44 protein-coding genes (2 of these 44 cut by a window edge) are annotated in these 57,671 nt (G+C 41.8%); 10 read left to right on the top strand and 34 right to left on the bottom strand.

Annotation, left to right across the window (positions count from 1 at the left end; all coding sequences use genetic code 11):
* The 3 genes from ACLCDV_RS18305 to ACLCDV_RS18315 all read right to left on the bottom strand — a co-directional run.
* Positions 1-264 carry the 5' portion of an outer membrane beta-barrel protein gene (locus ACLCDV_RS18305; protein ID WP_411971873.1) on the bottom strand. The gene continues 342 nt to the left of window position 1, outside the view, so the window shows 264 of its 606 coding nt (coding positions 1-264); the start codon lies at positions 262-264; the stop codon falls past the left edge of the window.
* A gap of 16 nt (positions 265-280) precedes the next feature.
* Entirely contained in the window at positions 281-898 is a 618-nt protein-coding gene (locus ACLCDV_RS18310) for a hypothetical protein (RefSeq protein WP_411971874.1), read from the bottom strand.
* 194 nt (positions 899-1,092) lie between these two features.
* Positions 1,093-1,542, bottom strand: coding sequence for a protein-disulfide reductase DsbD N-terminal domain-containing protein (locus tag ACLCDV_RS18315; RefSeq protein WP_075993535.1), 450 nt, complete (start codon positions 1,540-1,542; stop codon positions 1,093-1,095).
* A gap of 347 nt (positions 1,543-1,889) precedes the next feature.
* Here ACLCDV_RS18315 and ACLCDV_RS18320 point away from each other — a divergent pair, with 347 nt between their 5' ends.
* Both ACLCDV_RS18320 and ACLCDV_RS18325 read left to right on the top strand, forming a co-directional pair.
* Positions 1,890-2,414, top strand: coding sequence for a ClbS/DfsB family four-helix bundle protein (locus tag ACLCDV_RS18320; protein WP_411971875.1), 525 nt, complete (start codon positions 1,890-1,892; stop codon positions 2,412-2,414).
* A gap of 53 nt (positions 2,415-2,467) precedes the next feature.
* Entirely contained in the window at positions 2,468-2,620 is a 153-nt protein-coding gene (locus ACLCDV_RS18325; RefSeq protein WP_112376008.1) for a lmo0937 family membrane protein, read from the top strand.
* Between the two features lie 88 nt (positions 2,621-2,708).
* Here ACLCDV_RS18325 and ACLCDV_RS18330 read toward each other — a convergent pair whose 3' ends face one another.
* Positions 2,709-3,215 (bottom strand): pyridoxamine 5'-phosphate oxidase family protein, encoded by a 507-nt coding sequence (locus ACLCDV_RS18330; RefSeq protein WP_411971876.1) that lies wholly within the window; start codon positions 3,213-3,215, stop codon positions 2,709-2,711.
* 182 nt (positions 3,216-3,397) lie between these two features.
* Between ACLCDV_RS18330 and ACLCDV_RS18335 the strand changes: the two genes are divergently transcribed.
* Together ACLCDV_RS18335 and ACLCDV_RS18340 are read left to right on the top strand one after the other, a co-directional pair.
* Complete coding sequence (locus ACLCDV_RS18335; protein WP_411971877.1) at positions 3,398-4,651, top strand: putative DNA modification/repair radical SAM protein; 1,254 nt, start codon at positions 3,398-3,400, stop codon at positions 4,649-4,651.
* Positions 4,651-5,409, top strand: coding sequence for a TIGR03915 family putative DNA repair protein (locus tag ACLCDV_RS18340; RefSeq protein WP_411971878.1), 759 nt, complete (start codon positions 4,651-4,653; stop codon positions 5,407-5,409). Before ACLCDV_RS18335 ends, ACLCDV_RS18340 begins: the two co-directional genes overlap by 1 nt.
* Positions 5,410-5,441: 32 nt before the next feature.
* Here the strand turns inward: ACLCDV_RS18340 and ACLCDV_RS18345 are convergent, their stop codons facing one another.
* The 10 genes from ACLCDV_RS18345 to ACLCDV_RS18390 form a co-directional block, all read right to left on the bottom strand.
* Positions 5,442-5,615 carry a hypothetical protein gene (locus tag ACLCDV_RS18345; protein ID WP_198385947.1) on the bottom strand — a complete coding sequence of 58 codons (174 nt, stop codon included), beginning with the start codon at positions 5,613-5,615 and terminating at the stop codon, positions 5,442-5,444.
* Positions 5,616-6,151: 536 nt separating this feature from the next.
* Positions 6,152-7,903, bottom strand: coding sequence for a RagB/SusD family nutrient uptake outer membrane protein (locus ACLCDV_RS18350; protein WP_411971879.1), 1,752 nt, complete (start codon positions 7,901-7,903; stop codon positions 6,152-6,154).
* A 2-nt stretch (positions 7,904-7,905) separates the two neighbouring features.
* Positions 7,906-11,139, bottom strand: a complete 3,234-nt coding sequence (locus ACLCDV_RS18355; protein WP_411971880.1) for a SusC/RagA family TonB-linked outer membrane protein — start codon at positions 11,137-11,139, stop codon at positions 7,906-7,908.
* Between the two features lie 178 nt (positions 11,140-11,317).
* On the bottom strand, positions 11,318-12,523 hold the full coding sequence (locus tag ACLCDV_RS18360; RefSeq protein WP_411971881.1) for a FecR family protein: 1,206 nt from the start codon (positions 12,521-12,523) through the stop codon (positions 11,318-11,320).
* Positions 12,524-12,672: 149 nt separating this feature from the next.
* Complete coding sequence (locus tag ACLCDV_RS18365; RefSeq protein ID WP_411971882.1) at positions 12,673-13,239, bottom strand: RNA polymerase sigma factor; 567 nt, start codon at positions 13,237-13,239, stop codon at positions 12,673-12,675.
* Positions 13,240-13,490: 251 nt separating this feature from the next.
* Positions 13,491-14,357: a helix-turn-helix domain-containing protein gene (locus tag ACLCDV_RS18370; protein WP_411971883.1), complete on the bottom strand. Its 867-nt coding sequence runs from the start codon at positions 14,355-14,357 to the stop codon at positions 13,491-13,493.
* Positions 14,358-14,397: 40 nt separating this feature from the next.
* On the bottom strand, positions 14,398-14,745 hold the full coding sequence (locus tag ACLCDV_RS18375) for a hypothetical protein (protein ID WP_411971884.1): 348 nt from the start codon (positions 14,743-14,745) through the stop codon (positions 14,398-14,400).
* A 48-nt stretch (positions 14,746-14,793) separates the two neighbouring features.
* A complete protein-coding gene (locus tag ACLCDV_RS18380) occupies positions 14,794-15,285 on the bottom strand; it encodes a c-type cytochrome (RefSeq protein ID WP_411971885.1) in 492 nt (163 codons plus the stop codon).
* 42 nt (positions 15,286-15,327) lie between these two features.
* Positions 15,328-16,182 (bottom strand): FixH family protein, encoded by an 855-nt coding sequence (locus tag ACLCDV_RS18385; protein WP_411971886.1) that lies wholly within the window; start codon positions 16,180-16,182, stop codon positions 15,328-15,330.
* 83 nt (positions 16,183-16,265) lie between these two features.
* Positions 16,266-16,643, bottom strand: coding sequence for a hypothetical protein (locus ACLCDV_RS18390; RefSeq protein WP_343567801.1), 378 nt, complete (start codon positions 16,641-16,643; stop codon positions 16,266-16,268).
* 134 nt (positions 16,644-16,777) lie between these two features.
* On the opposite strand from ACLCDV_RS18390, the gene ACLCDV_RS18395 reads away from it, so the two are divergent.
* Complete coding sequence (locus ACLCDV_RS18395) at positions 16,778-17,482, top strand: hypothetical protein (RefSeq protein WP_411971887.1); 705 nt, start codon at positions 16,778-16,780, stop codon at positions 17,480-17,482.
* Between the two features lie 221 nt (positions 17,483-17,703).
* Complete coding sequence (locus ACLCDV_RS18400; RefSeq protein ID WP_343567799.1) at positions 17,704-18,390, top strand: class I SAM-dependent methyltransferase; 687 nt, start codon at positions 17,704-17,706, stop codon at positions 18,388-18,390.
* A gap of 115 nt (positions 18,391-18,505) precedes the next feature.
* On the opposite strand, the gene ACLCDV_RS18405 is transcribed toward ACLCDV_RS18400, so the two are convergent.
* From ACLCDV_RS18405 to ACLCDV_RS18430, 6 genes are all read right to left on the bottom strand, one after another.
* Entirely contained in the window at positions 18,506-20,707 is a 2,202-nt protein-coding gene (locus ACLCDV_RS18405; RefSeq protein WP_411971888.1) for a TonB-dependent siderophore receptor, read from the bottom strand.
* 22 nt (positions 20,708-20,729) lie between these two features.
* Positions 20,730-20,894 carry a hypothetical protein gene (locus tag ACLCDV_RS18410; RefSeq protein WP_317665071.1) on the bottom strand — a complete coding sequence of 55 codons (165 nt, stop codon included), beginning with the start codon at positions 20,892-20,894 and terminating at the stop codon, positions 20,730-20,732.
* Between the two features lie 2 nt (positions 20,895-20,896).
* Complete coding sequence (locus ACLCDV_RS18415; RefSeq protein WP_411971889.1) at positions 20,897-22,012, bottom strand: PepSY-associated TM helix domain-containing protein; 1,116 nt, start codon at positions 22,010-22,012, stop codon at positions 20,897-20,899.
* 382 nt (positions 22,013-22,394) lie between these two features.
* Positions 22,395-23,288: a HAMP domain-containing sensor histidine kinase gene (locus ACLCDV_RS18420; RefSeq protein WP_333574582.1), complete on the bottom strand. Its 894-nt coding sequence runs from the start codon at positions 23,286-23,288 to the stop codon at positions 22,395-22,397.
* Positions 23,289-23,649: 361 nt separating this feature from the next.
* The gene (locus tag ACLCDV_RS18425; RefSeq protein ID WP_411971890.1) at positions 23,650-26,088 is read right to left on the bottom strand and encodes a mechanosensitive ion channel family protein; all 2,439 of its coding nucleotides are present in this window, start codon (positions 26,086-26,088) and stop codon (positions 23,650-23,652) included.
* Positions 26,089-26,255: 167 nt separating this feature from the next.
* Complete coding sequence (locus ACLCDV_RS18430; RefSeq protein ID WP_411971891.1) at positions 26,256-27,272, bottom strand: zinc-binding alcohol dehydrogenase family protein; 1,017 nt, start codon at positions 27,270-27,272, stop codon at positions 26,256-26,258.
* 511 nt (positions 27,273-27,783) lie between these two features.
* Between ACLCDV_RS18430 and ACLCDV_RS18435 the strand changes: the two genes are divergently transcribed.
* Entirely contained in the window at positions 27,784-28,647 is an 864-nt protein-coding gene (locus ACLCDV_RS18435) for an AraC family transcriptional regulator (protein ID WP_411971892.1), read from the top strand.
* Between the two features lie 44 nt (positions 28,648-28,691).
* Here the strand turns inward: ACLCDV_RS18435 and ACLCDV_RS18440 are convergent, their stop codons facing one another.
* The 14 genes from ACLCDV_RS18440 to ACLCDV_RS18505 form a co-directional block, all read right to left on the bottom strand.
* Positions 28,692-30,743 carry an alpha-glucuronidase gene (locus ACLCDV_RS18440; RefSeq protein ID WP_411971893.1) on the bottom strand — a complete coding sequence of 684 codons (2,052 nt, stop codon included), beginning with the start codon at positions 30,741-30,743 and terminating at the stop codon, positions 28,692-28,694.
* Positions 30,744-30,765: 22 nt separating this feature from the next.
* The gene (locus ACLCDV_RS18445; RefSeq protein WP_411971894.1) at positions 30,766-31,737 is read right to left on the bottom strand and encodes a glycoside hydrolase family 43 protein; all 972 of its coding nucleotides are present in this window, start codon (positions 31,735-31,737) and stop codon (positions 30,766-30,768) included.
* Between the two features lie 5 nt (positions 31,738-31,742).
* Positions 31,743-32,888: an endo-1,4-beta-xylanase gene (locus tag ACLCDV_RS18450; RefSeq protein ID WP_411971895.1), complete on the bottom strand. Its 1,146-nt coding sequence runs from the start codon at positions 32,886-32,888 to the stop codon at positions 31,743-31,745.
* A gap of 19 nt (positions 32,889-32,907) precedes the next feature.
* Positions 32,908-34,317 carry an MFS transporter gene (locus ACLCDV_RS18455; RefSeq protein WP_411971896.1) on the bottom strand — a complete coding sequence of 470 codons (1,410 nt, stop codon included), beginning with the start codon at positions 34,315-34,317 and terminating at the stop codon, positions 32,908-32,910.
* A gap of 170 nt (positions 34,318-34,487) precedes the next feature.
* A complete protein-coding gene (locus tag ACLCDV_RS18460) occupies positions 34,488-36,587 on the bottom strand; it encodes a hypothetical protein (protein WP_333624818.1) in 2,100 nt (699 codons plus the stop codon).
* An 81-nt stretch (positions 36,588-36,668) separates the two neighbouring features.
* On the bottom strand, positions 36,669-38,573 hold the full coding sequence (locus ACLCDV_RS18465; RefSeq protein ID WP_411971897.1) for a sialate O-acetylesterase: 1,905 nt from the start codon (positions 38,571-38,573) through the stop codon (positions 36,669-36,671).
* An 11-nt stretch (positions 38,574-38,584) separates the two neighbouring features.
* Positions 38,585-39,961 carry a glycoside hydrolase family 43 protein gene (locus tag ACLCDV_RS18470; protein ID WP_317665048.1) on the bottom strand — a complete coding sequence of 459 codons (1,377 nt, stop codon included), beginning with the start codon at positions 39,959-39,961 and terminating at the stop codon, positions 38,585-38,587.
* A gap of 6 nt (positions 39,962-39,967) precedes the next feature.
* Positions 39,968-41,527 (bottom strand): glycoside hydrolase 43 family protein, encoded by a 1,560-nt coding sequence (locus ACLCDV_RS18475; protein ID WP_411971898.1) that lies wholly within the window; start codon positions 41,525-41,527, stop codon positions 39,968-39,970.
* A gap of 28 nt (positions 41,528-41,555) precedes the next feature.
* Positions 41,556-44,012 carry a glycosyl hydrolase family 95 catalytic domain-containing protein gene (locus ACLCDV_RS18480; protein ID WP_411971899.1) on the bottom strand — a complete coding sequence of 819 codons (2,457 nt, stop codon included), beginning with the start codon at positions 44,010-44,012 and terminating at the stop codon, positions 41,556-41,558.
* A 120-nt stretch (positions 44,013-44,132) separates the two neighbouring features.
* On the bottom strand, positions 44,133-44,966 hold the full coding sequence (locus tag ACLCDV_RS18485; protein WP_411971900.1) for an alpha/beta hydrolase: 834 nt from the start codon (positions 44,964-44,966) through the stop codon (positions 44,133-44,135).
* A 70-nt stretch (positions 44,967-45,036) separates the two neighbouring features.
* Complete coding sequence (locus ACLCDV_RS18490) at positions 45,037-45,999, bottom strand: transketolase family protein (protein WP_201669313.1); 963 nt, start codon at positions 45,997-45,999, stop codon at positions 45,037-45,039.
* Positions 46,000-46,027: 28 nt separating this feature from the next.
* Positions 46,028-46,885 carry a transketolase gene (locus ACLCDV_RS18495; protein ID WP_411971901.1) on the bottom strand — a complete coding sequence of 286 codons (858 nt, stop codon included), beginning with the start codon at positions 46,883-46,885 and terminating at the stop codon, positions 46,028-46,030.
* Positions 46,886-46,892: 7 nt separating this feature from the next.
* The gene (gene fsa / locus ACLCDV_RS18500) at positions 46,893-47,561 is read right to left on the bottom strand and encodes a fructose-6-phosphate aldolase (protein ID WP_411971902.1); all 669 of its coding nucleotides are present in this window, start codon (positions 47,559-47,561) and stop codon (positions 46,893-46,895) included.
* Positions 47,562-47,740: 179 nt separating this feature from the next.
* On the bottom strand, positions 47,741-51,820 hold the full coding sequence (locus ACLCDV_RS18505) for a two-component regulator propeller domain-containing protein (protein ID WP_411971903.1): 4,080 nt from the start codon (positions 51,818-51,820) through the stop codon (positions 47,741-47,743).
* A gap of 440 nt (positions 51,821-52,260) precedes the next feature.
* Between ACLCDV_RS18505 and ACLCDV_RS18510 the strand changes: the two genes are divergently transcribed.
* The 3 genes in view from ACLCDV_RS18510 to ACLCDV_RS18520 are tightly spaced (at most 27 nt apart) and all read left to right on the top strand, a layout consistent with a single transcriptional unit that may run on beyond the window.
* On the top strand, positions 52,261-55,443 hold the full coding sequence (locus ACLCDV_RS18510; protein ID WP_333574572.1) for a SusC/RagA family TonB-linked outer membrane protein: 3,183 nt from the start codon (positions 52,261-52,263) through the stop codon (positions 55,441-55,443).
* Between the two features lie 10 nt (positions 55,444-55,453).
* Entirely contained in the window at positions 55,454-57,349 is a 1,896-nt protein-coding gene (locus ACLCDV_RS18515; RefSeq protein ID WP_411971904.1) for a RagB/SusD family nutrient uptake outer membrane protein, read from the top strand.
* Between the two features lie 27 nt (positions 57,350-57,376).
* Positions 57,377-57,671, top strand: the start of a protein-coding gene (locus ACLCDV_RS18520) for a SusC/RagA family TonB-linked outer membrane protein (protein WP_411971905.1). It continues 2,585 nt past the right edge of the window; the window shows 295 of its 2,880 coding nt (coding positions 1-295); its start codon is at positions 57,377-57,379; the stop codon falls past the right edge of the window.

Here is a 57,671-nt window from a genome sequence, read left to right on the forward strand (position 1 = left end):
TATACGGGTTAAATTATAACTAGGCTCAACTTGAATATCCATCTTGTTATTAAGTCCAAAAATCAAATCTCCGCCCAATTGATACCCCATTCTATTGCCACCAAAAACATAACCATTTGCGCGTGAAATATTACCACCGGCCCGAAGTCCGAAGCCCATTTGTCCGTAACAGGCGGACTTGAAACCAAACAATCCCATGATCAAAAAACAAACTAGCGCACCATGCTTCAACTTGAATCGATCTATATCTATCATTTTTCCCATACAACACATCATTACATTAGACAAACAACTGTTTTTCGGCAATTTGCAACTTTACGAAATAGGCGATATTCTTCTTCTTTATACTTTCCTTCAACATTCGGGCTTCCAGTGTAAAATAAGCATGATTTCGCAAGAAAACTAGGGTCAGCGCATACCAAATGCGCTCGTCGATCACCTGATTTTTTCTATAATTTACTTCCAGATACATCCTTTGGTTAAGATCAATAAAACTTTTACTTCCCAAATGAAATGAGACTGCATCCACAACTATTTCTTCCAGCAGATTTTCCGGCTTTTTCGAGGGCCTTGTTGCAAAAATGCACATTTCAACTTTTTTGATTACGGACTCTGCAACCAAATGTTCCTGTAAAAAACACCTTGCAGCAGATGCACTCCTCTGACGGGTTCCTTTTACCCCTTCAGATAGATAACCTATATCCTGAAAATAAGCGGCACAATGTGCGACGAATTTATCTTCGGCCATCAAGCTATACTTTTCACTCAGGATAACTACCGCATTTACAATATCACGCACCCGATCAATCGTGTGAAAACACAGTTGTGGATTGTGGTTCTCGCGGTAACTCTGCACTAAAAAAAGATCTGCCTGCTGAAGTAAGTTTGTGTAATCCATTTAAACAAAACTAAAATTCCGTAAAAAATAGATTTAACATATTATACCAAAGGGCCTATTTTTTATACCAAAAGGCCCTTTAAACAAAAAGGCCAGGTAATCACACCTAGCCTCTGTCCTTAATTTTTCCTTTTTCTATCAATTATCCTAAGCGCCAAATCGCTTTAGATGGTTAATTGCTGTTGTTTATGACACTATTTGATCGTTACAGCAAAAGCATATTCATCGGGAGGAAGACATTGTGATGCGTCACAAGCTTGCCATTCCACTGTACCTTTTACTGTTGCAGTTCCTTTGTTGAGCGAAACTTTTTGCTGAAAGATCACTTCATTTGTAAAGTATCCTACATCCATTTTGAAAACCTCTTCGTGTTTAATCTTTGGTTTTGGTTCAGCTGTCTTACCTACCAACGCATAATCAGCAGCTTTACTGAAATTGAAAGATGTTGGAATTGGTCCTCCATCTTTTACATTTTGAGAGTAAATGTGCCAACCATCTTGAATGGTAGCCTTCACGTAAACCATAGCTTCCTTGTTGTTCAATTTTTTGCTGGCTACAGTCCATTTTACAGGTTTATGGATCTGAGCGAATGCGCCCGAAACGGCGAACATAACCACGGTCACTAACAATAAAATCTTTTTCATGTTTGTATCAATTTTTCAGTTTATTATTTCATCGGCAGCACATTTCATACAGTATTTTTTCTATAAAAAACACCACTTAAATGCTTACAACAATATTCGCTATAAACAGAATAAAACACAACATGATCACAATAAAACAATAAATTTTATCAAAAAATACCAATTAAACCATATTTTTTACACTTTTAGAGGCTCAGTTTTTTCAATTCCAGTAATATATTCAAAAAAGCTATCGGACTAAAACAAAGGGTATTGTCAAACATATCTGTTGGGAGCTTGTGAACGCATTCTGCGCTACAACTCCATCCCGAGCGAATCAATTTTACATAATTATCTGTATCTTATGCATGATTCACATTTATGCCATGGCTATACCAACCACAAAAGACGAACTCCTTCACGCTATACGTACAAATTACAGCAAGCTTGTCTGTGAACTTTCCGATATTCCAGTCGATCAAACTAATCTTCTTATGCTCCAGGGTCATGCTAAAGGAACAGTAATGAGTATAAATAATCTAATTTCCTATTTGATTGGATGGGGTGAGCTGGTTCTCAAATGGAATAAGAAAAGTGAAGATGACAAAGAGGTTGATTTTCCGGAGACTGGTTTTAAATGGAATGAGCTAGGCAAACTGGCTCAAAAATTTTATCAGGATTATGCCGACCTAGATTTTACGACTTTATGCGCAAAACTAGATCAAACTGTTTTAACAATTATGGAACTCCTTGAGCAAAAAACAAACATGCAGTTGTATGGTGTAACCTGGTATGGAAAATGGACCTTAGGCAGAATGATTCAATTTAACACCGCTTCACCTTATCAAAATGCAGTCGGGAGAATCCGTAAGTGGAAAAAAGAGAAAAAATAGTAAACCATCGCTGGATAAATATTGTTATTCAATAAACACATATATTCATTACTATGGGAAATCTATTATATACTATCGCTGTTATTTTGGTCCTGATATGGGCAATCAGTTTTTTTGGTGGATTCGTTGGCGGAGGACTAATCCATATTCTTTTGGTTATCGCTATTATTGCAGTGCTTCTGCGTGTAATTAAAGGAAACGCGTGAAGACTGTAAGCAGTTTATTACGATAAAAAGCTCCTCATTTTTAACGCTGAGGAGCTTGTATTTGCTGTATATTCTTTAGCTAAGGAACTTAAATATTCAGATCACCTTCATTACCTATATCTTCCGTTTCACCTGTTAGTCTAACTTTTAGCATCTTAAACAGGTTGACAATCATATTGGAGTCTGAATCCCAATAATGAGCATCTTTAGGCGTAACACGCAACAATCGAATATTGGGATCCTCCTTACCTTTCTCAAACCATCCTTCCATCATTTTGTTCCAGTAACGATCGATCCTTTCCTGATCTCGCGAAAGACTCGCTTTACCATTTATACTTAGAAAGGTGTAGTTTTTGGGGTCCGCATAAAATAAGGAAGCTTTTGGGTTTTGTGCGATATTCTTAAAGGTATCGCTCTCAGCAGAACAAATAAACCAAATATCTCCATCTTCGTCTACTTCTTGTCTACTCATTGGAACCCCATGTGGATACTCCGATTCAGCTGGAAATGAACACACTGTTCCCACATCGATTTGATCGACAATTGCTTTAAGCTTATCTAAAGCTTCTTTGTTATTTAAATTATTCTCTGCCATAATATGTCGTTTATTAAGGAACAATATCCTATAGAAAATCGTTTATTTTTTCAGCAAATTCGGGCTATCTTCGGCAGTGAAAGGGGAAAAGTACGAGTAAAAAAAGATAAATCAAGTAATTTTACGCGTCCATAATACTAATAATATTAGTATTTTTACATCAAAATATTAGAAAATAAATCATGTTTGGTTTTGATGATAAATTGCAAATATTAGCTGATGCCGCTAAATATGACGTAAGTTGCAGCTCAAGCGGAAGTAAACGAAAAAATAGTGGTGGTATAGGTGATTCATCGACTAGTGGCATTTGTCATACCTACACCGAAGATGGTCGCTGCGTCTCCCTGCTAAAAATTTTAATGACCAATTATTGCATCTACGACTGTTCATTTTGTGTGAGCCGACGCAGCAATGACGTACAACGAGCCGCATTTTCGGTAAAGGAAGTTGTTGAATTGACCATGAACTTCTACCGTCGTAATTATATTGAAGGTCTTTTTTTAAGTTCGGGTATTTTCAAATCTGCCGACTACACCATGGAACGCTTAATGTTGGTCGTTAAGAAACTTCGGACGGAAGAACGTTTTAATGGTTATATCCATCTCAAGGCGATTCCAGGTGCGAGTGAATCGTTATTAAAAGAAGCAGGTCTATATGTTGACCGGATGAGTGTGAACCTCGAAATTCCCACTGAGGAGGGGCTCAAGCTCGTTGCCCCCGAAAAGGACCATCAATCCGTTCGCGAGCCGCTATCGATTATTAAAAATGAAATCCTCAACCTTCAGCAGGATCGAAAAAAAGACAAGAAAACACCCATGTTTGTACCAGCAGGCCAAAGTACACAGCTGGTTATTGGAGCGACTCCAGAAAGTGACCTACAGATTATGCAGGCCGCCAATGCATTCTATAAAGATTACAATCTCAAACGGGTTTATTATTCGGGATATATTCCCATCAACGCGACCGATTCCAACCTACCCCAAATTGGGACATCACCGCCTCTTGTACGTGAAAACAGACTTTATCAGACAGATTGGCTTCTTCGGTTTTATGGTTTTTCGCTTCATGAAATACTCAATAGTACGCATCAACAGCTCGATCTGGAAATAGACCCTAAACTTGCCTGGGCGCTACGCAACCCGCAATTCTTTCCCATCGACATTAACAGCGCTACGTATGAATGGATTATCCGAATCCCCGGTATTGGCAGACAATCCGCAAACAAAATTGTACAGTCACGCAAATATGGAAAATTAAAAGAATATCAACTTCGAAAAATAGGCATTGCCTATAATCGCGCCAAATATTTTATGGTTTGCCAGGATACACTCATCGCTGGAGGCTTCCACTATCCCGAAAACATCAGAAAGTCTATTCTTGAAAGTAACCCTCGTACAAAAATTACGGCTTCCAATACCCAGCTAACACTTTTCTAATGGACTATATTTTTGACGGAAGTTATTCCGGGTATCTTTGTTGTGTATTTGAAGCCTTTGAACGGAAAGAATTTGATAGCATTCCCACAACAGAAAAGTCTGTGGAAATAAATATTTTTTCGGAGAAGCGACAGGTTCATACTGATGTAAAAAAAGCCACGCGCATTTTAGTGGCAATGGAAAAGATACTTGGAGCAAAAGAAACAAAAATTTTTTATCATAACTTTTTGTCCGATAATCAATCTGAATGGCTCAATGGATTTCGACTGATTATCGAACTTTTTCGAAGGGGAAAATTGGATATACGCAATTATGGATACCCACCTATACTCCGTATCCATCAGACGATCAAAAAGATCAGTCGCGAACGACACCGCATGAAGGCTTTTATCCGATTTGTCAAGTCCAACGATAATCTCTACACAGCCATCGTTGAACCCGATTTCAATGTGATCCCCCTGGTTGTAGACTTCTTTAAAAACCGATTCGCCGACCAGTGCTGGTTGATTTATGATATACGGCGAAATTATGGCTTCCATTATGATGGCAAAAATATCTTAGAGGTATCAAATAATAATGATAACGAGGTTCAAGATCCATATCAGCTAGAAGTGGATCTCGATCCTCAAGAAAAGGATTATCAGCATCTCTGGAAGACTTATTTTAAGAGTACCTCTATTGAATCACGCAAAAACCTGAAGCTTCATTTAAGACATGTTCCCAAACGTTACTGGAAATATCTCGTCGAAAAACAATAAGTCCCTAATCAACGAAAATCCTATTCATTTCATTATTTTGATCCGCCAAACAGCTTGCTCACCAACCAAATGACAATAGCGACTACGACAACAACCAATAGGATGCCCGACCACACACCAGCTTTAAATATACCCTCTATTGCTGCACAGCTCGACACGAGCATCAATAAACTCGACATGAGCGCAAATGGAATTATCTTTTTCATAAATACCTGTTTTAATTATTAATTGGAAGTATGACAATACTGACCTTGAAAATGTTTTACAGCAATGACGTTCATGTACTTTTTACATCTCGCTGCCGATACGTCCGATACGTTCACTGCATTAAATACTTGGGTAGTCCGTATTTTTTTGTCACAACGTGAAAGCGCTACGTTATTTACACCCTAAAAATACGGTTAACGGGCCATGGGAAGCTTTTGGGTACAGCATTTGATTCTGTTTACCCAAATAGCAAAATAGAATTTAAACAATAATTGACTAAAGATATGGACACAATACACCAAAAAGCACAAAAAATAGGATTGGAAAAAGGTTATTATCTATTATTAATGGCTATATTGGATTTACCTGTTGATGGTAAGGAAAAATCCGAAAAGAAAAAATAAACTTGGGTCCCCGGATATACAGGTAGCATTCCACGGTCTCAATAGTATAAAGTATTTTCTTAAAAAAATGTTCCTCCTATCCTTGGGATAGGAGGAACATTTTTTTAAGAACTCATTTTAATAATGCTTTTTTAATATCCTTCGTTCTGTTTAAAATCCTTCGTCACATCCATAACACTTTGTGGAATCGGAAACAGACGCCTGAATGGCTGTGTTGCCGGTTTGGCACTATAAGGCAGATCATACTTTCCGAAACGTATCATTTGTGGGCGACGAAGCAGCTCCCAGTAGGTTTCAAAAGCAATTTCACGGTAAAGATCGCCCGCATTCAACGAGGAAATTGTCTTCCCAGGTTCACTTCCATAGAGTGATTCCCTTGTGCGTGATGAACGTAATTTGTTAATATCGTTGAGCGCCAAATTCACTTCTCCTTTTCTGAAATAAGCTTCTGCACGCATGGTGTAAATTGCCCCAAGGCGCACCAATGGTATATCAACATTGCTTGAGCCATTGCCGTCCCCGGGATCGTATTCATATTTAAAAACCCGAACACCACGATTGATTTGATCTTGTTTAAAGACAGCCTGTTTGGGATCGTCAAAATTGAGTTCTGGAGTAAATACCATCTTTGTACCAGCGCTTTTCTCCATAGACAATTGCGATACCTTAATACGTCCGTCTACGGTCATTTCAAAAGCCCCATTTGCAGTCAGCTTTGGCCCATACTGTTGGCCTTCAATAATACCGCGGTTAAAATGAAACCACATCAGATTTGTCCCCGGTACAATATCTGTCGATGGAACACTTTGCTCCCGATCATTATAAAACCAAGTACCGTCGCTATATTGATATTTTCTTGAGAAACGTGGATCATCATGATTTCCATTCCATGTGGCATAAAATTCAGGTGTGATACAGGCTGCATTGGTACCACGATTTACCGGAGTAGGCCGCTGGTTACGTTCAACGCAGACGTAAGCAAAAGAATTGGATCCATTTCTGATCTTATCGATTTTCTGTGTAATTACCCAGATTAGCTCAGGGCCTTTCTCATTTTTAATGGAAAAGCTATTAAAATAGTTGCTTTCCAAACGGAATTTTGAAGAATTGATCAGCAGTGACGAATAATAGATGACCCTATCCATATCTGTTCCCTCACCAGAGACAGCTTTCTCTGTAAATTCATAGGTATTTGCCATCCTGTTTTTAAAAACAGCACGATTGAGATACATCTGTGTTAATAAACCGTAGGCTGCTTCCTTGGTAAATCGACCATTGTGGGTGGATTGATCGCCCAACGAAGCCAAATCAGGAAGTAAGCTTTCGACTTCTACAATCAGTTCATCAATCGTGGAGGCTGCCTTTTTTATTTCCAGAGGAGCACGTTCATCCAAGGGGTCTCTATATGGAACCTGACCATACAAATCCAGAACCGTATACATGTAAAATGCCAATAGTCCTCTGGATTCAGCAAGAAAGAGCTTTTTTTGTGGGATATTTGACGCTGTCACCGCTTTAATCGCCGTCATTGCTCGTGTGATTCCATTGGTTAACATATTCCAGTTGTCCGTGACAATGGCATTATCTGGTGTCCAGGTAAATTCATGCATTGAACGCCATTTACCACCATCGCCCCAATCACTTCCACGGGTTGCCAAAATAGCTTCATCAGTGGTATATTGCTGGAGCGCAAAAACCCCACCATGATCAACAAAAGTTCCTTTTCCCAGACGATCATAAGCCGCGGCCAATGCGCCTTCGGGATTTGAAGCATCGTCACCAAGCACCTCATCGAGTACCTGCTCATCCAACTTTGTACAACTACCTAAAAGCAACATAAAGGATAGGCAGAGGATATATTTATTAAAAAAAATCTTTTTCATCACTAAAATTTAATCGTTGCACCAAATAAAAATGTCTTTGCCGAAGGATAGGCCGTATAATCAACCCCCAGCGACTGGTTGCCGTTACTTACACGCGGGCTGTTGATCAACGGATCATATCCCGAATATTTTGTTACCGTCCATAGGTTCTGTCCTGTTACGTATAATCCAACGGATTGAACCCATTTCTTGCTGACCAAAGGTATCGTATAGCCTAAACGAACAGAATTAAGACGAATAAAATCAGACTTTTCGAGGTAAAGCGTTGAAATCTGCGGGTTATTGGAAGGACTGATATTGGGCGCATAATACCTATTGGACACATTTCTATCCGATGCCAGATTATTAATATTCAAGGCATTCATCGCCATATTATTAAAATTATAACCGCCCAACTGTCCGATAAATGAAAAAGCAAAATCAAATGCCTTATAGTACATTTGGCTGTTCAGACCGTAGGTAAATTTAGGTAAAGCCCCTTCGATAATTCGACGCTGGTCACTATATTGGTAATTACCTTTATCATCTACTCCTTCATAATCCCATAAATAAAAGGAGCCGGCAGCATATCCGCTCTTATAAATATTGACGTTCACACCAGATTGCCCTGGTCCTGCAATAGCGCCGGAAAGAATTTCGGATACTGGCAAATCTTCGATCTTATTTTGCAATGTAGCACCATTGACATCCACTGTCCAGCTAAATCCTTCCTTATTGATCAACTTTGATCCGAGTAAAAACTCAAATCCTTTATTCACCAATTTACCATCGATATTGACCCATATATCGGCCGTAGGGCTCAATACCTGCGAAGGGATATTTAATATTGCATCTGTTGTGGTTTTATTGTAGTATTCCAATGTTCCGTACAATTTACCTTTCCACAAATCAAAATCAACACCGAAGTTTGTTTGTGTCACAACCTCCCATTTTAAATTTGGATTGGGTGTACGATTGACAGATACGCCATTGACCAGTGCAAGGTCGTCATTCATGTAATAGCCATTGCCAGCTGCCAAGGAATAGCTCGCTTTGGTGATTTTATTCTGCACTTCTTGATTACCCGTATTCCCCCAACTGGCCCTGAATTTCAAGTCATTCAGCCAATTGGTCTCTTTCAGAAAGTTTTCCTTAGCGATATTCCAGCCTAAAGCAAATGAAGGGAAATAACCATATTTGTTATTCTTTCCAAATCGGGTCGATCCATCGGCGCGCAAGGAAGCTGTCAACAGGTAACGATTGTCATAACTATAGTTTACACGTGTAAAATAGGACTGCAGTTCATTCTCCTGAGAAAAACCTGTCGCTGTTGTTGGACGTCCAGCGTAGCCCGGATTATTTTCAGGAAGTACACCTTCCCCCTTATTTGCGATACCATCAATGGTATAACCATTTCCTCCATTATCAAATTTCTGATAGGAAAATCCCGCTAAAGCTTCAATTTTATGTTTATGGATCAGTTTACTATAATTCAGGTAATGCTCGAGCAGGGTATTTTTCGAATTCTGATTATATTTCATGAATCTTCCTCGTGGATTGAGGTCGGTAATATTGGGGAAAATAGTGGTATTCCGTTCACCCATGGCGCGGTCAATTCCTAAATTGAACTTGTATACCAGCCCATCGATAATGCGAAAAGAAATATCCAAATTACCCAATGCACGCAGTGTCCGCGTATTATCCCGATAGATATCCAACAGATACATCGGGTTGTAATGCGCATTCATATTAAAATTTGTAAAATTCCCTTTGTCATCAAATACAGAACGGGTGGGATTTGCCATCAAAGTATGTGTAATCAATTGGCCAAATGCCCCCGTATTGTCACTTGTCGGTACACCGATATCTTTGGTTTCACTAGCCGTAAGGTTAAATCCAACCGTAAGCCTTTTATCATCCAAAAACGACTCGGAAGCATTAACACGAGCAGAAGTTCGTCTAAAATCACTGTTCTGTACAATCCCCTGCTGGTCCATTTGTGCGGCAGACACATAATAATTACCTGTACTACTTGCTTTTGAAAAGGAGAGGGAATTGTTTCTTGTTTTTGCCGTGCGATAGACCACATCCTGCCAATCGGTGTTACTACCGTGATCGAATGCCTTATCTTTTATTGCACTGCGGTATTGCTCGGCAGACATCACATCTACTTTATGAGCCACCGAAGAAAATCCCAGATACGAATCAGCCGTTAGATTGGCCTCCCCCTTCTTGCCTTTTTTTGTCGTAATAATCACCACGCCGTTAGAACCTCTTGCCCCGTAGATTGCCGCTGCTGAAGCATCTTTAAGTACCGTAATGGATTCGATATCGCTTGTATTCAGAAAATTCAGTGGGTTTTTAGGTCTACTTGAACCAAAACCGATATCCTGGCCACCAGGGCTCACATTTTCATTGCTCAAGGGTACTCCATCAACAACAAATAGCGGTGTACTGCCACTGCGGATAGAACCTACCCCTCTAATCGTTACATCCACGCCACCGCCTGGCTCGCCGCTGTTCCCTACTACACGCACGCCGGGAACTTTACCTTGAATTAGATTATCGGCCGAGATGACCGCACCCTGTCTGAAACTCTTTTCATCCAACTGATTGACAGAACCTGTTAGATCCTGCTTCGTTTGCTTTCCATATCCCACAACGACAACCTCATCCATTGCATTGATAACCGTATCCAATTGAACAGTCAATACATTGTTATTATTGACAGCGACATCTTTAGGCTGGTAACCTACGATCGTAAACTGAAGAACAGGATTTTGGCTTTGTACCTCAATTCGGAAGCTACCATCCGCTTGGGTACTGATCTTATTGCTCATTCCTTTTTCTGTCACCGTTACAGCAGCAAGCCCCTTACCGTCTACTGATTTGACTATCCCTGTGATCTGCCGTTTCTGAATATTAATCCGTATGTCTTCTGTTTTCGACAAGGCAGCCGTGGTGCGATTCAATACAATATTATTATCTACGCGCTTGTAATCGATCTTGTATCGCTTACAGATGTCTTCCAATACATCGTTAAATGGTACATTTCTATAATTTACATTGACAAGCTTATCTTCTGAAAAGATGGACTCGTTAAAGAAAATATTAACACCACTTTTCTTCTGTAGGTCTTTGAGAACGGTAGATAGTTTGGCATTTTTCATGGATAAACTTACCTTTTGTGCGTAAGTCATCGCTCCGACATGCATATTTGCGGCAAATAAGAGCGGCAAAGCAATAGACAATTTCATTGAAATTGGAATTTTAAAGCATACGTTTTCCTTGATAGGGAAAACGCGAGCCCGATTTTTTTTATAAATTTGCATTGGTTGATAAATTAATAATAAGCGACTTGATCTATCAATCTAGGATTTATCCAAAATCCATCAATTAGACAGGAGTGCTTCCAACACTCCTGTTTTTTTCCTGTTACATTACCTCTACCCTCCTTTCTTTCCGCTCAAAGCGGACACCCCCGGCTAGGGCGATTGTTTTCAACAGTTTATCGATATTTTCATATCGGGATATTGAACCCGAAAAGCGAACTTTTTCTAAATTGCCATGATAGCGGATTTCGACGTCATACCAACGGCTAATTGCCTCCATCACCTCATAGATTGAAGCGTCGTCAAAGGCAAAATTCCCATTTTTCCATGCCATAAAGTAAAATGGGTCGACCACAGCTTTGGTAAATACAGCTTTCTTGATATCGTATCGTGACTGTTCATTGGGTATCAGGAACTTCTCGCCAACTTGGGCTCCCGCATAGGTCAATTTTACCTTTCCTTCAGTAAGTGTAGTAACTACCTGCTGATTATAACTGGAGATATTAAAAGCCGTCCCTAGCACCTCCAACGACTGTCCACCCGTTTTCACGATAAAAGGAATACGTTTGCCTCCATTCATAAGCTTCGTGACCTCAAAGTAAGCTTCACCTTCCAGATCAACCTCTCGAATCTGCGCCCGAAAATTGATGGGGTAGCGAATTTTCGTCATAGCATTGAGCCACACCTGTGTACCATCGGGAAGCACCAATTTGTACTCACCGCCTTTAGGTGTCACTATCGTATTATATACCAATTTATTTTCAGCTTGTCCCTGCGGGAAATGATAGGTAATTTTTCCGTCTTTGGTTTTACGAACAGTAAACGATGTGCGCACAATGGTGGTATCTCCAATGATTTTTTCAAGATCGACAGCAGTTCCATCATCAAATAGGATCTGTGCTGTCTGTCTTCCCGGTACTACGATCGAATTTTGGTTAACAACTCTTCTTTCGCCCGTCTGTTTAGAAGGTTGTTGTAAATAAAAATATAGTGAAGCTGCAAAAGCACATAAAAAAATAGAAGCGGCCATTTTAAGCCACGGACGCCTTGGCCGTCCGGAACTACGGGTATCAGGAATCGCTTTAATTTTTTCATCCGCCTCAATGCGCGATAAAATTTGTTGAAACCGTCTTTCTTTGTCAATAGTACCCTCCTCTACAACATGTCCCTCCTTGTCCCATTGCTCTTCCAAAGCAGTAAGAAACTTAGGGTCATTTATCAATTCCTGAATCCGTTTTATCTCTGCCGCGTTACAAGAACCTATTCTATATTTTGTGATCAGTTCACTGTACTCCTTATTTTCATTCATGCTTTCTTTGCTCTTCTATACTAACTAATCGAGCGAAAAAGAAAGATGTACCAATGGATTTGTAAAATATTTTAAAAAAAATAAAAACGGCATCATCCCCTTGATTACATAGGGCACTAATACCTATGCTATGTTAAAACTACTTTAGGTTATAAAAAAAATAGAAAAATCTTGTCCAGACGAAGGCGGACAAATTTGCTGGCCAATGCCAGATGATTGCGTACCGTATTTTTGGATAGCCCCACCTGTTCGGCAATATCCTGATAACTATGATCCTCCAGCTTATTAAGGCGGTAGATACGCTGCTGCTGTTCAGGAAGTTCTCCGATGATTTTTTCCAATTCCTGTTGCAGCTCACGGTAGTCCAGTTGTTGTGCAAGGGCCTGTCCAGCCTCTTCCCAATCTGCATGCCGCTCGAGTTCATATTGGTCGCGCAATACCTTTCTTCTAAATCCAGAAATAGCCATACGTTTGGCCACGCGATATAAAAAGGGATAAATTGATTCCGGTGCATTTATTTTTTCACGATAACGATATAATTGCACAAAAGCTTCCTGTGTAATCTCTTCTGCCTCTTCCGACTGACCTGAGAAATATAAAGCACGTGAAAAGATCTCTGGTTGATATTTATCAAACACACGTCGAAAAGCCTGCTCATTTCCTTGCTGGAAAAGAATGAACGTATTCATCTCTATAGGCATTTCCTTTAAACTCATCGGTTGTTTCTTATCGTAAAAAAAAATATGGATAAATAAACGATGTCCATTTAACTTTACTGTTAAGCGAACATAAATTTATCTCGATACTTTTTTGGTAATAGAAGATAATTGGTTGAATCTTATTACTAAAATATAAAAAGGAAATGGAAAATCCATTTTTATTCTTTTTATCAAGCCTCAGGAAGGCGTTAAAACGGAAAAATAAAGCCTTTTTCAGTAGTTGAAAAAGGCTTTTAGTCATATTTACATCAACAATTTTTCCTAAACTCCTCAGGACTCATTCCTTTATTTGCTTTAAAAAATGTACTGAAATATGGTACATTTTCAAAACCAAGTTCAAAGGCAATTTCTTTTACAGTTTTAAAAGTATGATAAAGCAATCGCTCGGCCTCCAATAGTATGCGTCCACGAATAATAGTACCGCAGCTCGTCGATCTTTTTTTTCGACAAATCCGATTAAGATAGTTGATCGATATATTCAATTGCGCTGCATAAAATGACGGATAACGCTGCTGCGCATAATGACTATCAACCAAAGATTCGAAACTTCGGATTTTATCGTCATCTTCCTCCTGCGTTACAGCCACATGATCGACCACGATTTGCCGTCCCAAAATCTGGAGCAGCATGGTTAAGTAGCGGCTCAATACACCGTGAGCACTCAATTTGACTGAATTATAAGCTGTTTCCATCAAACTTACTATATGTAGACAACTGATCATATCTTCTTTTGAGAGCACAAAAGCCTGCTTACATCTACTCCTTAAAAAATGAAAGAAGTTTCTTACGGCAGTGTTCTGCCTTTCCATGAAAAAAGATTCTGTAAATAAGACACTGTATCCTTCTACAGACGAACCTGCCTGAAAACTACACACACAATTTGAATTTATGCTGATTATATCATGGCCAGCTATAATCTGTACGCTCTGATCCGCTACCATAGACAGTTCACCACTCTTGATAAGCAAAAGGGTATAAAAAGATCTTAGATGGAGCGTATTTTGATTTACTTTAGCTTGTAAAAAAGCTGCTATAGGCATAATAACGATTCCCTTCGAAGCGGAATCAATATCTTCTAATTTTAGAAAATCTAGTTTCTCTTTTCGTATTACCATTTCTTTATGATTATTCTGTGAATAAATATTTGTAGAATAATCAAATGATAGGCGGTCTAAAAATTTCAGGTAATATACCTCCGAAGGTATCGGAGGCAAAGTCCTTTGGATAGACAGTCTTCACAGCAGGTACTATTGGAGAGCACAGCAAGATTTCCTTCACATACTGTACAAAGACCAATATTTCCATCCCCTTCATTTTGGCGAGCACATTGTTCACATCCTTTTGTTCAACCGTCTTTTCGCTGAGGAAACAGAAACCTTTACAGCTCACGGCCGGTTCAAAACGATTGACACAGAGATTTTGCTCAATATACGTGCGATTGCACTCAAATTCAATAAATGCCCACAACAGATTGGTTGCCTGCACACATATTGCCCAAGCCATTGTCATACAAAACCACCATCTACAGCGCTGAGACTTCATTGATTTGATCTATTTTGTTGTGCTATTACGTTCGCGCAAATATTCTAAAATGGCACGTGCCTCTTCTTGATTCAAGCCCAAACTAATCATTGGCGAACCATATTCCTTACTAAGTGCTTTTGCGTCGGCATCTTTCTCCAGCATGGTTGCCGGATCCAGCATCATGTTCATAATCCACTCCGGGGTACGACGTTTGATGACAGCATCCAATGATGGTCCTACTAATGTGCGGTCAAAACTATGGCACATTGCACATTTCGACACAAATAGTTCTACACCCCTATTTGCAAGCTGCGCATCAAAGGCTTTGTGTTCAAAGGAGGTAATGGTTCCTACACCTTTGGATCCCTCTGTTTTATAATCGAGCATGGCCGCAGGCTCAGCTACGGAAGGTTGCTCGGCACGATCTTCTTTCTTGGCTTTTGTACCCTCATTTCCGCTACACGCCAGTATAGCTACAAAACCGAAACAGCCTAGGATTACGTTGATTCTCTTTTTCATTTTTATTGTTTAAGTATATTGGTAAAATAAATTCTGTTTGTATTAAGTGACCTGCACCAGATATTTTATATCATCCTGATTTGATTTTTTGCCCGCTTTCCATAATTCGACAATGACTTCCCAGCGACCCGGCATAGAAAAATTAACAGTGCCTTCATAGTAACCATTACCTGTACTTTCGGCCGCTGCATTCCCCAAAGATTCCTGTCCCATAGCAGGCATAGTGGTCTTTAGTTTAATGACATAATGATCTAATACCGGAAAATGATGACCATTCATTTTATTCATTAAAAATCGAATCGGATGTTTTCCCTGCTTTACGCTATCAGGCAATAGACAGGAAATAAATACGCGGCTATCGTCTCTGGTTCCTGAACTCATCGTTCGCATGGTAGCTGCGGCAGTAACCGGAATCTTAATGGCGAGCGTATCTTTTATACGACCGTGACTGCGTATCGTATGTAATTGCCAACCCGTTCCCATCTGCGGGATATCTGCCATTATAAAAACCATCCGGCTGCTATACCAGCCTTCACCAAGCGCGATTGGAGGTTCAAAGGGGCCACCATGCTTCATGCGTCCCATACTCATTTCTGGATAGAAATCAAGCGACTTATCATTGATCGGCTTTCCCAAAGTATCTCTTAAACGCAGATAAATAGTATGATATTTATTGTTGAGTTTGGCATCCGCAAATACGGCATATTTGGTAGCCTCCCAAACTGTATCCGCTATACGGACCAGATCGGTCTCCTTAGGCCGGATAAAATCTGCTGCATTCTTGCTGCCTTTTTTTGAAGGATCGATGGTACAGGAAGAAGTTGAAAAAGCAACTGAAAGCGCGAGTAGCAGAAAGATCAAGCCCTCGACGGTCCCTACACGGGAATATATATGCATATGAATTGATTTAAATCTTTTGACAATAGACAGTACCTGCCATCAGTCAACATGCCGACAGCCCGTACAAAAAGCAAAATGATTTAAACCAAAGGTGGGTGAAAAATAGTAAAGACAGGTCTATAGCTATAGTTTGCCTGGTATGCTGGAAGTAAGGTCTCCGCAGCCGCTTCTTCAAACAGCGTGATATCAAGGTTAAAATGCTGCTGATTATTGATAAATACAACGTCGATGATACGTGATTCAAGGTTCTTTTGTTCCTTCTCCTCATGTTCACGCATTTTCTTCATCAAAATACATTGTCCTCTACAGGAAAGTGCCTTTTCGTTGAATCGATTGATACACTCATTCTTAGCGATATAATCTCTGTTAAATTCAAAAACAGTCCATAGCCATACCGACGAGAAGCTCTGCAGGAGCATCAGCGGCAGTAGAATCCATATCAATTGTTTCGCTTTCATGTATCGCTAGTGCAGCAAATATACTAATTATTGACATACCAGCAACGAATTGTTTCTTTTCAATATGTCCATATACGTTCTGAAAAATCAATAACTTTTGGTACATTTAACTAAAAATCACGGGCTTTGAGCAAATGAAGTTTAATCCTCTTTTAATCATTAAATTATTTCTTGGGCTGTTTATCTGCGTTGGAATAGGTTTGACCATATTTATGATTGCTCATGACAGCAAAGTCGTAGGTGCCTATTTCGTTTCTGGACTTTTCATCCTATTTCCCGGTATTATCCTATACGGTATGACTGCTGGATTTCGAGTCTCTGAGAAAACCATGGCACGACAGATAGCGCAACAGGAAAGGGTAACATCTGATGCTAAGGGCCTATCCCACCAAATCCCCCTGCTAAAAACAACCCAATTTATTGCGTGGGAAACTATCGAAACCATTGTCTACAGCAACTACCACAGCGACGATCGGGTACAGTTCATCTTTTATCTGACACAACCGGCATTTCAAATCGCGTCAGAGAAACCGGGATGGATAGCCAAAGCACTCCTACCCCTGATAAAAAAAAGTAAAAAGGTCGTTATTGATGAGAATTGCATCAATTTTCCCGAAATACCAAAAATGTTAGAAAAATACTTTTCTCCTATCCATCCAGTTGACATGTGCGAATCTCATAAAAAAGGAACTCTCCTAAGCTCAAAAACCATCGTAATGGAAAATACAATTCAGATCGAAGAATATTGGAAACCAAATCCAAATTTTGAATCTGAAAAAGTCATTTATGACCGATACAACCGGACAATTGATGAACTGAAACAATCAAAAAACAGCTAAAATTTGTTTTCCTGAGCAAAATCACCCACGTCATCGTGCAACATTCAACAGGTATTGCTTATTATTTATTACTACGTTGGTACATTGGCTGGGTGATATTTATGTCTGCAGCTGTGGCAAGCAGAATAAAAATCCAAAATAAGCTGATCGGAGATATGACATAAATTCCAGCAATTGTTGCTGATAAAATGGATAAATTTGTTCCTACTAAAATTATTGCGATGATTGATAGAATAACAGCATACTGGAATGACCGTAGTAGCTCTTGGCGCAAGGAACGGGATGAAGCTTGGCTCCGGCCGGAGACTGAACGCTGGCTAGCATTTTTCAAGTCGGTCCGTAGCCAAACTACAGGCAATAAAGTACTTGAAGTTGGTACTGCTACGGGATATTTTGCCAACATTATGACCCTTGCAGGTTTTGAGGTTACCGCCGTTGACGTCTCCCCACAGATGATTGAATATGCAAAACTCGTTAGCCAAGAACTAGAACTTCGCGTAGACTATCGGGTCATGGATGCTCAGGTCTTACAATTTGAAGCCAATACCTTTGATCTCGTTTTCACGAGATTGATGACATGGACCATCCCCGATCTTGAGCAATGTTACCGTGAAATGGAACGCGTGCTTAAGCCGGGTGGAAAACTGATCAACCTGGATGCCGATTTTGGGAAAACGGTCTTTAGTACCGACAGGCATGATGAATGTCCATCCGGCGCTATCGATCAGATCAATGACATCAAATCGGCATTGGACATCAGTGCACATCAACGTCCTGCGAAAGACGTCGAGCTATTGGAAGCAGTTGGATTTGGTTCTATTGAAGTCGATATGGATGCCCAAAATCGTATTCTTGAGCTCCCTGTTGAAACTGAAGGGCTTTTCATGCTGGAAGCTATCAAAAAGTAAAATTTGAATTCATCCTAATAAAGCCATGTCAGGGCCTATGTAGATCACATTCGAAATACAAAACAAACAAAAAGCCTCCATTGAATGGAGGCTTTTATGGTTTTAGCAAACCGAATTAAAACTTATAGCTACAACTCCCGACAACATTCAATAGCTTTTGTGCATTAGCCGTAGTGTAACCAATCCAATAGTGCTCATTGGTCAGGTTATCTGCTTTTGCTCCAACTCTGAACTTCTTCGTATCATAGAAGACATTGGCATTGAGAACAACATATTTAGGCAATTCAAATGTTCCATTTGTCGCATTGATAATCTTGTTGGCACTTGCATAGTTTCCACCGAAGCCCAGACCAAGGCCTTTTAGGTTGCCGTCCATAAACTGATACGTAGCATTGAAGTTTGCCAACCATGGTGAAGACGCGGTATTCGGTCTCTTACCCAAAACAGTGGCATCCGTCGTTTCTGTAAATTTAGAATCATTGTAGCTCAGCCCAGCGATCAATGAAAAGCCTTTGACCAAATAAGCGTTCACTTCCAATTCAACACCTTTACTGTTGCGTTTCCCCATTTGCTGTTCGATTGCCCTTCCCTGTGGTGTATAACCTATTGTCTGTAATGTATTCTTAACATTAATGTTGTAATAATTAAGTGTAGCATTAACTTTTCCATGCCATAGATCTGCTTTAAATCCACCCTCCCATTGGTTGGCTTTTTCGGGATCCGAAAGAGAAAGGTTAGAGGCTGTATCGGAAACAAAATAGCCATTGCTCGTAAAGCTATTCTGATAGTTACCAAATACCGATAATTTCTCTTTCACAATTTCATAGACCAACCCTAATTTGGGCGACCATGCTCGCTGTGTATAGGCCGGAGTTTCATTGGAGCCTTTCACTCCGCCATTGAATTTAACGCTTTCATAACGAATCGCCGTCATCAGGTTTAAGCCCTGTACAGGTGTGATGACATTGGATACATAAGCGCTATAGGTATTGGACTTATTTTTCAATGGCCAGGTTGCGTTATCCCAAGCCGGTGTATTGCGGATTGAATTATAATATTTTTTTACATAGTCAGCATTGAAATTGCTGTAGTCTGTTTGCCCCGTAAAAGGCACAAAATCTATTACACCGAAGTAAAAGAATTGATCATTGCGCGTACGCAGATAATCTCCGCCCACAACTGTCCGGTTACGCATATGACCGATATGAAAGTCAAAATTAAAATTTTGCTGCACCTGTAGATAACGTTGCTTGCTATCTGCGGTAGACTGATCACCGCGGTATAAACCAACTTCCTTATCGTTGGGATCAGCACCATACGATTTCGTCGTGATATAGAAATAAGGATTGAATCCATTGGAGTAACTATAGGCACTATTGATCGCTGTCGACGATCGGATATGTTCGTTAATTTTATAATTGACCTGTCCGAACAAATTGCGCGTGCGGCCTGTATTGTATAACCCCGATCCCACATAAGGCTTTTTATAATCAAGCCCCGCTTTCTCCAGGTCTTTCATCCCCGAAAATCCAAAAGCAGACAACGGGCCTACGAAAAAGAAGTTCTGCTCAGACTGGGCCTTGTTGTCAAACATCTCATATTCGAAGTTAACATCCACTTTATCATTTACTTTCCAGGTTAGACTGGGAGTAAACGCAAAATACGTATTGTGTACCTTCGGGTTTTGAAAATTTCCTTCGGTAGTATAGGCCGTATTGACACGAAACAGAAGACTTTTATCCCTTGTCAACGGTGCATTAAGATCTGCCTGCGCGCGATAATAATCATATCTTCCAGCCGAAACCAACACATTGCCAGCCAGACTATCATACGGTTTTTTCGTGACACGGTTGATCACACCACCGTACGAAGTCACATTACTTCCATACAGCGTAGCTGAAGGTCCTTTTAAGACTTCTATTTTTTCAATATTCACGGCATCTACTGTACCACTTACAGGAGCTACCAAACCATTCCGCAACGAGTTATTTGAAATAAATCCACGTAGGTTGACATAAGCGCCACCATCGCCGGCACGCCCTGTTGCATTCCACATTTTTTGCAAACCGGTCACATTTCGATAAGCTTCATCCACAGTAAAAATCAGTTGATTTTCTAAAGCCACACGATCAATTGAAGAATAAACCTGCGGATTTTCGATTGCCCGCAATGGCATTTTATTGGTGTATTCACTGTCTTTCTTGATGTAGGCATTAATGATGACCTCATCCATTTTATTCATCTTTACAGTGTCCTTTTGTTGCCCATAGGCAGCGATACTTGATAATACAGAAGCACTTAATATCAACTTCTTCATGTTTATGGTAATTTATTTGTAGTTATTTGTAATAGTGTCGAATCACAAGAAATAGAGGGACGGTAAGGGCAAGCCAACCCAAATGGTCCCATAGACCATCGCCCAACAGTGCCACAATTAGTCCAAACAGCGATAGCGCAGCCAATAGTAATGGCATACCCCAAAGTTTTAGAAAGGTATTTTTCATGGTTAAGATTCTTTAGCAAAAAATAGCTGCTGCTCTGCACGACGCCTGGCAATCCATAGATAGAGCCCTGTTATCAGAACGAAAATGGTGAAGACATCAAATACAGCCCAAACAATTTTAAGAATTGCCCCCCCATAATTTCCAAAATGCAGCGGTTCGGACAGGAACAGCGTATTGACATACCAAGGCATTTCCCGGCTATCCGTTACCGATCCCGTTTTAGCATCAATCAGAACGGGCCTGAGTAGCTTCGATGTCAGCTCTGTATTCCCACGCATAAATACAGCATAATGATGCTTGCTAGTAAAGGGAGTTCCGGGATAAGCAATAACTGCAGCCTTCATATCTTTCAAACTGTTTTCAGCCGACAACTTTGCCTCCTCCAGCGAGCTATAGTTAGCTCTAAGGGGCTCTTGATTTTTATAAGGCGCAGTCATCTCGGCCAGCTGTCCCTGTTGCCAGAGCCCAAGGATCACGTCGGAGAGCGTATTGATTACACCTGTAAACCCGACAACCAGCATCCATGCCGTTAAAGCGATCCCCAACAAATTGTGCGTATCCAACCACTGAAGTCTTTTGGACCGATTCCTGCGTACCATTCCAAAATCATATTTTTTCATAATGGGTCCATATAGCACAATCCCTGAGGCAATAGAAATCATAAATAAAATCCCCATCAAGCCTAGAAATAATTTGCCAGGAATACCCAAAAACATATCGGTATGCAGTTTAAGAATGATATGCATCAGACCATCCGTTTTTGGCGCTCCCAAGATCTCCCCGGTATACTCATTAAGAACCAGATATTTACTTTTCTCATAAGGTGCATCCGGTTTATCCACGACATCAAAAAGCACCTTATTTTTTTCATTTTCATCCCAGAACGCATAGCGCACCTTCTCTCCCGGAAACCTAGATTCCGCAATTTCTGCCAACTTATCGAGGCTTAACTTCTGCTGTGTGACTACAGCCTCTTTATTTTCTTCTAGTAGATGTTCGATCTCTTCATGAAAGATCAACGGTAAGCCCGTGATGCAGAGGTATAGAAGAAAAATGGTGCAAATTAGACTTGTCCATTTATGCCAGTTGAACCAACGCTTTGCAGTCTTCTGTTTCATCGGTAGTTTTTTTGCAAATGTATTATTTTTAATCAATCTAAATAATAAAAATAAATATTTTTATAAGCTCACCTATTTGAGCGCAGAAAACAGCTACATTATTCGGTTATATTGTAACAGCTACAGTTGATAGATGTAGCGATTCCAATTGATAAACTGCTTTACCACCAATACATACAAAACGGAATATGCCCCTTACTTCGGGGTGAAACGAATGTAGGTCTTTCCTCCTATAACCTGCTCAATGGGAAAAAGCGGGAACATAATCGATCGCCGGACCGTTCATGAGAAACGATTTATCATGACAAACTTAGTTTGTCACCTAATTTTTCAAAAAAAAAGCCCGATATGAAATCGGGCTTTTACAGTGGATTGATTACCATCATGAGACAGCCTGATAAGCTTTCCGTGGAAATGAGATACGTACAGAAACACCTGTACCATACTGGTTTTCGAACTGCATTGTTCCATCAATCCGTTTGATCAAGTCTTTACAAAGGGAAATACCCAGACCTGCACCATTTCTATTCTCTGATTTTTTGCGATCCCAGCTATCGACAAAATTTAGGTTATGAAGGACTTCTGACGTAAGTTCGTCTCCTTCGTTACTGACAATGAGTTCCCATCGATCGCTCTGATCATCGATCAATTTTAGCGCGATATTACCACCAACTCGCCCATATTTAATGGCATTGCTGATCACATTTCTAAGGACAAAAGCGAGGATTCCCTTATGTGTATCCACCCTAAAGTCCGGATTCACCGAATTAATGACCTGTATATTAAAACGCTGGATTTCCAACGTATAGATCCCCAATACCGCTTCAATTTGATCGCGAATATTACAGTTCTCGGTATTTTCAAGTTTATCCCGAAGTTGGGATTCCGTCCATAGTAAGACCTCTTCCAACATCGTACGCGATCTGGCCACCTGTCCTTTTAGATTTAAAAAGATGAGTTTAAGTTCCTCCTTATCAACTAGAGAAATATCATCAATCGCCAACAAAATTTCGACCGATGCAAATGGTGCTCTGAGATCATGTGAGGCAATCGATAAAACTTTAGTCTTGAAACTCTCGGCAATTTTTAATTCCTCATTATAATGGTGAATACGAATTGCCTGTTCACTGAGGATGCTGTTGGCGGTCGTTAATTTGAGCTGTTCAACCTTTAACAAGCGGTTCTTTCGGATTAAAAAGTAGATCAGTACTCCAATAAGAGTCTTACTGATGACTATTCCAACAATAAGTAAGGTAATAATGGTTTGGCTTTGCACAATTTTTAGGTAATAAATTAACAATAATGACTAATGGAATATCAAAGCTAAACAATCACATCCTAATTAAAAAATTTACCTTAAAAAAAATTACACTTACCTCGATTCTTGCTTAACTCACTCAAAAAAAGCTAGGTCACAATATTGATCCAGCCTTTACAAAAAACTATTCTCTAATAGACAATTACTTCGGAGTCGACTTCCGCAAACTAAATTATTAAGGGCACTAATAAATTATTAAGGTCACGAACAAGAGCACTACGGTAAAAAGCCTCCTGATCAAAAAGATAAGCCGCTTTCTAAAAGACAGTGGCTTCTTTTACTGCTTCTATTTGTTCTTTTCGTCCAGAGCGGGGCACTTTTAATGATCGGATTTCGCTTTTGTGACTCCATCCGTTTGACTGAGAATAATTTCCTGACTAGGTAAAGCCAGTTCAATACTTTCATCAGCAAAAGCTGCATAAATCTTGGTTAATAATCCGCTCTTGACACCGCCACTATCTTTGGATATTCTGACCCAAAAATAGAGTTCGACCACCACTGCCTGCGAGCTCACCTGCACAAATTGCACAGCAGTGCCACCTGAAGAAAGAATCTGCTCGTCCTCGTCCATTATTTTTTTAAGCTGCTGAGTTACCCGTTCAAGATCTACCCCATATTTTACCTCAAGTCGAATACTGAGACGTTTTTTGGCACCACCCTGGCTCCAGTTCATCACATGTGCATTGAGCAGATCTCCATTCGGCATAATCAGATCGGCCCCCTCAGCTGTCGCAATAACACTGCTGCGAAATCCGATAGATTTCACTTTTCCCGATCGCCCACCGATCTCAATTAGATCATCAACATTCACAGGCTTTTCAAAGGCAATGATCAAACCACTCACAAGATTGTTGACAAGCGTCTGTAAGCCGAAACCTATTCCTACACCCAATGCCCCTACGATAATTCCGATCTGCTGAACCGGAATCCCCAGCGCCGAAAAGGCCAGAAAAAATCCAATCACGATAATCGTTATCCGAACGAGCAAAATCCAACTTCCCAGTCTAAATTTATGCTGAGCCGTACCTTCCTTTTTCTCCCACTGGGAGTCCGCAGCAAAATAGGAAACGATCTTCGAAAGCACCGTTGCACAGACCATAATTAATAGAAACACCGCGAGGTTATTGACGGAAAACTGATAGTTACCCAAACGGTGTTCGGTTTCCAAAAAGTCTCTCAAGGGATCTGCAAGGAACCTGAATTCGTAGAAATTTCTGCCAAAGAGCACAAACCATCCAACAATCAATACCGCATAGAAAAAAACCGGGGCTCTTTTGCCCACCCTATTATAATTGATATAAAATAATCTTCTTTCCTGCTTCTGATAGACCGAAGAAGCCAATTGCAATCCCTCATTGACCAATCGAATCACCCACAAAAACAAAATAAAAACCACAGCATTTGTCAATCCCGCCACCAAAAGCACTTTACTAAGGTTGAAACGCCCAAAAAGGTTCATTATAATGGACGCAAATTCCAGAAAAACCATAAATGCAATTGGAAAAAGTATCCAGCGTTCTTTGATCTCGTCGCGACGTTCCTTATTCAAGAGCGCCAGCAGACCGACCAGGCAGGAAAGGGTAGCAATGACAAGAATCAACCAACGTTCCGATCGTGAAGGTTGAAGCACGAGGTTATCTAATCCGGCTAAAATAAAAAGGGTCAGAATGGAAAGCCATATCGCCATCCAATACCCTGTTATTGCCGGTCTAAAAACGAGGGATAAAAAGACCGAGGCAACAGTCAATATGGTGATCGTAAACACAAAAGGTGGTGCGGGAAATATAAATTGCATGACGCACAGTCCGATGATTAACCCACTCAGAAGCGGTCGGTGCAACAACAGACTTGACTGAACCGTATTTTTATCGTTGATCCTCCTGCGCAATACATAAACATAGGAAACGACGACCAGGGTTGCCAGAAAAAAGAAAAGCAGTTTTCCCAGATGCGCTCTCAAATAATAGAAATAGAGCCATTTTGCTTTCACGAATGAGAAGAAGAGGATTTCATTCATCGGTCGCTCAAACTTACTTGGGACCCAAATATTGACAAAGTTGCGAGCTATCGTTCGGTTTGAGAGCCGGTTCTGGTAGTAGAGCACCTCCTCCATATCCGATTCCAGCCGTGCCAGCTCGATATTAATTTTATTCTGCAGTTCGTGGACACTGTTGATCCGCTCTGCCAATTTCAGCGTAATGGGTGAAATCTCCCTTGCGATCACCCGAATCCTGTCCATATACCGGGCAAGATTAGCAGAATCCTTGGAGATGACAAAAAGTGCGGGGTCATTGCTCAACGAGTCGAGATCCAACTGATAATTTGTGATCCTATCCTGATAACGGTCCATATCGCGTTTTAAACTCCTTACCTCTATGGAAAGTGCGTTCAAGATGTTGAAGGTCACTGTTAGGTTGCGCGATGATTGGGCAGAACCCTTGTTTTCAAAGACACCATCTTTTGCAATATCATGTAAGACGATCAGCTCCTTCAGCTCCTGGTCCACGTTCAACGAATCGAAACCTTTGCGCAGAAAGGAACGCGATTGGCTCGCCAATAACTTAATATCCTCCAATACCCGATTTTGGCGGATGGCTGCACGGTCCATTTCCAAATCCCGGACACTCCTTTTAGCCGATTCTTTAAAAAATCGTTCCGTCTTGTCTACAAATCCCTGCTGAACAGAATCTTGGGAATTACCAAACAGCACCCTTGAAAACAATATGATGAAGAAACATGCTAAAAATTTCCTGCGCATTGCCATTGAAGTTTATTTTTTTCCTTTAGGTATTTAAATTGTACTATGAACACCTAAATGTACATATATTGCTCTAATATTGTTTCATCATCCTTCATTTAGCAGCAAGATATTTTATAGTTACCCTCCCCTCAATTCGATCTTTCACAAAGCCAAAGTCGCTTCGGTCAAAACGCGATCAGTAGCCTAAAAACACGTCCGGGATCATTCAACCATGATTCCAAGGCCAATTGTGCATCCTCCACCCGATAAATAGCCGTTATCAGTTCTTCGATCGGGCAGGTTTTCATTTTCAAGTAATTCATTACCGCAGCAAAATCCTTTGCCGTGGCATTGCGCGACCCGCTGATATCCAGTTCCTTTTTGACAAAAAACTGTGTATCAAAAGGAATCGCTTCCTTTGCATACCCGATATACAGCACTCTGCCTGTATATGCAGCGGCAGCAATGGCCGCCAGGTATGTTTCCTTTCGGCCAACGGCTTCGATAACAACATCAGCTCCCATGGACTGAGTCAACACATCCAACCTCGCATGCAGATCTTCCGTAGCGCTATTAATCGTATACTTTGCGCCTAGTTTTTTCGCTAGTTCGAGCTTTTCAGTACTCACATCGACAGCAATGACTGTAGCTCCCCGTAATGCTGACCGAATGATCGCCCCCACTCCGATCATACCGCATCCGAATACCAATACAATATCGCTGTCTGTTACCGATGCTCGGTCAACGGCGTGGAAGCCCACACTCATAGGTTCCACAAGAGCCAATTCTTTGGATGAAAGCTGTCCCCCAGCGATGATCTTTTCAACAGGTAAGACAAGATATTCAGTCATGGCGCCATCGCGCTGTACACCCATAGTCTCGTTGTAACGGCAAGCGTTGGGCCTATTATTCTTACATGCGGTACAAACACCACAGTTGGAATACGGATTTACGGTAACTTTTGTACCAACCTTAAGATCAGTTGTCACATTAGTCCCCAATTCCACGACCGTTGCCCCAATTTCATGCCCTGGTATGACCGGCAAATTGACCAATGGATTCAACCCCCGAAAGGTATTCAGATCTGAACCGCAGAATCCAACATAGTCTACCTTTACGAGGACATGTCCATCCTTAACAGTCGGTTGCGGAATATCCATGATTTCCACACATCCCTCTTTCACTATTTTTATTGCTTTCATTTATAAATGGCATCAAGATTTAAATAACAATTGCGTTGATTATGAATTGTACCAAAGCTCATATCGGAATTGATGAGATTTCCTGTTTTGGAATCTTTACTATGATCGTATAGTCAAAAATAATTATATAGAATGGAGAAAGGAACTACATTAGCGATAAAAACTAACACGATATCGATCCATCCCCATATATATCACAAAACCTCTCTTTCAAAAATACCAAATAAAGGAAGGTTATTAACGATCAGACAAATTGCTTGATGCTAAAAAAATATTGCTCAGATGAGTTCAGCTACTAGTAAAGCTGGTATGAAACCATAGCCTTCACAAAAAACAAAACGCTCGGAATAATTCTACAAAAAACATACAACGATCTCTTGGAGATGCGTTGATTGCGCAAAAAAACACATTATCGACAACTGTAGGTAAAAAGTGCTATTTTTTTTAGAGAAAACGAGTATTATTGTATCTGAGATTAATATCGTATCTAACTATTTTTCCGCTTCGCATAATGATAAATAACGAAAAGAATAAACTAGATTTTACACTATTGAATATTGGCTATGCGGAACATCTGGCAGATTGGAACTTTCAAAATATTAAGAGTCCCTTTGCAAGAATACATTATGTATGTGAAGGTGAGGCATCTATTATTTTAAAGGATGAAATCATTAAACTTCGCCCCGGCCATCTCTATCTTACACCAGCCTATATCCATCATAGCTATGCCTGTTCTGCTAAACTCTCGCTCTATTACATCCATATCTATGAAAATCCCGAAATTAGGTCAAGTATTTTTGATCGTTACACTTTTCCAAAGGAGATCAAATCTGATCAGCTATTGGAGACTGTCATCCAGCATCTCTATGCCTCGAATCCAGGTCGTGAGTTAAAAATTTACGATCCAAAGGGCTACGATAATTCTTCAGAATTAATGAAAAACATGGCACTTCAGACGGCTTCGCCTTTCGCCAGAGCCTCCGAAAACCAAGCGATCATTCATTTGTTAATGAGCCGATTTCTAGCAGAAGCAACCAACAAAATACCACAAGTAGAAAAACGACTTTTGCGTGTGCTCGATTACATAGACGAAAATATCCATCATCCAATTTCAATCGAACAGCTTGCCAATCTGATTTTTATCTCCAAAGATCATCTGATCCGACTTTTCAAAAAACAGATGAATGCCACACCGGTACATTACATCAATCAAAAAAAAATAGAAAAAGCACAGTTGATGATGTTAATCGATGAAGACAATATCCAACAGCTGTGCTTTAAATTGGGCTTTGAAAATATATCTTATTTCAACAGACTCTTTAAAAAAATAACGGGCGAAACACCTACGATTTATAAACGTCGAATAAGCAGATAAAGCAACCCATTATGAATAAGATCTTGAAGACGTTGCTTTCGTTGCTAATTATGATGCCCCATCGGTAGCTTGATTTTCTTTAACTCCTCCAAATTATGTATTGGCCGCTCCAACTCGTAAGGAATCGGCTGACGCGAAAAACACTGAAAGTACTGTAGACAAGCATCTTTCCACCAAACTGCATCTCTAGCTTGGATTCTCAGTTTAGCTTGAACAGCCAAAAAACGTGGTCGATCAATATATTTTTCCATACGATCCCAAACTTTTTGAAACTCCCTCACTTTTTGGACACCGTGGTCATAACGGAAACATAATTCGGTCCAAAGCGTATTGCCGCTATTCATTCGATAATTCCAGGAAACATGATGAAACCACAATAAAAGATTTTCCGGACAGGTGGATATATTCCCATAAATCTTGTCCAATGGTGGATTATATTGTGTTACAGCACGACTTCCATTAACCGTTCGGTCAAAGCCCAATCCCACGCTATCCGCATTATGGTAATACCATGGCATCCAGTCTGGACGTCCCCCCGGAATATCTCCCCAAGGTTCTGGGCCGTAATGATGCTCAAAAGCAAAAAGGTGATGCAGGCCTAAAGGCATCATATAATCGACTGCTGCCTCCCGTGATTCAAGCATCAGCTTCTTTATAGGTTCTACAAACTCCTGGACTCCCGTAAAAGTCATTCTTATCCACTCATCCGCTATCTGAACCGACGACAGGTTATTGTTCCAAGCCAAACGACCAAAGGCATACCAGTTGGCTTGGGCAAAATGATGCCCCGTCCAATTGGTATCCAAACCAATATTGGCGACAGCAGCGATTGCAGTTTTACGTCCCAAATGCCCCCTACTGTCGGTCAATTTTGACACCGTTTGCCCTTTCCCATTGGCATAGGTATCACTATCCAATACTTCCTTAAACAAAGGAGCCAAATAGACCAAATGATTAGAAAAGCCTAGATATTCCTGTGTCAATTGAAATTCGAGCATCTTTGCTGTATTTGGCATCGCACCCAACAGTGGATTGAATGGCTCTCGGGGCTGAAAATCTATGGGCCCATTTTTTACTTGAAGAATAACATTGTCCCGAAACTGGCCATCAAGGGGAACAAACTCTTGATAAGCCTGTTTGGCACGGTCATCTTTGGTCGGATGATAGACAAAAGCCCGCCAAAACACTGTACCGCCATAAGGACTTAATGCATCGGCAAGCATATTAGCCCCATCCGCATGGGTTCTTCCGTAATCTTGCGGTCCTGGTTGTCCTTCAGAATTCGCTTTAACCAAAAATCCACCGAAATCCGGAACTAATGCATAAATTTCTTTGACTTTGGATTTCCACCAGCGCTTAACTTCCTGATTTAAGGGATCTGAATTGGTTAAACCGCCTATATTTTGGGGTGAGGAAAAATTGATTGACACATATACTTTAATGCCATATTTACGAAAGACATCCGCCAATGCTTTAACCTTTTTCAGATAATCCGGCTTCAAGAGATCCGACGAAGCATTCACGTTATTCAATACCGTCGCATTAATTCCTATTGAAGCATTGGCTCGTCCATATTGTTCATATCGGGGTGAAAGTTTATTCGGCAACTCCTCCCAGTTCCATAATGAATGCCCGGCATAGCCGCGTTCTATTGTCCCGTCGAGATTATCCCAGTGGTTTAAAACCCTGATATCATAGGCAGGTATTTCAACCAATCCCGAGCGGGGTATCCCTGCTCCCGTTTCCTGAAGACGTAATAAATGATAAACAGCATATAATATACCCACAGATTGGCCGGCAATTATATAAACCTGATTTTCGTGTTGGCTAATTTGATAGCCGTCTTTTAAATCCTTTCGGCTAGGATCTAATTTTAAGATGACATCCCCTCCCTTCCAGTAACATTCCAGTTCCTGTTTTGCCAATGCCAAGGTTACATCGGTTGATTTTCCTTTGATAACCTGGATGGTGCCTACAGGTTTTACCTGTTTTGAAAACCGCAGCCACAATTGGCTACCATCCTCCGACCGTAAAGTAGCGGGGAAAATAAAAAGCGACGCCAACAATAAGAAATGGAAATACATAGTATACCTCATCCGTAAAAAACTAATACATCTTTTAAGAAGACAATCCGTCTATTGGCTTAATATGACCATTCTCATCATACGTCAACTCAATAACTTTCATGCTTCTGAGCCAGGTCTTTCCTCCAGATGGAACCGAGTCGTGATAAAATAGGTACCACTTGCCCTTGAATTCCACGATGCTGTGGTGTGTGGTCCAACCAACAACAGGCGATAAGATCACCCCTTGATAAGTAAATGGTCCATAAGGATTGTCTCCGATGGCATAACAAATCAAATGGCTGTCGCCTGTAGAATAGGAAAAATAATACTTTCCTTGATATTTATGCATCCAGGAAGCTTCAAAAAATCGCTTTTCCGTATCCCCATGCTTTAATGGTTTGCCCTCTTTATCTAAAATAACTAGATCCCGCGGCTGTTCCGAAAACTCCAGCATATCAGCAGACATCTTGACAACCTTAGGCGACAATGCAGTTTCATCAGATTTTGGCAATTCATTGGGCGAAACAATCTTATTATTCCGATAAAATTGGAGCTGTCCACCCCATATACCACCAAAATATAAATAATAGGAACCATCTGTATCTTTAAAAGCACATGGATCAATACTGTAGCTTCCCTTAATTGGATTATCCTGCGGCACAAATGGTCCATAGGGTTGGTCTGCCATAGCGACACCCAGTCTAAAAATATCGTTTTTGTCTTTCATGGAGAAATACATATAGTACTTCCCATCTTTCTCGGCTACATCGGAATCCCAAAGCTGACGACCGGCCCAGGGAATTTTTTTTACATCCAATACCTTTCCATGATCAACAACCTCCGCATTGATATCTTCTAGGGAAAATACATGGTAATCCTGCATATCAAAATGGTCGCCGTTATCATTTTCGGGGATGCCGCTTTCCCTATCGTGAGAGGGATAAATATAAATTTTGTTTTCAAAAACATGTGCTGAAGGATCAGCCATGTAATCTCCGGGATATAAATACTTACTTTTGTTCATTTTTCTTATTTCTTTTTTTTTTTAATCAACGCAATAATATCCTTTACAAAAGGTTTGGGCTGATAATTCCGGTCAAATAACAACGGATAGTCTGTACGTCCCGGAATAGGCCAGCCATTCTTCCATGAGTCTCCATCGCCAACACCCCACAATGTCACACGTGATATTTTATCCCGATGTTTGAGATATAAATTAAAAAACGCTACATATCTCGCTCCCAACTCATTCATTTTCGCTGCAGGAAGTCCTTTTTCGTACGGATTCATCGCTTTACTGTAGGCATGACGCTCCCCTATTTCCGCTCCCATATTGGGACGTACATGCGGTAGGACCGAAATATCCATTTCCGTCACCATTACCTTCGCACCAAGCCCCGCAAATCCGAGTATGGTTTTTTCGACTTCATCGACCGATGGATTGTTCAATGCATTGTGTTCCTGCATACCAATTCCAGTGACCTGCCCACCGGCAGCCTTTACCTGTTGCACCATGCGCATAATACCCTTTCTTTTTTCGGGGATAGCAGTTGAATAATCGTTATAATATAATTCTGCATTTGGATCTGCCTCATGCGCAAATTTGAAGGCCAATTCAATGAATTGCGGCCCGATGATCTCGTAGAATTTGCTTTTACGCCATTCTCCATTATCCAATATGGCCTCATTCACCACATCCCAACCAAATACCCTTCCTTTATAGCGGGAAACAACGGTTTGTATATGCTTCCGCATGCGTTCGATAAGTACCTCTCGGGTGACTTCTTTCCCATTTTTATCGACAAAAAACCAAGCTGGTGTCTGCGAATGCCAAATCAGCGTGTGACCGATAATTTGCATTTTATTTTTTTCTCCAAATGCGACAAAGCGGTCCGCATCTTTAAAATCGAACTCACCTTCCCTTGGTTGCAAAAACATACTTTTCATACAATTTTCGGCAACTATGGAGTTGAACTGCGTTTTGACCACCGCGACCGCTGCCTGATCGCGCTCCCATATCTGATCAAGGTTTAATGCTGTTCCTATAAAAAATTTACCCTCAAATGCATCTTTCAAGGTCAATGAATCAGGAGCCCGCTTCAGGTTCTGCAAAGTGGCTGAAGCAGCAGGACCAAATAGTAAGGCTGCTACCGCCACAACAATAGTTTTTAACATCTTCATGGTTTATTTTTGATTAAGTATGTCTTGATTCTATATCTTGGTTGATTTTGTCGATCGTTATATCATCCAGTTCGTATTTGGAGATAACATACATCGCGAGCACCAAAAGAACGGCAGGAATAACAGCCACCAACCATAGAATTCCCTTTTCAGCCAATGCAGATTGTCTTACTGCATTATCTTTATCAAATTCAACATAAGTCAGTACCAATCCAGGGACGACACCTCCCAATGCCATTCCAGCCTTATAAAAAATACCTGTCAATGCATTGACAATACCCGAAATACGCTTACCGGTTTTATATTCACCATAAGATATGACCTCAGGCACAAGAGCCCACATATACCCCGTAGCGACGATTACACCCGTTGACTTGATAAACTGAGCAGCCAATACCAGTCCAATATTATTCTTGAGTGTCTCGTTGGATGAAATTATGTACAACATGAGCATTCCAAGGATAGCGATACTCAGAAAAACATAAAACATTTGCTTCTTCCCTATCGTACGTTTGATAGCCGGCACCAATGGCATAAAAATAAAAGCAGGCAGGGAGCCCAGAGCCATAAAATAAGGCAGCATATCCGGAGCATGTACATTATAGATCATGTAGTAGGATCCTGCCGAATTACCGATGGCCATCATCGCAAATGCTGTAATGAAAAAAAAGGCCAAAATACGCAAAGGCCTATTGTGCTTAAATTCTCGCCATAGATCAGATACGCGAACATTATCCGTATCCTTTTCATCCATAATAACCCGTTCTTTTGTTTGTGAGAAACAAAAAATCAGAAGGGCCAATCCGACTAAAGCATAGATCAGCATCGTTGTAAACCAGGCTTCGGCCGAATCTTTTGAGTTTATCTTTCCATCCGGAGCGAGATATTGTACGACCAGCGGTACGCCATACCCAACAGCCAGCCCGCCCACGTTCGCCATAAACATGCGCGTCGATGTTAGTTTTGTCACCTCGTCCGTATCCCTCGTCAAGGAAGCATTTAAAGCACCATAGGGAACATTCACTAAAGTATAAAGCATTGAAAGGCCAACATATGTAATATAAGCGTAGGCCAAAGAACCCGAAAATCCATTCCAAAAACACAGAATTGCAAACCCTGTCAATGGAATTCCTCCCAGCACCAAATAGGATCTGTACTTTCCCATCCGGGGATTTCCCTTATCGACAAATGCACCTACAATGGGATCCCACAGCACATCCACAATTCGGACAATGAGAAACATGACTCCTGCCGAAGCAGCAGAAATTCCATAAACATTGGTATAAAAAATCAGGAGGTACATCGAAACAGTCTGGTAAATAAGATTCTGTGCAAGATCACCAGCGCCAAACCCCACCCGTTGTTTCATTGAAAGTTTGTAAAAACCTTTAATAGGCTTTACCTCTGTTATACTTTGATCCATATAATTGGTTATTCGATTAGTTGAATTACAAGGGTAAAACTACAAGTAGCTTTCTACCGGGAACCAATACAAATGTTTTATATTCCAATAAAAATGTTTAAAAAAGGCTGTCCATTTCCATTGGACAGCCTTTTTCTACATGTTTGTAAAACCGCTTACCGGCTAACGGTTCAATTCTTTACATACTTTACAAGATAGCTTTTGGTTTGTCCTTTGTAAACACAATCGACCTGTGCGTAACCAGTCACCGAGCTGCCTTGTTTAACTTTGATTTCAACTTCAGGGTTATTTGCCATAGCCTTCACCACAGGAATCTTCTTGTCGTTGGTTTCCATTGGAAAAGTAACTTCATAATGGTTGTAACCAACGATGCCGTTCTCATCGGTAGATCGCACAGGAATCGAAGGCAACATTAGTTTTTTTCCATTCACTGTAATCGTAACCGAAGGCGGTACCGGACGTTCAATTTTTTTGTCTTTCGAACTAAATCCCAATCCTATAAAATCAAAAAGGGGCTTGCCCTCTTCACCCTCAGCGACCAGAAACAAGGCATGTTTGCCATCCAAGTGATCGACATAATTAGAAACATCCACTGTAAATTGCTTTACTGTTGTCGCCGTATTTGCGGGAACTGTTATTTGAGCAATACGCTTTCCTTTCCAGGTTTCATTATCCCAAGGACCATCCAGCCACACATTGACCTTAAATGAAGCTTGTGTTTTTGGTGTAATAAACAGATTGAAGGTGGTACGATTTCCTTTTTTTGTTCCCTCAAACGCCTTTAATCCGAATTTATCCTGTTTCAGGCCACCAAAACCAAAATATTTAAAACCTGCGATAGTTCCATTTTTCATATTTGTCACAGGCATATGGTTATCCCATACGTCCCATGAATCCTGTTGCAAACTGATATCTGAAAGATAACAGGCATATCCAGCCGAGTAATACCGATAGGGGTCTAATCCATAGAAATGGAATCCTTCCGATGTCACCTCTGCACCTTTATATTCTTTTCCCTGCTTATCTTTGATGGTTAAATTTTCTTGAAATGGGTCAAAAGCTCGGATAGCAACCATCCCACCATCTTTTACGCTTTTTTCATCCCACGAAACTCTGATAGGTTCTACTACCGCCTGACGTGCAAAGCCAAATCCGCGTGGCGGTCTATGGTAAAATACGTACCATTGTCCATTAATCAGTTCGATACTGCCATGGGTATTATGCCCCGCATTGCTGGTTTCGATAGCCGATCCGTCTTTATTTAATACTGGAGCACGCGAATCGACCAAAACACCACCACTCTTCCAAGGCCCCAATGGCGAATCTGCCACCGCGTAGCGCAAGGTTGAATTTGAGCTCCCTACCCCATATTCAGGACCTGAATACCCACTGTATACCGAAACATATTTGTTGCCGACTTTACGAATTGATGAAGCTTCAAAAAAATTAAAAGTTCCTAAATCCTCGCCCTCAAAAATATTAGGATAGGCGGTACCTTTTGGATCACGCAATTCACCATATCGTGCACTTGCTGGCAATAGATAATTAATAATTTCGGTACCTGGTCGTAGCGAATACATCGTTTTCTGATCTAACTGTGCCGCCATCGAGCGTTGAAAACCCCAAAAACCGTATGCCCGGAATCCAATTTCATAATCAGGATCTTTGGGATCCGTCACATATTCAATGTAAATGGCCGGATCAAACCCTAAGATACTTCCGGGCAAAGTACGCTTACCGTCTTCCGTGAGGTTTATAGGTTTAAAGGGGCCATTCGGTCGATCGCCTTTGACTACCATTGCTTCACGTTTATCTCCTCTGCTGTGTGGAAACAAGTAGTATTCTTTTTTTCCATCTTTACGTTTGACCTCTACAAGATCTGGGGCATACATCACATCCCATTTTCCATCAATCGGATAGCTAAAAATAGCACCCTCGTCTCGCCAGCTCGTTAAGTTTTCAATCGGCGCTGACCACATCCGAATGTCAGGCCCACAATAACTCGTAAAACGTAAATCATGGGAACCAATGATATATGCGCGATATTTCCCCGGCTGGTCAGGATCTTCAAAAACACGGGGTTCACCATCAGGGAGATGCTCCCAAAGTGGTAGGTATGGATTACCTATAGACTGGTGCACAAACCCCTTACTGAGATCCTTCACCATATTTTGCTGCTGCCCCAACGCCCGTGTTGTTGATAAAATTCCCGTAACGGATAATAACAATACCATTGTCCGTTTTTTTAAGACAATATTTAGTCCCTTCATAAATTGATTATATTAATTACTTAAATTGCTGAATTATATTTTATACTTTTCAATTGATTTTTTTTCCTCGAACTACTCATGCTACCAATTATCGGTACGAAATGGCACAGCTAGCATTCCTTCCTTGTTGACTAGATTTGCATCTTCGGGATTATTGCTCCATGCATAGCGGACTGCCTGTGGATTGCTGATCTTTGGATGACTCAATACAACCTCATTCACACGTATAATTGCATTCGCCCATACGAATTTTCGGTCTGAACCTGCAATCGCAAAATGTTGCAATTTTTTACCATGACCGATAGCCAGTCCCTTTCCAATTTCGTTGAATGAAACGACAACTTGATTTCCATCGGTCCGCATATGTTTAAACCGTGGGCCGGAAGCGACTACCTGTTCGCCATACAACATCTTACGCGCGCATAGAAATAATCGCTTTGCCATATCCTTCTTATTTAGCGGATGTATATCGTTCCACTCACCAAGATCATAAGTCACGGCGAGCGCTGTTAAAGGAACCTCTTTGCTAACCTCAAATTGAGCCTCCCTGATCCTTGCCCAGTTAGACTCCGCCGGTACCGTATCTTTGGCCATAAAGTTGGGCAGCTGCACCATCAAAAAAGGAAGCTGAGGCTGACCAAATTGCGCGCGCCAATTACTGATCAAACGAGTAAGGTAGCTTTGATAATAGGATGGATCACCCGCATTTGCTTCCCCTTGATACCAGAGAACGCCTTTTATTCCATAGCCGCGCAATGGATAGATCATTCCGTTATACAGGCCCGAACCAACCAGCCCCAAATGCCGCAGGCGGCTTTTATACTTTTCAACTTCTTCCTGGTCAATCGCAATTTGCCAACGCCATTCGCCTGCAAGATCAATACATACATCGTCCAATCTAATCTCATAGGATTTATCGGGTGTAAATCCGCCATCCCCTCCATCCGATCGCAGGCGCACAGTTAAATTATTTCTTCCTGCATGAAGTATCCCTGCAGGAATATCGTAAATCCGTGGCGGGTAACGGTAGGCAGTAGAACCTACAAAATGACCATTGACATACACCGAATCGCTATCGATCAAAGTCCCCAAATACAACTTGGCATGCCGCCCTTCTTTAGCTTCCGGAACAGTGAAATTCTTACGGTAATAACGTACCCCTTTAGTAGTTCGCTGCGCTTTTTCCCAGTATTCAGGCACCAGCACCGTTGGCCAATCCGAATCGTTATATTCTTCTTCTGTCCAATAATCCGCTCCCAGATCTCTTTCGGCCAACCGAAGGCTATCGACAGCATGTTGATCTAGCAACAATTCAGGAAAGTTTTTCAGATATTTCTGATCAATCCAGCGCTCTATTCCTGATCCGCCGAGACTAGATACGATCATTCCGACAGGAATACCATTATGCCGATAGGACTCCATCGCATAAAAATAGGCCAATGCCGTCCAATTCATAACATCAGAGGCGATTCCCGAATGCCATCGTTCACCAGAAGGTATATCTTCCTGTCTATCCACTATACTATTTTGTGTCGGCACCTTGAAATAACGGATCATATGATTATTGGATTCATTTATTTCAGGAAAACGTTCGACAAGCCGCTTAATAGGTGTCTCCATGTTGGACTGGCCCGAACAGAGCCAGACATCGCCAATTAACACATCCCGAATAACAATGTCATTGATCTCCATGAGATAAGGACCACCGTAATGCTGTGGCGGGATATGCACAGACCACTTACCATCCCTACCTGCTTCTGTATAATAGTATGCACCTCTAAAACGAAGAGTAATCTTTTCGCCTTTCGCTGCCCATCCCCAAATATTGAGATCGATATCCCGCTGTAGAACCATCTGGTCCCCCAGGATTGCTGGCAACCGTACACTGGCAGCACATGGTAGTAGTCCGAGAAGCCAAACAGTAACCAGCGTTAGACGATTAAAAAAAGATGAAAAACAAAAGAAATTTTCTATTCTAAAAAACATATTCTACCACTTTACCTTCCAAATTTCCAACAATCGAAAAACAGAATATTCGACGGAGCCTTGCCTTTATAAACAAAGTATAAATCGTGTATTCCCTTCACTTTATCGGCTAGTACGGTCTCCACTGTAGTCCACCGGTCATCGCCCCCTGTCATAGGAACTTGTATGGTAGCTAATAAAGCCCCGTCGATCGCTCCCGAACGAACCTCCATGCTGACTCCACCGTTATGTGTTGTTCCCACCCGTGCAAAAAAAGTGCGGGCACCTTTCTCACCAAAGTCAACATTTTTCACACAGGTATAAGCTCCATCTTTCCTTGCCTTTATAAAAACACCTACTTTTTCACGCTGATAGGATTTAACGTGCTCGGACCAAGCAATCATTTCGGCCTGATGAAGTTCGTAAGGGTTTACATTTGCTAGCCCCTGAGTAATTCCTGCAGTCATTTTCATCGGCGGGATACTGCCGTCTGGATTAAAGTTTAATTCCTGCACAGCAACAGAGCGCGTGAAACCTCCCCCGCCGGGTAAAGCTCCATTGTGATAAAAGAAATAGGTCTTTCCTTTAAAATCGACAACACCAGGATGGTTTGTAAATGCTTTTCCTTCGGCTGACATGACTACACCACCATACTTCCAGGGACCTTCGGCTTTTTTGCTGGTCGAATACCCAATAAATTCAGGTAAAGGGCCTCCCGGCCAAAAAAGATAATACAAGCTGTTTCTTTTGTACAACCAGGGACCTTCCTCGTAGGTTGTAGGTCGTTTCGGATCTCCCGCTCTTTTTCCAAATGATGCTGCTGTCATCGGAACCTCAACGATATCACCCGCATAAGAGATCATATCTTCATTCAGCCTGACATATTTCAGCTGAGGATTCCCCCAGTACATATGTGCCTCACCATCGTCATCAATAAACACAGTCGGATCGATATCGCCCCATTCACTCTGTAGTAATGGTTTTCCCAAGGGATCATGAAAAGGTCCCAACGGACTATCAGCAACTGCAACACCGATCGCACCACGATTGTTGAGTTTAGAAATAACAGGCACATATAGATAAAATTTACCATTCTTTTCAACACATTGCGCCGCCCAAGCATCCCCTTTTGCCCATTCAAAATCTGTATAAGAGAGAATCGCACCATGGTCGGTCCAGTTCACCATGTCATTAGTTGAATACACCCGCCAATTGTTCATATTAAACCAGGTGGATTCTTCTTCATCCTGCGTGGTATAAAGATAAAGCCGGTTATTATACACTAATGGTGCCGGATCCGCCGTATAGGATGTCTGTACAATCGGATTTTGTGCTTTTAACGTATTTATTGAAGGCAAAAACAGGAATTGGAATCCAAACAGAAATAACGTAAAAAATTGTTTTCTCATATCATCTTAATTTATGGTTAAATGGAAGTAATCAAAATCTACGTAGCCACCAGCCTCTTTACTCGCATAGTTAAAAAGTCCGAACCTATACCCCATAAAATGAGGAATGGTGTAACTCATTTTTAGCACGTTACCTATCATCTTCCAATGGTGTCCATCGGTACTATAAAAAAATTGGGCCGTATCTTTTTTGTTTGAAAAATCGCAGTTTGCTTTAAGAAATATACGCTGCTGTTTGAGATTGATCTTCGCCAGTTCTTGTGGCGCCCCCGTCATCGCATTAATCATTACTAACGATTTTGTATTTCCTTCCATCCGGACTCCTACTAAACCATAGTTTTTTTGCAATAGCGATATTCCTGCAAAATCACCATCTTTCATGTTAGAAACCTCTACAGCAATAGCGGCGCTGCAGCTCGGGCCGATGGTGCGTTGCGTCAATGTATTTTTAGCTGAAAGAAAGTCATCAGTAAGGTCGCCGGTTCGCAGTCTCAAAAAGCCACGGCGTTCGGTCACTGACCAAAGATCAACAACTGGGTTATGGTTCCATTGCCATGCCAGGGGAAGGGCGGCTTGTCCGGCTTTCCGGTCAAAATCATCCGAGTCAACAATTCCGGGGCTTAAGCTTTTATTTGCGGGAAGATCCAATGTGGCCGGGACTTTTCCGTCAATACCAAGCACTGGCCATCCATCTTCCCATTTGACAGGAACCAAAAACGGAATTCGGCCTACAGCACCATAATCCTGAAAAAGATAAGCATACCATTTTCCGTTGGGCATATCAATCAGACCTCCCTGTGCCACACCCTGATCCTGCAAAACCACTTTCCCCTCATACGGACCTTCCAATTGGCTCGCCCGATGTACAATCACCGTGCGCATTCCTCCCGCTGGCCATGAAATATTAAAAAGATAATACATACCATTGATCTTAAACATTTGGGATCCTTCAGCAGGTAAACCGGCTTTGCCTTCTTTAGGCTTGGCGGGTAAAGAGGCATCGTCTACCAATACGCGTTGTGTTCCTGCTTTAACACCTGAAAAATCAGGCAATAATTCAGCAATATAGATACGTCCCCCACCCCAGATCATATATATTTTCCCCCCGTCAAAGAATAAGCTATGATCGTGCATCATCGGCTGAAATTCTTTCGAAACCCAGGGGCCATGTTCAATATCTGCTGTGTGGTAGACATGCGTTTTTCCTGTATTGGCCGAAAATGTACTGACATAGTACCGCCCCTCATGAAAGCGCAAACTGCTTGCCCAGGAGCCGTGCCCATACGCATTTTTATGGTTTGACAGATTGAGTTCATCCTGATCGCCAAGACGATCGTACGCATAATTAATCAACGTCCAATTGACCATGTCTTTGGACTTCATAATCGGGACACCGGGGTTCATGTGCATGGTCGTACTGCTCATATAATAGGTATCACCGACGCGTATCATGGACATATCGGGCACGTCAGCAAAGATGATTGGATTATGGGCTTGCTGCGCCAATGCTCCCAAAAACGGGATCATTAAGGAGAAGACAAAAGCGCCGATTTTCATTCTTAACATATTGACAGGATTTATTAGTCGCATTAATTTAGTAAGCCTTAAATTTATAATGTTTTCCAGGCAAGGTTTGTACATCGTATTCATAATAGCTTGGTAATTCAATTCCTTTCAGCTGTGAATCTGCAGATTGAATACTTACTGGTGTTATTACAGGAGCTAAAAGGGTATTAGTCTGATCGCCTTTTGCGATTTGAAGTTCAGATCCTTTCAATGGCGAAGCTGTCCGTAGCCGCAAATTACCGCCTAAAGGTGAAAAGACCATTACCTCCTTTATCTTCCCTTTTTTCCATTGCATTTCAATTTCAAATCCACCGCGCGCCTTGATCCCCTTTACCCAACCCTCTTTCCATTGATCAGGAATCGCTGGCAGCAGATGCACAGCGCCATCATGGCTTTGGACCAGCATCTCCGCAATACCCGCTGTTAAGCCAAAATTACCGTCAATCTGAAATGGAGGATGTGCCGTAAAAAGATTTGGATAGGTACGTCCATCGGGATGGTTTTCATCGGAAATGCTCAGCATTTTCTTTATAATTTCGTAGGCATGGTTTCCATCCAATAAACGGGCCCATAAATTTATTTTCCATCCAATTGACCATCCCGTCGCAAAATCACCTCGATATATCAATGAATTACGTGCAGCCTCAAACAATTTAGGCGTGCGGAACGGTGAAATTTGACTACCTGGAAACAATCCGTATAAATGGGATACATGCCGGTGCTGATTTTGAGGATCATCCACATCTTCCAGCCATTCTTGTAACTGATTAAATCGACCGATATGCATTGGTGGAATCCGCCGTGCCGTTGCCAGCAATGTATCCCTATACATTGCATCAACATCGAGCGCTTCTGCCGCCAAAGCGGTACGGGTAAGCATGTCGTGGCATAGTTGATTATCCATGGTCACGCCTGCCGCAAGTGGCCCTTGCTCGGGCGAAATTGAGGGACTCAGGACGAGCCATTTTTCAGCTGAATAACCGCGATGCACGACAAGCGCAGACAAAAGAAAGTCGCAAGCTCCCTTCATAACCGGGTAAAGTTGCCTCAAAAACTCTTTATCTCCCGTAAAGAGATAATGCTCCCAAAGATGTTGGGACAACCACAGCCCCCCACTTGGCCACATTCCGGCAGCCGCAAAATCAATCGGACTCGTCACGCGCCAGATATCGGTATTGTGATGGGCCACCCAGCCACGGGCATGGTACAATGTCTTCGCGGTTTCTTCACCACGTTCACTGAGTTCTTTGATCATGGAAAATAACGGCTGAAGCGTACTCGAAAGGTTGGTGACCTCTGCAGGCCAATAGTTCATTTCGGTATTTATATTGATTGTATATTTACTGTCCCATGCTGGTTGCATGGATCGGTTCCAGATTCCTTGTAGATTAGCAGGCTGGCCACCCGCTTGTGATGAGCAGATGAGCAAATAGCGCCCAAATTGAGCCAACAAGGTCACTAAGGCCGGATCCTGTGTACGGGCAAAGTCTGCAATACGCGCGGACAGCGGCAACTGTTGTTCGCTATTGGCATCCCCCAAATGCAGCTGGAATCGATTAAACTGTCTGCTGTAAGCAAGGGTATGCTGGTGTGAAGCCTGCTGATAGTCTTTGTCCATGGCCTTTTGCAATCTTTCTGCAGCCAGCTTATAGGGATCAGCTCCCAGTTGTTTATAATTTTGAAAATTACTCGCAATTGAAATATAAAGACAAACGGAACTTGCATCTTTTATATCAATCGATTCCTCTTTCACGATAAGCTGTCCATCGGTATGCTTTACTCCCGTATGAATCTGATAAACAACCTGCCCTTTAATACCTTCGTGATCGGATCCTCGTCCTTCTAAAATAAGCTTATCACCGGTTTTGTAAATAGTATGCTTCGACTCATTCTCATAAGTTAATGTGAAATTGAGTTTCCCCTTCTTGCTCGACTTTATTTTCATAACAATGGCATCATCAGCAAACGAAGTAAAAACTTCTCTGGTAAATGTTACCCCATCTACTGTATAACGCGACAACGCAACTGCCCGTTCAATATCCAGTTCGCGATAATAGTGCCGGTACCGTTCATGTCCAGGGAATCGCAGCAGAATATTTCCTGCCGTTTGATAGGGCATGCCATGTGTCTTAGTGAAGAAGGTTTCATTTGCAAGCTTATCGGCTTCAGCTGGTTTCCCATCGAATATATAATTCTGAATAGTTTTTAATGCCGCGCCGCCTTTCTTATTATCGTTGCGATAAGGACCTCCCGCCCAAATTGTTTCCTCATTAAGCTGCATACGCTCACAAGATGGAATTCCATAAACCATCGCGCCCAACCGACCATTTCCAAGCGGTAAAGCTTGTTCCCATACCTTTTCGTCTGCAGGCCGATCATACCATAGGGTCAATGCCGATCGCTTTTGGGCAAACAACAATGTAGTATGCAGTGACAAGATCGCAATGAATAGGCTTATGTACTTCCAAATAAATTTTTCAATCATTTTTCTTGATAGTATTTTTTGCAGTTTCGGAATTAATCATCAGGACTAACAAACTCATTTTAAGACCGGCCAAGGCAAACCGTCGAATTGTTTATTGCTATTATCAAATTAGTAAGGCCTTTATTTCTTATTTTTAAATAGCAATTGCGAAACATTATAGAGATCATTTCTCCATACATTGAAATCATGCCCGCCCGACTCCAGATAGTAAATATGAGGCACCCCATGTTCCGAAAGGTACTCATGTGTGCGCTTACTTATATTGAGCAAACCATCCTGGTTACCACAGGAGATCCACAGCAGTTTTAATTTATCTTTAGCTTCTTTCGGAACAGGCAGTAATTCCTGTGGCATCTTGGTATTGGGCGCGGAGGAAAAGCCCCCCACCCAGGCAAAAGTATCGATATGGCCAAGTCCAAAATTCAGGGCCTGTCCACCGCCCATAGACAATCCAAAAATCGCGCGGTGCTCGCGATCCTTGATAACGGGAAACTGCTTTTCAACAAATGGAATCAGGTCATCGAGCAGATCTTTTTCAAAAGTTGAAAACGCCGCTACCCGATCCGGTGCCATCACATTTCCACCAGCACGGTCATCTTCCATGGCGCGGCCATTGGGCATAATCACCAACATAGGTTCCATTTTTCCTTCCGCATACAGGTTATCGAAAATAACCTGAGGGTTTCCATGTCTGAACCATTCCCGTTCATCACCGCCAATTCCGTGCAAGAGATATAATACGGGGTATTTTTTTGCGGCACTGTATCCCGGCGGGGTATATAGCAGTGCTTTCCGCTTAACTCCTAAAGTTTTTGAAGGATAAACAAGGGAATCTATTTTCCCAGTCGATGTCAATTTTCGCTCAACATCAAATCCCTGTGGGGCAGTCTGCTGCGCCTGGGCCACTAGGCTGGCGGAAAAAACGCACAACATGGTGCAGATCATCTTTTTCATATTATAATTGGTTTAATAGCAAATAGATAGCGAGGCTATCGGCCTTGCAGGGACAATAGCCCAATTTCAACTAAATCACCACCTTCCTTTTGAGTACTCTTAATACCGCCGCTACAATAGCATCGGCGTTTAAGCCATATTTATCCATCAGCGCACTTGGCGGTCCCGATTCACCGAAGCTGTCGTTTACAGCCACATATTCCTGGGGAGTAGGCAATTGTTTTGCCAACAGTTGCGCTACACTATCTCCTAGTCCACCGATACGATTATGCTCTTCGGCTGTAACAACACAGCCCGTTTTAGCGACAGAAGTCAGTACGGCTTTCTCATCTAGTGGCTTGATGGTATGGATATTAATGATTTCGGCATCAATACCTAATGTTTCCAATTCTTCCCCGGCACATATGGCTTCCCAGACGAGATGTCCAGTTGCCAAAATAGTCACAGTTGTACCCGGATTGAGCATCACGGCTTCGCCGATCACAAATTCCTGATCTTCCGGGGTGAAAACCGGCACCACGGGCCGTCCAAACCGCAGGTAGACTGGCCCCTTGTGTTTGGCAGCAGCTAGCGTTGCAGCCTTCGTCTGATTATAATCGCAAGGATTGATAACCGTCATCCCTGGAAGCATTTTCATCAAACCTATATCTTCCAATATCTGATGGGTCGCCCCATCTTCACCCAACGTAAGGCCGGCATGCGAAGCCGCTATTTTCACATTTTTATCCGAATAGGCAATAGATTGACGAATCTGATCGTATACCCGACCCGTTGAAAAATTGGCAAATGTACCAGTAAAAGGTATTTTTCCACCGATGGTAAGTCCAGCTGCAATACCCATCATATTTGCTTCGGCAATGCCGATCTGAAAAAAACGTTCCGGAAAGGCCTTGATGAAATCGTTCATTTTGAGCGAACCGATCAGGTCTGCACAGAGTGCAACCACATTTTCATCTTCCTTTCCTGCTTCCAGCAAACCGGCACCAAATCCAGAACGTGTGTCTTTTGATTCTGTATATGTATATTTTTTCATGTTAATCTATTTCAAAATCGTCCTACGATTAGGCGATATAATCACCCAATGTTTCTGCATTCTGGTTTAAGGCCACAGCTAGTTGTTCATCACTGGGTGCTATGCCATGCCATTTATGTGAGCCCATCATAAAATCAACTCCATTTCCCATTTCGGTATGTAGCAACACCATTACAGGCATTTTAGTTCCGGTCGAAGCTTGGGCCTTTCGTAGTCCTGAAATCACAGAACCAATGTCATTACCGCGCATAACCTCTATAACCTTCCAGCCGAATGCCATCCATTTGCGGGGTAGGTCGCCCAGCGAAAGGACATCGTTGGTAGCCCCATCAATCTGCGCACCATTGTAATCTACAATAGCAATCAAATTGTCCATTTCGTTGTGAGCTGCATACATGGCCGCTTCCCATACCTGCCCTTCCTGCAATTCGCCATCGCCCATAAGCACATAAACCATGCGGTTATCTTGATTTAATTTTTTGGCTTGAGCAGCACCAATAGCGACAGAAAGACCTTGCCCCAAGGATCCCGAAGCGACACGGATACCTGGCAGTCCTTCATGCGTAGTCGGATGTCCCTGCAGTCTTGAATTGAGTTTTCTGAAGGTGGCAAGTTCATCGATTGGAAAATAAGCTGCTCGCGCCAACACACTATAAAATACCGGAGAGATATGACCATTGGAAAGGAAAAACAAGTCTTCCCCGAGGCCATTCAAATCAAACTGATCGTTTCGCTGCATCAATTCAAAGTATAAGCAGACCAACAATTCGGTGCAGCCCAACGATCCTCCCGGATGCCCCGACTGGCAACCATGCACCATGCGGAGTATATCCCTTCGGACTTGCTTAACAATCGCTTCTAAATTATGGATACTATGTCTTGTCATGACCATCTCAATTGTTACTTTGTGCGGCAACGCGTTTATGATCAGCTAAAAATTGAGCAAGGCCACTGTCCGTCAACGGGTGCTTTAAGAGGGAAAATATCGCCTGCAAAGGTCCAGTCATCACATCCGCACCAATTTTGGCACAACCCAAGATATGCGCACTATGACGTACCGAAGCCGCAAGAATCTGGGTAGGGAAAGCATAATTATCGTAGATCGTCCGAATTTCGCGAATCAGGGCCAGTCCATCGACAGAGATATCATCGAGCCTACCGACAAAAGGAGATACATAGGTTGCTCCGGCTTTGGCGGCCAAGAGTGCTTGCCCGGCAGAAAAGACCAGGGTGCAATTGGTTTTAATTTGTTTTGTACTAAAATATTTAATTGCTTTAATGCCGTCTTCAGTCATTGGAACCTTAACAACAATCTTATTGTCTAAGGCCGCTAAGCGCAAACCTTCCTCAATCATCGCGTTAAAATCAGTTGAAATCACTTCAGCACTTACATCACCGTCTACAATATCACAGATAGCTTTGTAGTGCGCATGTACATGAGCTGTTCCTGTAATCCCCTCTTTGGCCATCAGTGAAGGATTGGTCGTTACACCATCTAGGACACCTAAATTTTGAGCCATACGAATCTCACTGAGACTTGCCGTATCGATAAAAAATTTCATTTTTTTAGTTGATTAGTTTTGAATTCGCTAGATCTCCAGCGATTGGTTATAAGACAAAACTATAGCTTTCAACCAGATAGGATTGCAACAAATAAAAAAAAGAAGGGTAAAAATGTTTAAAACAGATTACCCTCCTAAAAAACTGACCTAAAACGACCTTTTAAATAACAATATTATGCTTAGTGCACGGATGTACTTTTATGCGATTGGATATATTCACTTGGCGTCATTTGATATTTTGCTTTAAAGACTTTTGTAAAATAGTTTGGATTGGCAAATCCCGTCTCATAAGCAATTTCAGAAATAGACTTATCGCTTTTTTCCAGCAAACCTGCCGCCTTTTCTAGTTTCACAGAGCGTATAAAATCTACGGGAGACATGCCCGTCAGTTCCAGCAGCTTATTGTAAAGGGAGGCCCGGCTCATCGAGGTGTGGGCACTTAGCGCTTCGACCGATAACTGCGGATTATCGATATTATCGTGTACATAATTGAGTACTTTTTGTAAAAATTTATCTTTTTCGGACCTGATCGTCATTTCGGGCGCTAAAATAGACACCTGTTTACTATAGACTTCCCTGAACGCCTGGTTCAGCTGAAGCAAACTGTTAACCTTCGCTACCAGTACATCCATATCAAAAGGTTTGGTCAGATATCCCACCGCACCCGATTCAAGCCCGCAAACAAGACCATTGTCGACCTGTGAGGCCGTCAGCAGTACAACAGGAATATGTTTTGTCCGTTTATCCTGCGCCAGCTTCTGTGAAAATTCCATACCATTCATATATGGCATCTGAACATCGCTCACCACAAGGTCAGGGTGATGAAAAAGTGCTTTTTGCCAGCCATCCTTTCCGTTAGTAGCCTCGATAATCTGATAATACTCCTTTAAAGACTCGCTGAGGTAATATCTAAAATCTTCATCATCTTCAATCACCAACACAAGCGGGCACTGTCTAAGCTCCACAGGTTGTATCTCCGTAACTACTTCTGGTTCAACCCCACCCTCATATACCGACTCAGCTTGATCCAGCCATAGATCAAATTTAAAGGTACTTCCGCTGTCGGGTTGACTGTTAACCGAAATCTCGCCATGGTACATCTGAACAAATGACTGTGCAATTGACAGTCCAATACCTGAACCCTGACTTGCCACCTTGCCCTCAGTATCATGCTGAAAAAAACTCTCAAATATCGATTGTTGCAATTGCTCGGGAATTCCGATACCAGTATCGCGCACTTCAAGGGAAACATGCATTTTCTTGTCGACAAGGCTTATAGAGGATATACTTACAGCGATATCCCCACCCTTTTTGGTAAATTTAAAAGCGTTATAGATTAAATTAAATAGAATGCGCTCAACCTTATTTCGGTCAAAACGACAATACAATTTTTCCTGGCATGGAAAAAAAGAATAATCGATACCTTTTTGCAGCGCCATATCCTGAAATGAACGGTATACTTCCTGTACAAAAGATACCAATTCACCATCTTCATCCTGCACTTTCAATTCATGGTATTCCATTTTACGAAAATCCAGTAATTGGTTGACCAAATTTAAAAGCCGCCGCGCGTTACGGCTTACCAGATTTAGTTGATCGCCCAGTTTGCTATCTTTATTTTTGGCAATCAAAGCATCCACGGGCCCTGTGATCAAAGAGATTGGGGTTCGGAATTCATGACTTAAATTTGTTAAGAATCGGATTTTCATTGCATCTATTTGATGCTTTGTCTCGGCATCTCTCTTTTGCTGTTCAATGAGCTGCCTCGCCTGGATACGCTCCTGTTCAATCGCAAATTTTTGTTTTAACTTTTGGATCCCGCGATGTCTGATCCACAGCAGGCCGCCCAATACTGCTAACACATAAAATAGATAAGCATAAATGGTGCGCCAAAACGGTGGAGCAACATGTATCGCAATCGATTTGATTTCCTTGTTCCAAATACCGTCGTTGTTGCTTGCGCGAACCTCAAAAACATAATCTCCCGGATCCAAATTTGTATAATAGGCACTATTTTCCTTTCCATTTCGAATCCAATTTTTGTCAAAGCCGACAAGTCGGTACTCGTATTGGTTATCCTCAGGTACAGTTAGATTTAGCGCGGCAAAAGAAATTGAAAAATTTTGTTTATATTTCAGGTTGATGCGATCGGCAGTCAACAGCGACTGCTGTATTGGCCCCTTCTCCGTGGGCTGAACGATCACGTTGTCAATTTTTAAATCCGTCAGTGCGACCTTCGCAGGATTGCCATTTGTTTTTAAATGAGCCGGATAAAAATGGTTAAACCCTTTCTGCCCACCAAAATAAATTTCTCCATCGTCCGTTTTTAGTGACGCACCGAGCATAAAAGCACCTTCTTGCAATCCCACAGCATTAGAATAGTTTTTGAACTTATTTTGCACCGGAGAATAACAACTCAATCCTTTGTTTGTTGAAAACCAGATCCTCCCTTTATCGTCCTCGATAATACTCTGAATAGCACCATTCACCAATCCATCTTTCTCAGAAAGTGTCTCAAATAGTGTTTTCCCTTTTCGCAGCAAACCTACTCCATTGCCATTTGTTCCAACCCATAAATTTCCATTTTTATCCGTATGCACGGCTAATATATAATTGCTTGGGAGCTTATTTTTTGCTTTGTCATACAGTGTAGTCTGTTGTTTCAAAGGGTCATACATCACCAGGCCCGAGCCGTAAGTTCCTATCCACATATTATGTTCCTGATCTTCCGCTAATGCACGTATAAAATTTCCAGGTAGCTCTATTCCATCGTTTGAGTGCTCTTCCCGCTTGTATTTTTTGACGATAGCGTTTCCTTTTTGAATGATGTTCACGCCGCCGCCATTCGTCCCAACCCAGGTATTCCCCCGAAAGTCTACTTTTAAACAAAAAATATCGTTATTATTCAAATTATCTTCCCTGTTACCAACAGTATATCTTTTTAGATTTCCATTAAGCAGATCATAACAGATAACCCCTTGCTGATAGGTACCGATCCAAAGCTGATCGAATTTTCTTTCCAAAGTCAACACCGTAAGATCTTTAGGTAAGTTGGCCGAAAGTTCAACCGACGACAGTCTATCTGTGGTTCGATCATATTTCCAGATACCACCACCATCAACGCCCAAAAAAATCTTATTCTGATAAGCCGCGAAAGAAGTTACTATAGCTGGGTCACCGGTCATACCCTCCAAAAAATCCAAACTTTTTAATCTAAATTGGCTTAAATTGGTATCGAATTTATTTAGCCCTCCCTGAAAGGTACCTATCCAGTAAATTCCGCTATTATCGACAAAAATAGACCGTATCGATTTATGAGAAAGACTATGAACATTACTTGGATCCGGCTTAAAAGTCCGAACTGTTAAATCCCTGGTATTAAGCACATCAAGACCATTGTCCGTTCCGATCCATAAGTCCTGCTTTTGATTGTGACATAAGGTGTAAATGCGGGGGCTGCTTAAAGCTCCTTTCCCTTCTCCTGCGCTAAATTTATTGAACTGCGAATCCCCCGGCTTCAAATATTTAAGGCCGAGCATAGATCCGACCCAGATACGGCCCTGATCATCTTCAACAATGGAACTAATTTCAATTCCATTTCCATATCCTTCCTTTTCCGAAAGAACTTCAAAACGTTTTATGGTCTTTAGGTCTGCCGATATGCGAAATATGCCATTCTCTGATGACACCCACATGTTGTTCTTTCGGTCACGAAAAACACTGCCCGTTACTTTACCGGCAAAAGCTTCTACAATACGTCGATAAGTTGGATCCATTCTCTTTTGTAGATCATTGACGTCCAAAATACACAAAGCACCATAGGAAGCGATCCAGATATTTCCACTTGCATCCTTATCGATCGCATTAATAGCGGTACTGAGCCATTTACCATCAGGGGTAAGATTGTACGACCTGATCCGGTCAGCTTCCCGATCATAATAACTTAATCCCCCTCCATTTGTACCGATCCATATTCTTCCCTTCCTGTCTTCACATAAGGCCGAAATATGGTTTGCCATTAAACTATTCTCTTTGTTGGCATCATACCGGTAGACATTGTAATGACGTCCGTCGAAGCGATTAAGCCCATCCTCTGTTCCTAGCCAAAGAAAACCATAACTATCGCGGTAGATACTATAGATTGTATTGGAAGAAAGTCCATCCTTTGAAGAATAGCGTTGAAAAGTTACAGGCTGGCTTTGTCCATAAGAAAAAAACGTCAGCATCATCCAGGTGAATACCACTAAAGTTCGCATCATATATTTAGGTATGTAATCTTCAATACAAAAAAATCTGTATTGAACTGTCAACTAAATTATCAAATTAATCCCTACTAAACTAGTCTCTACAATCATTTGACCCATGTAAGCGGTATTTTTTGACATTCTTATCCTTCATTTAAACATTCTTGCTATCCACCAAATTTTCCAATGGCTAGCTTTGGTATACAATTATAAACTGCTTTGAAAGGCATTCCCAATATAGGGAAAACTATATGCAAACAATGCAACCGGTTGCTATATAGTTATAAAAAATTTAACCAATTATTATACAGCATATGACAGTACCTGATGATCCATGACTGTCCCTTAGATTTTTTATCAAAATGAACTAAGGGAACACCGATACAAACGTATCTAGCCAATTAGAGAAAATTTAACCAAGAATTCTTAAACCTATTTATCAATCCACAAATGCGATGATGATTACATGTACAATCACACGAGTAAGGCATTGGAAAAAGCTATGGGGTATAGCTAAGCCATTCACTTTACTGCTGTTCCTGCTTTATGTGGGACAGGCAACACTCTATGCTCAGGCCAAAAGGCAGATAAGGGGCATTGTCGTCGATAGTAACCATAAAAAAGTGAGCGGTGCGTCCATCAGGGTAAAAGGCACCTCGCTAGCCACGGCTACCGATGACAATGGAGCTTTCACGATCCAAGTCCCTGCAGATAATAATTTATTGACCATCTCCAAGCTAGGATATGGCCAACTCGAAGTGGATATCCACAATAAGAACACGGTAGAAGTACAACTAAGCGATAAGTCTATCGAAATCGAGGAAACCATTGTTGTCGGCTATGGTCGTCAAAAAAAGGAAACTGTCGTTGGCGCCATTGCGCAAACTTCGGGTAAAATCCTCGAGCGCGCAGGTGGTGTTTCCAGTGTAGGCGCCGCATTGACCGGTAATGTGCCCGGTGTCATTACCACGGCAAGTACCGGTATGCCGGGCGAGGAAGATCCCCGTATTGTGATCCGCGGACGCAGTACCTGGAATAATACCGACCCATTAGTCATGGTCGATGGGGTGGAACGACCATTATCTGCCGTTGATATCAGTTCCATCGAAACTGTTTCCGTCCTCAAAGATGCCTCGGCAACTGCTGTCTATGGTGTTAGAGGGGCCAATGGCGTTATTTTAATCACCACCAAGCGGGGTAAAGAAGGGCAAATGCTGATACGCGGTACCGTCAACAACATTGTAAAAACGGTTTCCCAACTTCCGGGAAAAATGGATTCGTACGATGCTTTGATGCTACGCAACAAAGTTATCGAATATGAGTTAGGGATTTCTCCTTCCAGTTGGGCCAACTATCTTCCACAAGACGTCATCAATAAATACCGTTTTCCCGCTGACCAGACGGAACGCGAACGTTATGTGAATACCGACTGGGCAAAAGAACTCTTTAAAAGCCACGCTTTTTCACAAAATAGCAGCGTCAATATTGCTGGTGGTACACCCTTTGTCAAATATTTTGCCAATGCGGACTTTCTTTACGAAGGCGATATGTTCCGCCAGTTCGAAAATGCTCGCGGTTATAAAGCTGGCTACGGTTTTAACCGTCTAAATGTACGGTCCAATTTAGACTTCCAGCTTACTCCCACAACTAAATTTTCAACCAACTTGGCAGGGTCTCGCGGTGTCAAAAAAAGTCCATGGGGCGGCGGCAACGACTATTCCTATTGGATCGCTGCCTATACGGTAGCTCCAGATGTTATTTATCCACGCTATTCAGACGGTACCTGGGGTTACTATGCCTTAAACACACAAGCCGGGATAAACTCTGCCCGTGTGCTGGCACTTAGCGGAACCGAATACATCACCACCAGTCGTATTACAACAGATTTTACGCTCGAACAAGATCTTAAGTTTTTAACGAAGGGGCTTAACGTTCGTGGGACAATCTCACTGGACAACACGTTTGTCGAGGGCGGCCGCGGTATCAATGATGCCAACAACAGTACACAAAGTAAATGGATCGATCCCAATACGGGATTGCCAACCTATCAGATCGCTTTCGATGGTACAAATAGATTTGACTTCGTCGAGGGCATAAACTGGACAACCGGTGCCGGACAGGTCAGAGACTGGTCTACCTATCGAAGATTATTTTATCAATTGCAGTTAAACTACGCAACGACCATCGCTAAGAATCACAACATCACTGCCATGGGTTTATTTAACCGCAATCAGACCGGAACAGGGAGTATGATTCCCTCCTATCGCGAAGACTGGGTATTCCGCACCACCTACAACTACAAAAATAAATATATGCTCGAGTACAATGGAGCCTATACGGGATCAGAAAAATTCGGTCCTGACAATAGATTTGCCTTTTTCAATTCCGGTGGGATAGGCTGGCTAGTTACTGAAGAAGAGTTTATGAGGCCTATCTCGTTTCTGAATATGCTCAAGTTACGTGCGTCCTATGGTGACATCGGTGACGATAGTGGCGGCCGTCAATTTCTGTACCTAACCCAATGGGCATATGGGGGCACCGCTGGCATGGGGGTTGAAGGCCGCTACTCCTACTCCGACGGCAATACCAGTCCTTATATCTGGTATAAGGAAAGTGCGCTTGGCAATCCAAATATCCGCTGGGAAAAAGTTAACAAATTCAATATCGGCCTCGACTTCGGTCTGTTCAATAGCCAGATAACCGGTAAAGTCGACTTTTTTAGAGACCGCCGGACAGATGTTCTGATTAGCGGCGCCAACCGAGCCATTCCTTCCTACTTTGGGATGGAGGCACCTACAGCCAACCTAGGTAAGGTACAGAATAAAGGGTTTGAAGTAGAACTGAAATTTAACAGACAGCTCAATACCGACTGGAGAATATGGGCTGATATCAATTTTACCCATGCCAAGGATAAAGTCATCAATGCCGATGCACCCGAGTTGCTGCCCGAATATCAGAAACCGGATAACAAACAAGTGAGTCAAACCTATTCTTATGTTAGCTCCGGATATTACAATACTTGGGACGAACTTTATTCGAGTACCGCGCACGAAAGCAATGACCTAGCGAAACTACCCGGCAATTATCATATACTGGATTATAACGGGGATGGTATTATCGATGCTAAGGACAATATTCCCTACGCCTTTCCTTCGGTTCCACAGAACACTTATAATTATACCATTGGATTTGATTGGAAGAATTTCAGTGTCATGACCCAGTGGTATGCCGTAAATAATGTCACCCGGCAGGTTGTTTTCAACAGCTTCTCGGGCCAGCTTAACCTCGCTTATGACGAAGGTTCCTATTGGTCAAAAGACAATGTCAATGCAGACGTACCACTACCACGCTGGTTATCACAGTCGAGTACTTATACACCCGGTAGCCGGTATATGTTTGATGGTTCCTACATTCGATTGAAAACAGCCGAAATTGCCTACAATTTTAATCGGGAATCCAGCGTAATCAAACGCCTTGGGCTTCAAAACCTTCGCATTTTTCTAAATGGCAACAACTTAGTTTTCTGGTCCAAAATGCCAGACGACCGTGAATCCAATTATGCCGGTACGGGCTGGGCATCACAGGGTGCCTACCCTACGGTAAAGCGGTTTAATCTAGGTGCAAACATTACATTTTAATCCTACCACTATGAAAAAGTATTTCAAGGTAATCTTTATATCTACTGTGATCTGGTCTTCAACTTCCCTACTCTCGTGTAAAAAATACCTGGATAAAGAAGAACAGTCCAATGTGTCCTCCAAAGAAGCATTTAAAAACTTTATTAACTTTCAGGGCTATACAGAAGAGTTATACAGCTGTGTTGTCAACTTCAGCAACAACTACTGGACCAACTCGTGGAACTGGGGTGAAGATGAAATGACCTCAACAGCTGGAAATTATCATTTCGTTCACAAAATCGACAACGGTAATTTTTGGGGTTGGCAAAGAGAATCCGACGGCTGGGGCTCCGGCTGGATGGATCAGGGTGATTTTACCACCATCAATGGGGATGTATTTGCCAACCGCGCCTTCCGCGATTTATGGAGCGCGGCCTGGTTTGGTCTGCGAAAAGTAAGCCTCGGACTAGAAAATATCGACAAATTAACCGAAGCCACCTCCGAAGAAAAGAACCTGATCAAGGGGCAATTGTTATTTTTCCGAGGTTGGTTTCACCACCGATTGATGGAATATTTTGGCGGGATGCCGTACATCAATTATGTACTTCCAAGTGACGAAAAGCTGCGGTTGCCAAGATTGAGCTACCATGCCTGTGCGGATCTTGCTGCGGCCGATTTTAGAGAAGCGGCCAATCTATTGCCAATCGACTGGGACAATACCACTGCCGGAAAACGTACCCTGGGTAAAAATCAATTGCGCATCAACAAAATCATGGCCCTTGCTTATCTTGGCAAAAATTATCTTTGGGCGGGAAGCCCTTTGATGAATTTTCAGTCTACCGGGAATAAAACCTATCATACCGACTATTGTAAAAAAGCAGCCCAGGCCTTTGGCGAACTACTTTCACTTGTCGAAAGCGGACAGACAAATTACGCCCTTGTTCCTATGGCCAATATTCACTTGAATTTTTACACAACAGGCCAAAATTGGGCCATGCCCGGCAGTACAGAAGCTATATTTAGAGGGCCCTACATTGACGCATGGGTATCGAATTATGGTACCAGTAAACAGTACATTCCGCTGGTCGTCTCCGACGGAGATGCATTGAAGTTTATTCCAACAGCCAATTATGTCGACTACTATGGTATGAAAAACGGTTTACCGATCAAAGACATTACCCAGTCTGACGCAGAATCAGGTTACAATGCCGAATACCCTTGGAAAGATCGCGACCCACGCTTTTATAAGGACATCATTTTCGATGGAACAAAAGTCGTCCAGGGAAATACACAGGACGAAAAAAATCGATACGCTAACCTTTACAGTAATGGAAGCTATCGAGATATCCAGTCTGGCAGCCAGACAGGCTACGTGTTACGTAAATTTGTCCCTATAACAGCCAACAAATATGATCAAGCCTATAATTATGGATCCAATCTTCATATTTACGTGCCCTATATGCGTTTATCTGATGTCTATCTGATGTACGCCGAATCCGCCATGATGGCTTCCAACTCAGCTACAGGCAAAGCCGACAATTACGGTAAAACAGCAGTTGATGCGATCAATATCGTTCGGGATCGGGCTGGCGTGGGTCATGTAGATGCCAAATTTCTAGGTTCGGCTAACGCATTGTTACCTGAACTACGGCGGGAACGAGCTGTGGAGCTCGCTTTTGAAGGTCATCGTTTTAATGATCTGCGACGCTGGTTGCTGTTGGCCGAATCACCTTACACCTTAAAAAAATCGGTTGTTTTTGATCGGGCAGGAACCTTCAACACCGTAGATCCATCCCAAAACCGCGTCGTCAACATGAAAGAAAATGTCCTTTTGGAACGGAAGTTTACAAGCAAGCATTACTGGTTGCCCCTAAAGGTCAGAGATGTCAACATGTATCCCGAGTTCTATCAGAACCCAGGCTGGTAACAAGTTTTTCATTTAATCATTCAAAAAATGAAGTACAAAAAATTAAGAATAGCACTATGTCTTGGATTGAGTTGGATAGCTACCGCTGAAGGAATGGCGAAAGAATCACTTAATCCAACCATTAGACAACATAAAAATATTTTTCCGGAGCGCTCGACATTTGTTGGTCCGGACAGTATTGGCACCGATAGTACGACACTTGTGCAGGTCGCTTTCCGAAAAGTTCAGAAGAAGGACCTTATGGGCAATGTACAATCCATCAATGTTCCACAATTGCTCGACAAGAGTTACAACACCTACAGTCTGGAAAATCTAGATGCCT

Source organism: Sphingobacterium sp. Lzh-3, assembly GCF_046764375.1.
Lineage (GTDB): Bacteria > Bacteroidota > Bacteroidia > Sphingobacteriales > Sphingobacteriaceae > Sphingobacterium.

Bases quoted from the DNA above. Each gene is read 5' to 3' on its own strand.
- ACLCDV_RS18450 (WP_411971895.1), bottom strand. From the start codon at position 32,888: ATGTTAAAAACTATTGTTGTGGCGGTAGCAGCCTTACTATTTGGTCCT.
- ACLCDV_RS18325 (WP_112376008.1), top strand. From the start codon at position 2,468: ATGGGAAATCTATTATATACTATCGCTGTTATTTTGGTCCTGATATGG.
- ACLCDV_RS18330 (WP_411971876.1), bottom strand. From the start codon at position 3,215: ATGGCAGAGAATAATTTAAATAACAAAGAAGCTTTAGATAAGCTTAAA.
- ACLCDV_RS18435 (WP_411971892.1), top strand. From the start codon at position 27,784: ATGATAAATAACGAAAAGAATAAACTAGATTTTACACTATTGAATATT.
- ACLCDV_RS18405 (WP_411971888.1), bottom strand. From the start codon at position 20,707: ATGAAGAAGTTGATATTAAGTGCTTCTGTATTATCAAGTATCGCTGCC.
- ACLCDV_RS18365 (WP_411971882.1), bottom strand. From the start codon at position 13,239: ATGAGTTTAAAGGAAATGCCTATAGAGATGAATACGTTCATTCTTTTC.
- ACLCDV_RS18385 (WP_411971886.1), bottom strand. From the start codon at position 16,182: ATGCATATATATTCCCGTGTAGGGACCGTCGAGGGCTTGATCTTTCTG.
- ACLCDV_RS18480 (WP_411971899.1), bottom strand. From the start codon at position 44,012: ATGATTGAAAAATTTATTTGGAAGTACATAAGCCTATTCATTGCGATC.
- ACLCDV_RS18355 (WP_411971880.1), bottom strand. From the start codon at position 11,139: ATGAAATTGTCTATTGCTTTGCCGCTCTTATTTGCCGCAAATATGCAT.
- ACLCDV_RS18515 (WP_411971904.1), top strand. From the start codon at position 55,454: ATGAAAAAGTATTTCAAGGTAATCTTTATATCTACTGTGATCTGGTCT.
- ACLCDV_RS18350 (WP_411971879.1), bottom strand. From the start codon at position 7,903: ATGAAAAAGATTTTTTTTAATAAATATATCCTCTGCCTATCCTTTATG.
- ACLCDV_RS18440 (WP_411971893.1), bottom strand. From the start codon at position 30,743: ATGAGGTATACTATGTATTTCCATTTCTTATTGTTGGCGTCGCTTTTT.
- fsa (WP_411971902.1), bottom strand. From the start codon at position 47,561: ATGAAATTTTTTATCGATACGGCAAGTCTCAGTGAGATTCGTATGGCT.
- ACLCDV_RS18425 (WP_411971890.1), bottom strand. From the start codon at position 26,088: ATGCGCAGGAAATTTTTAGCATGTTTCTTCATCATATTGTTTTCAAGG.
- ACLCDV_RS18510 (WP_333574572.1), top strand. From the start codon at position 52,261: ATGATGATTACATGTACAATCACACGAGTAAGGCATTGGAAAAAGCTA.
- ACLCDV_RS18340 (WP_411971878.1), top strand. From the start codon at position 4,651: ATGGACTATATTTTTGACGGAAGTTATTCCGGGTATCTTTGTTGTGTA.
- ACLCDV_RS18335 (WP_411971877.1), top strand. From the start codon at position 3,398: ATGTTTGGTTTTGATGATAAATTGCAAATATTAGCTGATGCCGCTAAA.
- ACLCDV_RS18495 (WP_411971901.1), bottom strand. From the start codon at position 46,885: ATGACAAGACATAGTATCCATAATTTAGAAGCGATTGTTAAGCAAGTC.
- ACLCDV_RS18400 (WP_343567799.1), top strand. From the start codon at position 17,704: ATGATTGATAGAATAACAGCATACTGGAATGACCGTAGTAGCTCTTGG.
- ACLCDV_RS18345 (WP_198385947.1), bottom strand. From the start codon at position 5,615: ATGAAAAAGATAATTCCATTTGCGCTCATGTCGAGTTTATTGATGCTC.
- ACLCDV_RS18490 (WP_201669313.1), bottom strand. From the start codon at position 45,999: ATGAAAAAATATACATATACAGAATCAAAAGACACACGTTCTGGATTT.
- ACLCDV_RS18455 (WP_411971896.1), bottom strand. From the start codon at position 34,317: ATGGATCAAAGTATAACAGAGGTAAAGCCTATTAAAGGTTTTTACAAA.
- ACLCDV_RS18465 (WP_411971897.1), bottom strand. From the start codon at position 38,573: ATGTTTTTTAGAATAGAAAATTTCTTTTGTTTTTCATCTTTTTTTAAT.
- ACLCDV_RS18485 (WP_411971900.1), bottom strand. From the start codon at position 44,966: ATGAAAAAGATGATCTGCACCATGTTGTGCGTTTTTTCCGCCAGCCTA.
- ACLCDV_RS18415 (WP_411971889.1), bottom strand. From the start codon at position 22,012: ATGAAACAGAAGACTGCAAAGCGTTGGTTCAACTGGCATAAATGGACA.
- ACLCDV_RS18475 (WP_411971898.1), bottom strand. From the start codon at position 41,527: ATGTTAAGAATGAAAATCGGCGCTTTTGTCTTCTCCTTAATGATCCCG.
- ACLCDV_RS18310 (WP_411971874.1), bottom strand. From the start codon at position 898: ATGGATTACACAAACTTACTTCAGCAGGCAGATCTTTTTTTAGTGCAG.
- ACLCDV_RS18375 (WP_411971884.1), bottom strand. From the start codon at position 14,745: ATGGCTTGGGCAATATGTGTGCAGGCAACCAATCTGTTGTGGGCATTT.
- ACLCDV_RS18430 (WP_411971891.1), bottom strand. From the start codon at position 27,272: ATGAAAGCAATAAAAATAGTGAAAGAGGGATGTGTGGAAATCATGGAT.
- ACLCDV_RS18470 (WP_317665048.1), bottom strand. From the start codon at position 39,961: ATGAGAAAACAATTTTTTACGTTATTTCTGTTTGGATTCCAATTCCTG.
- ACLCDV_RS18380 (WP_411971885.1), bottom strand. From the start codon at position 15,285: ATGAAAAAGAGAATCAACGTAATCCTAGGCTGTTTCGGTTTTGTAGCT.
- ACLCDV_RS18315 (WP_075993535.1), bottom strand. From the start codon at position 1,542: ATGAAAAAGATTTTATTGTTAGTGACCGTGGTTATGTTCGCCGTTTCG.
- ACLCDV_RS18395 (WP_411971887.1), top strand. From the start codon at position 16,778: ATGAAGTTTAATCCTCTTTTAATCATTAAATTATTTCTTGGGCTGTTT.
- ACLCDV_RS18505 (WP_411971903.1), bottom strand. From the start codon at position 51,820: ATGATGCGAACTTTAGTGGTATTCACCTGGATGATGCTGACGTTTTTT.
- ACLCDV_RS18445 (WP_411971894.1), bottom strand. From the start codon at position 31,737: ATGAACAAAAGTAAGTATTTATATCCCGGAGATTACATGGCTGATCCT.
- ACLCDV_RS18370 (WP_411971883.1), bottom strand. From the start codon at position 14,357: ATGGTAATACGAAAAGAGAAACTAGATTTTCTAAAATTAGAAGATATT.
- ACLCDV_RS18320 (WP_411971875.1), top strand. From the start codon at position 1,890: ATGATTCACATTTATGCCATGGCTATACCAACCACAAAAGACGAACTC.
- ACLCDV_RS18410 (WP_317665071.1), bottom strand. From the start codon at position 20,894: ATGAAAAATACCTTTCTAAAACTTTGGGGTATGCCATTACTATTGGCT.
- ACLCDV_RS18360 (WP_411971881.1), bottom strand. From the start codon at position 12,523: ATGAATGAAAATAAGGAGTACAGTGAACTGATCACAAAATATAGAATA.
- ACLCDV_RS18390 (WP_343567801.1), bottom strand. From the start codon at position 16,643: ATGAAAGCGAAACAATTGATATGGATTCTACTGCCGCTGATGCTCCTG.
- ACLCDV_RS18460 (WP_333624818.1), bottom strand. From the start codon at position 36,587: ATGAAGGGACTAAATATTGTCTTAAAAAAACGGACAATGGTATTGTTA.